At 73.3% G+C, this 56854-nt stretch carries 51 protein-coding genes (1 of these 51 cut by a window edge); 32 read left to right on the top strand and 19 right to left on the bottom strand.

Features of this window, described 5'->3' with window-relative positions; genetic code table 11:
- Positions 1-154: 154 nt before the first annotated feature.
- Positions 155-559, bottom strand: coding sequence for a DUF5319 domain-containing protein (locus tag LPA42_RS11185; RefSeq protein ID WP_043965658.1), 405 nt, complete (start codon positions 557-559; stop codon positions 155-157).
- 233 nt (positions 560-792) lie between these two features.
- Between LPA42_RS11185 and guaB the strand changes: the two genes are divergently transcribed.
- From guaB to LPA42_RS11205, 4 genes are all read left to right on the top strand, one after another.
- Positions 793-2355 (top strand): IMP dehydrogenase, encoded by a 1563-nt coding sequence (gene guaB / locus LPA42_RS11190; RefSeq protein WP_077940130.1) that lies wholly within the window; start codon positions 793-795, stop codon positions 2353-2355.
- 34 nt (positions 2356-2389) lie between these two features.
- Positions 2390-3508: a GuaB3 family IMP dehydrogenase-related protein gene (locus LPA42_RS11195; protein ID WP_077940129.1), complete on the top strand. Its 1119-nt coding sequence runs from the start codon at positions 2390-2392 to the stop codon at positions 3506-3508.
- A 165-nt stretch (positions 3509-3673) separates the two neighbouring features.
- On the top strand, positions 3674-5089 hold the full coding sequence (locus tag LPA42_RS11200; RefSeq protein ID WP_077940128.1) for a M1 family metallopeptidase: 1416 nt from the start codon (positions 3674-3676) through the stop codon (positions 5087-5089).
- A gap of 173 nt (positions 5090-5262) precedes the next feature.
- Positions 5263-6720: a M1 family metallopeptidase gene (locus LPA42_RS11205; RefSeq protein ID WP_077940127.1), complete on the top strand. Its 1458-nt coding sequence runs from the start codon at positions 5263-5265 to the stop codon at positions 6718-6720.
- A gap of 40 nt (positions 6721-6760) precedes the next feature.
- On the opposite strand, the gene LPA42_RS11210 is transcribed toward LPA42_RS11205, so the two are convergent.
- Positions 6761-7492, bottom strand: a complete 732-nt coding sequence (locus tag LPA42_RS11210) for an SDR family oxidoreductase (protein ID WP_077940126.1) — start codon at positions 7490-7492, stop codon at positions 6761-6763.
- Between the two features lie 93 nt (positions 7493-7585).
- Between LPA42_RS11210 and LPA42_RS11215 the strand changes: the two genes are divergently transcribed.
- A complete protein-coding gene (locus tag LPA42_RS11215) occupies positions 7586-8434 on the top strand; it encodes a LysR family transcriptional regulator (RefSeq protein ID WP_077940125.1) in 849 nt (282 codons plus the stop codon).
- Positions 8435-8440: 6 nt separating this feature from the next.
- Here the strand turns inward: LPA42_RS11215 and LPA42_RS11220 are convergent, their stop codons facing one another.
- Positions 8441-9562 (bottom strand): LCP family protein, encoded by a 1122-nt coding sequence (locus LPA42_RS11220; protein ID WP_091276343.1) that lies wholly within the window; start codon positions 9560-9562, stop codon positions 8441-8443.
- 139 nt (positions 9563-9701) lie between these two features.
- Here LPA42_RS11220 and LPA42_RS11225 point away from each other — a divergent pair, with 139 nt between their 5' ends.
- Together LPA42_RS11225 and guaA are read left to right on the top strand one after the other, a co-directional pair.
- Entirely contained in the window at positions 9702-11396 is a 1695-nt protein-coding gene (locus LPA42_RS11225; protein WP_077940123.1) for an FAD-dependent oxidoreductase, read from the top strand.
- Between the two features lie 55 nt (positions 11397-11451).
- Positions 11452-13008, top strand: coding sequence for a glutamine-hydrolyzing GMP synthase (gene guaA / locus LPA42_RS11230; RefSeq protein WP_043965670.1), 1557 nt, complete (start codon positions 11452-11454; stop codon positions 13006-13008).
- An 18-nt stretch (positions 13009-13026) separates the two neighbouring features.
- Here the strand turns inward: guaA and LPA42_RS11235 are convergent, their stop codons facing one another.
- Positions 13027-13293, bottom strand: a complete 267-nt coding sequence (locus tag LPA42_RS11235) for a PspC domain-containing protein (protein ID WP_043965673.1) — start codon at positions 13291-13293, stop codon at positions 13027-13029.
- A 144-nt stretch (positions 13294-13437) separates the two neighbouring features.
- Here LPA42_RS11235 and LPA42_RS11240 point away from each other — a divergent pair, with 144 nt between their 5' ends.
- From LPA42_RS11240 to LPA42_RS11250, 3 genes are all read left to right on the top strand, one after another.
- The gene (locus tag LPA42_RS11240) at positions 13438-14385 is read left to right on the top strand and encodes an NUDIX hydrolase (protein ID WP_043965675.1); all 948 of its coding nucleotides are present in this window, start codon (positions 13438-13440) and stop codon (positions 14383-14385) included.
- Between the two features lie 138 nt (positions 14386-14523).
- Positions 14524-15435 carry an NUDIX hydrolase gene (locus tag LPA42_RS11245; protein ID WP_228986536.1) on the top strand — a complete coding sequence of 304 codons (912 nt, stop codon included), beginning with the start codon at positions 14524-14526 and terminating at the stop codon, positions 15433-15435.
- 346 nt (positions 15436-15781) lie between these two features.
- Positions 15782-16702 (top strand): phosphatidylcholine/phosphatidylserine synthase, encoded by a 921-nt coding sequence (locus tag LPA42_RS11250; RefSeq protein WP_043965676.1) that lies wholly within the window; start codon positions 15782-15784, stop codon positions 16700-16702.
- 60 nt (positions 16703-16762) lie between these two features.
- Here the strand turns inward: LPA42_RS11250 and LPA42_RS11255 are convergent, their stop codons facing one another.
- The 3 genes from LPA42_RS11255 to LPA42_RS11265 all read right to left on the bottom strand — a co-directional run bounded on the left by LPA42_RS11255 (position 16763) and on the right by LPA42_RS11265 (position 20560).
- Positions 16763-18016, bottom strand: coding sequence for a phosphatidylserine decarboxylase (locus LPA42_RS11255; protein ID WP_077938353.1), 1254 nt, complete (start codon positions 18014-18016; stop codon positions 16763-16765).
- A 247-nt stretch (positions 18017-18263) separates the two neighbouring features.
- Entirely contained in the window at positions 18264-18668 is a 405-nt protein-coding gene (locus LPA42_RS11260; RefSeq protein ID WP_198956620.1) for a hypothetical protein, read from the bottom strand.
- Entirely contained in the window at positions 18665-20560 is a 1896-nt protein-coding gene (locus tag LPA42_RS11265; protein ID WP_228986537.1) for a PspC domain-containing protein, read from the bottom strand. The genes LPA42_RS11260 and LPA42_RS11265 overlap by 4 nt, the downstream gene beginning before the upstream one ends.
- Positions 20561-20780: 220 nt before the next feature.
- On the opposite strand from LPA42_RS11265, the gene LPA42_RS11270 reads away from it, so the two are divergent.
- From LPA42_RS11270 to LPA42_RS11300, 7 genes are all read left to right on the top strand, one after another.
- The gene (locus LPA42_RS11270) at positions 20781-22019 is read left to right on the top strand and encodes an ATP-binding protein (protein ID WP_176734109.1); all 1239 of its coding nucleotides are present in this window, start codon (positions 20781-20783) and stop codon (positions 22017-22019) included.
- Between the two features lie 2 nt (positions 22020-22021).
- On the top strand, positions 22022-22708 hold the full coding sequence (locus tag LPA42_RS11275; protein WP_043965680.1) for a response regulator transcription factor: 687 nt from the start codon (positions 22022-22024) through the stop codon (positions 22706-22708).
- Positions 22709-23350: 642 nt separating this feature from the next.
- A complete protein-coding gene (locus tag LPA42_RS11280; protein WP_077938357.1) occupies positions 23351-24991 on the top strand; it encodes an ABC transporter substrate-binding protein in 1641 nt (546 codons plus the stop codon).
- 147 nt (positions 24992-25138) lie between these two features.
- Complete coding sequence (locus tag LPA42_RS11285; protein ID WP_077938358.1) at positions 25139-26065, top strand: ABC transporter permease; 927 nt, start codon at positions 25139-25141, stop codon at positions 26063-26065.
- A 75-nt stretch (positions 26066-26140) separates the two neighbouring features.
- Positions 26141-27124 (top strand): ABC transporter permease, encoded by a 984-nt coding sequence (locus LPA42_RS11290; RefSeq protein WP_077938359.1) that lies wholly within the window; start codon positions 26141-26143, stop codon positions 27122-27124.
- Positions 27125-27150: 26 nt separating this feature from the next.
- Positions 27151-28179, top strand: coding sequence for an ABC transporter ATP-binding protein (locus LPA42_RS11295; RefSeq protein ID WP_077938360.1), 1029 nt, complete (start codon positions 27151-27153; stop codon positions 28177-28179).
- Positions 28172-29185 (top strand): ABC transporter ATP-binding protein, encoded by a 1014-nt coding sequence (locus LPA42_RS11300; RefSeq protein ID WP_077938361.1) that lies wholly within the window; start codon positions 28172-28174, stop codon positions 29183-29185. The genes LPA42_RS11295 and LPA42_RS11300 overlap by 8 nt, the downstream gene beginning before the upstream one ends.
- Before the next feature lie 108 nt (positions 29186-29293).
- On the opposite strand, the gene LPA42_RS11305 is transcribed toward LPA42_RS11300, so the two are convergent.
- Positions 29294-29638 carry a chorismate mutase gene (locus tag LPA42_RS11305; RefSeq protein ID WP_077938362.1) on the bottom strand — a complete coding sequence of 115 codons (345 nt, stop codon included), beginning with the start codon at positions 29636-29638 and terminating at the stop codon, positions 29294-29296.
- 338 nt (positions 29639-29976) lie between these two features.
- On the opposite strand from LPA42_RS11305, the gene LPA42_RS11310 reads away from it, so the two are divergent.
- Positions 29977-30357 carry a hypothetical protein gene (locus LPA42_RS11310; RefSeq protein ID WP_144082693.1) on the top strand — a complete coding sequence of 127 codons (381 nt, stop codon included), beginning with the start codon at positions 29977-29979 and terminating at the stop codon, positions 30355-30357.
- Positions 30358-30491: 134 nt separating this feature from the next.
- Here the strand turns inward: LPA42_RS11310 and LPA42_RS11315 are convergent, their stop codons facing one another.
- Positions 30492-32342, bottom strand: coding sequence for a bifunctional UDP-sugar hydrolase/5'-nucleotidase (locus LPA42_RS11315; RefSeq protein WP_077938364.1), 1851 nt, complete (start codon positions 32340-32342; stop codon positions 30492-30494).
- Between the two features lie 213 nt (positions 32343-32555).
- Here LPA42_RS11315 and pcrA point away from each other — a divergent pair, with 213 nt between their 5' ends.
- The gene (pcrA, locus tag LPA42_RS11320; protein ID WP_077938365.1) at positions 32556-34955 is read left to right on the top strand and encodes a DNA helicase PcrA; all 2400 of its coding nucleotides are present in this window, start codon (positions 32556-32558) and stop codon (positions 34953-34955) included.
- Between the two features lie 14 nt (positions 34956-34969).
- Positions 34970-35419 carry a tetratricopeptide repeat protein gene (locus LPA42_RS11325; protein ID WP_077938366.1) on the top strand — a complete coding sequence of 150 codons (450 nt, stop codon included), beginning with the start codon at positions 34970-34972 and terminating at the stop codon, positions 35417-35419.
- 54 nt (positions 35420-35473) lie between these two features.
- Here LPA42_RS11325 and LPA42_RS11330 read toward each other — a convergent pair whose 3' ends face one another.
- Both LPA42_RS11330 and LPA42_RS11335 read right to left on the bottom strand, forming a co-directional pair.
- The gene (locus LPA42_RS11330; protein WP_228986538.1) at positions 35474-36262 is read right to left on the bottom strand and encodes a M23 family metallopeptidase; all 789 of its coding nucleotides are present in this window, start codon (positions 36260-36262) and stop codon (positions 35474-35476) included.
- A gap of 273 nt (positions 36263-36535) precedes the next feature.
- A complete protein-coding gene (locus LPA42_RS11335) occupies positions 36536-37249 on the bottom strand; it encodes a M23 family metallopeptidase (RefSeq protein WP_077938368.1) in 714 nt (237 codons plus the stop codon).
- Between the two features lie 392 nt (positions 37250-37641).
- Here LPA42_RS11335 and LPA42_RS11340 point away from each other — a divergent pair, with 392 nt between their 5' ends.
- The 3 genes from LPA42_RS11340 to sucD all read left to right on the top strand — a co-directional run bounded on the left by LPA42_RS11340 (position 37642) and on the right by sucD (position 40538).
- Positions 37642-38046 (top strand): cobalamin B12-binding domain-containing protein, encoded by a 405-nt coding sequence (locus LPA42_RS11340; RefSeq protein ID WP_043965699.1) that lies wholly within the window; start codon positions 37642-37644, stop codon positions 38044-38046.
- Between the two features lie 423 nt (positions 38047-38469).
- A complete protein-coding gene (gene sucC, locus LPA42_RS11345; RefSeq protein WP_043965701.1) occupies positions 38470-39648 on the top strand; it encodes an ADP-forming succinate--CoA ligase subunit beta in 1179 nt (392 codons plus the stop codon).
- A gap of 2 nt (positions 39649-39650) precedes the next feature.
- Positions 39651-40538, top strand: coding sequence for a succinate--CoA ligase subunit alpha (sucD, locus tag LPA42_RS11350; RefSeq protein ID WP_077938369.1), 888 nt, complete (start codon positions 39651-39653; stop codon positions 40536-40538).
- 82 nt (positions 40539-40620) lie between these two features.
- Here the strand turns inward: sucD and LPA42_RS11355 are convergent, their stop codons facing one another.
- A complete protein-coding gene (locus LPA42_RS11355; RefSeq protein WP_043965704.1) occupies positions 40621-40884 on the bottom strand; it encodes a hypothetical protein in 264 nt (87 codons plus the stop codon).
- A 159-nt stretch (positions 40885-41043) separates the two neighbouring features.
- On the opposite strand from LPA42_RS11355, the gene LPA42_RS11360 reads away from it, so the two are divergent.
- On the top strand, positions 41044-42324 hold the full coding sequence (locus tag LPA42_RS11360) for a DUF6350 family protein (protein WP_077938370.1): 1281 nt from the start codon (positions 41044-41046) through the stop codon (positions 42322-42324).
- Between the two features lie 126 nt (positions 42325-42450).
- On the opposite strand, the gene LPA42_RS11365 is transcribed toward LPA42_RS11360, so the two are convergent.
- Together LPA42_RS11365 and LPA42_RS11370 are read right to left on the bottom strand one after the other, a co-directional pair.
- Positions 42451-42984, bottom strand: coding sequence for a DUF4190 domain-containing protein (locus LPA42_RS11365; protein WP_077938371.1), 534 nt, complete (start codon positions 42982-42984; stop codon positions 42451-42453).
- A 29-nt stretch (positions 42985-43013) separates the two neighbouring features.
- Positions 43014-43268, bottom strand: a complete 255-nt coding sequence (locus tag LPA42_RS11370; protein WP_228986539.1) for a CD225/dispanin family protein — start codon at positions 43266-43268, stop codon at positions 43014-43016.
- Between the two features lie 295 nt (positions 43269-43563).
- Between LPA42_RS11370 and purN the strand changes: the two genes are divergently transcribed.
- The 4 genes from purN to mdh all read left to right on the top strand — a co-directional run bounded on the left by purN (position 43564) and on the right by mdh (position 47896).
- Positions 43564-44184 carry a phosphoribosylglycinamide formyltransferase gene (purN, locus tag LPA42_RS11375; protein ID WP_077938372.1) on the top strand — a complete coding sequence of 207 codons (621 nt, stop codon included), beginning with the start codon at positions 43564-43566 and terminating at the stop codon, positions 44182-44184.
- Positions 44181-45752: a bifunctional phosphoribosylaminoimidazolecarboxamide formyltransferase/IMP cyclohydrolase gene (gene purH / locus LPA42_RS11380; protein WP_077938373.1), complete on the top strand. Its 1572-nt coding sequence runs from the start codon at positions 44181-44183 to the stop codon at positions 45750-45752. Before purN ends, purH begins: the two co-directional genes overlap by 4 nt.
- A 132-nt stretch (positions 45753-45884) precedes the next feature.
- The gene (locus tag LPA42_RS11385) at positions 45885-46745 is read left to right on the top strand and encodes a bifunctional methylenetetrahydrofolate dehydrogenase/methenyltetrahydrofolate cyclohydrolase (RefSeq protein ID WP_043965711.1); all 861 of its coding nucleotides are present in this window, start codon (positions 45885-45887) and stop codon (positions 46743-46745) included.
- A 200-nt stretch (positions 46746-46945) separates the two neighbouring features.
- The gene (gene mdh / locus LPA42_RS11390; RefSeq protein WP_043965712.1) at positions 46946-47896 is read left to right on the top strand and encodes a malate dehydrogenase; all 951 of its coding nucleotides are present in this window, start codon (positions 46946-46948) and stop codon (positions 47894-47896) included.
- Positions 47897-47991: 95 nt separating this feature from the next.
- Here mdh and LPA42_RS11395 read toward each other — a convergent pair whose 3' ends face one another.
- Positions 47992-48789, bottom strand: coding sequence for an MBL fold metallo-hydrolase (locus LPA42_RS11395; RefSeq protein ID WP_077938377.1), 798 nt, complete (start codon positions 48787-48789; stop codon positions 47992-47994).
- 136 nt (positions 48790-48925) lie between these two features.
- Here LPA42_RS11395 and LPA42_RS11400 point away from each other — a divergent pair, with 136 nt between their 5' ends.
- The gene (locus tag LPA42_RS11400) at positions 48926-50143 is read left to right on the top strand and encodes an NADP-dependent isocitrate dehydrogenase (protein WP_077938374.1); all 1218 of its coding nucleotides are present in this window, start codon (positions 48926-48928) and stop codon (positions 50141-50143) included.
- A gap of 306 nt (positions 50144-50449) precedes the next feature.
- Here LPA42_RS11400 and galT read toward each other — a convergent pair whose 3' ends face one another.
- The 4 genes from galT to LPA42_RS11420 all read right to left on the bottom strand — a co-directional run bounded on the left by galT (position 50450) and on the right by LPA42_RS11420 (position 54829).
- Positions 50450-51535, bottom strand: a complete 1086-nt coding sequence (gene galT, locus LPA42_RS11405; RefSeq protein ID WP_077938375.1) for a galactose-1-phosphate uridylyltransferase — start codon at positions 51533-51535, stop codon at positions 50450-50452.
- On the bottom strand, positions 51532-52401 hold the full coding sequence (locus LPA42_RS11410) for a DeoR/GlpR family DNA-binding transcription regulator (protein ID WP_043965718.1): 870 nt from the start codon (positions 52399-52401) through the stop codon (positions 51532-51534). The genes galT and LPA42_RS11410 overlap by 4 nt, the downstream gene beginning before the upstream one ends.
- A 204-nt stretch (positions 52402-52605) precedes the next feature.
- Positions 52606-54135, bottom strand: a complete 1530-nt coding sequence (gene cysC, locus LPA42_RS11415; protein WP_043965720.1) for an adenylyl-sulfate kinase — start codon at positions 54133-54135, stop codon at positions 52606-52608.
- A gap of 97 nt (positions 54136-54232) precedes the next feature.
- Positions 54233-54829 (bottom strand): DM13 domain-containing protein, encoded by a 597-nt coding sequence (locus tag LPA42_RS11420; RefSeq protein WP_077938376.1) that lies wholly within the window; start codon positions 54827-54829, stop codon positions 54233-54235.
- Positions 54830-55079: 250 nt separating this feature from the next.
- On the opposite strand from LPA42_RS11420, the gene LPA42_RS11425 reads away from it, so the two are divergent.
- The 3 genes in view from LPA42_RS11425 to LPA42_RS11435 are tightly spaced (at most 13 nt apart) and all read left to right on the top strand, a layout consistent with a single transcriptional unit that may run on beyond the window.
- Positions 55080-56036, top strand: a complete 957-nt coding sequence (locus LPA42_RS11425; protein WP_228986540.1) for a polyphosphate polymerase domain-containing protein — start codon at positions 55080-55082, stop codon at positions 56034-56036.
- A gap of 13 nt (positions 56037-56049) precedes the next feature.
- Positions 56050-56727 (top strand): DUF4956 domain-containing protein, encoded by a 678-nt coding sequence (locus LPA42_RS11430; RefSeq protein ID WP_077938378.1) that lies wholly within the window; start codon positions 56050-56052, stop codon positions 56725-56727.
- Positions 56727-56854, top strand: the 5' portion of a protein-coding gene (locus LPA42_RS11435) for a CotH kinase family protein (RefSeq protein ID WP_077938379.1). The gene runs 1615 nt beyond the window's last position; 128 of the gene's 1743 nt are visible here — the first part of the coding sequence; the start codon lies at positions 56727-56729; the stop codon falls past the right edge of the window. Before LPA42_RS11430 ends, LPA42_RS11435 begins: the two co-directional genes overlap by 1 nt.

Genomic DNA, 56854 nt, shown 5'->3' on the forward strand with positions numbered 1-56854 from the left:
GGTGGGTGCAGAGCAAAGGGAGGGGGCGATGTGTGGGGGAGTCCGGCGACCCTTACCCAGGGTCAGGTGGCGGGCTGCGGTGGCCCGCCCCGGCGATCGTGACGGAACGTGGTCGACGGGGGTTCGGGCGTGGGCTCGGGTGGTGACGGGGACCCTAGGGGGTCGGGTCGTCGTCGGTGCCCTCGGTGAGGGTGTCGTGCACACCGTCGGCGTATCCCCGGGCGTAGTCCCACGTGACGTAGTGGTCCGGATCCGGGTCGTAGGCCGGCTCGTGCACGCGGGGGCGGCCGGAGCTGAGCAGGTGGCGCAGGTTGCCCCGCAGCAGGTCCCAGTCGAAGTAGTGCGGCTCGCGGCAGTCCTCGCACTCGATGACCAGCCCGCGCACGCCGACGGGGGCCAGCAGGGCCTGGTAGATCTCCAGGTCGGCCAGGTCCTCCAGCACGTCCTGCCGCTCGACCTCGGTCAGCGGGTCGAGCGTGTCGTCGTCCGCCGGGTCGTGCAGCTCCGCCGCCGGATCGGCCGGGTCGCCGTTGAACGGGTCGATGGGCTCGTCGTGCACCCCCTCACCGTAGACCCCGCGCCGGCCGGACGCCCGCCCCCGTCCGGCCGGTCACCCCGCGTCGGCCTCGGCGGGGGTGAACGTCACGCAGCGTCGTCCACCGGCCCGGCACCGGCGGGGCCGGCCTGGGCCGATGGGTACGATGACACTGACGCGTCCTCACCCGGCGCGCGCCGGACGTCCGCGCGCGCCTCCTCGCCGAAGCCCGCCCGACCCAGCTCAGGAGAGCAATCGTGGACAATTCGCCCAGCATCGATCTTCCGGCCGGCGCCGACACCGGCGAGCTGGGCGGCCACCTGCCGGAGCTGCCCGCCGGCTCGGCCCGGGTGGTCCCGCTCGGCCTCACCTTCGACGACGTGCTCCTCCAGCCCGGCGAGTCGGACGTGGTGCCCAGCCGGGTCAACACCCGCACCCGGCTGACCCGCAACGTCGAGCTGACCGTCCCGCTGCTGTCCAGCGCGATGGACACGGTCACCGAGGCGCGGATGGCGATCGCCATGGCCCGCCAGGGCGGCATCGGCGTGCTGCACCGCAACCTCTCCCTGGAGGACCAGGCGCTCCAGGTCGACCTGGTCAAGCGCTCCGAGTCCGGCATGATCACCAACCCGGTGACCGCCAGCCCCGACGACACCCTGCGCGACGTCGACGCGCTCTGCGGGCGCTACCGGATCTCCGGCGTCCCCGTGGTCGACGGCGAGGGGCAGCTCGTCGGCATCGTCACCAACCGGGACATGCGCTTCGTCTCCGAGCCGGCCACCCCGGTCCGCGAGATCATGACCCGCACGCCGCTGGTCACCGCCCCGGTCGGGGTCAGCAAGGACGAGGCGCTGGCCCTGCTGCGTCAGCACAAGGTCGAGAAGCTGCCGATCGTCGACGGCTCGGGCCGGCTGCGCGGGCTGATCACCGTGAAGGACTTCACCAAGAGCGAGCAGTACCCGAACGCCACCAAGGACGACGCCGGCCGGCTCCGGGTGGCCGCCGCCGTCGGCGTGGGCGAGGACGCGTACAAGCGGGCGCGGGCGCTGGTCGACGCGGGCGTCGACGTGATCATCGTGGACACCGCCCACGGCCACCAGCGGGCGGTGCTGGACATGGTCCGCCAGCTCAAGAAGGACGTGACGATCGACATCGTCGGCGGCAACGTGGCCACGTACGCCGGGGCGAAGGCCCTGGTCGAGGCCGGCGCGGACGGGGTGAAGGTCGGGGTGGGTCCGGGCGCGATCTGCACCACCCGGATCGTCGCCGGGGTCGGCGTGCCGCAGATCACCGCGATCATGGAGGCGGCGCGGGCCGCCCGCCCGGCCGGCGTGCCGGTCATCGGCGACGGCGGCATCCAATACTCGGGCGACATCGCCAAGGCCCTCGTGGCCGGCGCCGACACCGTGATGCTCGGCAGCCTGCTGGCCGGCTGCGAGGAGAGCCCCGGCGAGCTGATCTTCATCAACGGCAAGCAGTACAAGGCGTACCGGGGGATGGGCTCGCTCGGCGCGATGCAGTCGCGGGGGCAGGCCAAGTCGTACTCGAAGGACCGCTACTTCCAGCAGGACGTGCTCGCCGAGGACAAGCTGGTCCCGGAGGGCGTGGAGGGCCAGGTTCCCTACCGGGGGCCGCTGGCCGCCGTCGCCCACCAGCTCACCGGCGGGCTGCGCGCCGCGATGGGGTACGTCGGCGCGGAGAGCATCCCCGAGCTGCACCGGCGCGGCCAGCTCATCCGGATCACCGCGGCCGGGCTCAAGGAGAGCCACCCGCACGACATCCAGATGACCGTCGAGGCGCCGAACTACCACTCCCGCTGACCCCACCACCACCCCGACACCACCTGGAGCCACCATGCGTGACGTGGTCGAGATCGGCCTGGGCAAGACCGCGCAGCGCGGTTACCACCTGGACGACATCGCCATCGTGCCGAGCCGCCGCACCCGGGACGTCGACGACGTCTCCACCACGTGGCAGCTCGACGCGTACCAGTTCGGCATCCCCTGCGTGGGGCACCCCTCGGACGCGACGATGAGCCCGGGGTCCGCCGTGCGGCTCGGCCAGCTCGGCGGGCTGGGCGTGCTCAACGTCGAGGGCCTGTGGACCCGGTACGAGAACCCGACCAAGATCCTGGAGGAGCTGTCGGGCCTCGGCGAGGACGCCCGCGCCACCAAGCGGCTCCAGGAGGTGTACGCCGAGCCGATCCGCCCGGACCTCATCGCCGAGCGGGTCCGCGAGCTGCGGGCCGGCGGCGGCACGGTGGCCGTGCGGGTCTCCCCGCAGCACACCCTGGCGCTGGCGCCGGTGATCCTCGACGCGGGCGTGGACATCCTGGTCATCCAGGGCACCATCGTCTCGGCGGAGCACGTCTCCACCACCGACGAGCCGCTCAACCTCAAGGAGTTCATCGCCGACCTCGACCTGCCGGTCATCGTCGGCGGCTGCACCGACTACAAGACGGCGCTGCACCTGATGCGCACCGGCGCGGCCGGCGTGATCGTCGGCATCGGTGGCGACGGCTGGTCGACCACCGAGTCGGTGCTGGGCATCCGGGTGCCGATGGCCACCGCGATCGCCGACGCCGCCGCGGCCCGCCGCGACTACCTCGACGAGACCGGCGGCCGGTACGTGCACCTGATCGCCGACGGCGACATCCAGACCTCCGGCGACATCGCCAAGGCGCTGGGCTGCGGCGCGGACGCGGTGATGCTCGGCGAGCCGCTGTCGCTGTGCGCGGAGGCCCCGGCCGGCGGCGCGTGGTGGCACTCGGCGGCCAGCCACCCGTCGCTGCCGCGCGGCGCGTTCGAGGTGGCCGGCGAGCCGCTCGGGGAGATGGAGCGGCTGCTGTTCGGCCCGGCCGACGAGCCGGACGGCCAGCTCAACCTGTTCGGTGGGCTGCGCCGGGCGATGGCCAAGTGCGGTTACCGCGACCTCAAGGAGTTCCAGAAGGTCGGCCTGGTCCTCGACCGCTGACCCTGGCTCCGGGGCGACCCGGAAGAGCACGGGGAACGGCCCCGCCGCGGGAGAGCGGCGGGGCCGTTCGCGTCGGGCGGGGTCGATTGTGGGCCTATTGCCGGTTATAGACGCTTCTGTCGGCCGGCGTGGGCTAGGCTCGCCCCCGACAGGCGAGGGAGAGCGATGGTCCGCACAGGAAGACGACCGGTCGGCCGCGCCGTCCTGGCCGCCTGCCTCGTCGTGGGCGCCCTCGCGGCCTGCACCGGAACGCCGCCCGACGCCGACCGCGCCCGCCATGGGGCGGCCGACGCGGGCGACCCGTACGTCCCCGGGCGCGGCAACGGCGGCTACGACGTGGCCGCGTACCGGCTGCGGGTCCGCTACGACCCCGCCGACGACCGGCTCACCGGGCACGCCACGATCACGGCCACCGCGACGGCCGGGCTGTCCCGGTTCAACCTGGACCTGTCCGGCCTGACCGTCGGCGCGGTCCGCGTCGACGGCGCGAAGGCCGGGCACGCCCGCGAGGGCGAGGAACTGGTGGTCACCCCGGCGCGCGGCCTGGCCCGGGGCGCCCGGTTCACCGTCGACGTGGAGTACGCGGGGGTGCCGCAGCCGGTCGAGAGCAGCACGCTGGGCCTCGGCGGCTTCCTCGCCAACGCCGACGGCGCGGTCGCGCTCGGCCAGCCCGACTCGGCGAGCACCTGGTACCCGGTCAACGACCACCCGTCCGACAAGGCCACCTACGACGTCGAGGTGACCGTCCCCGACGGGCTGGCCGCGCTCGGCAACGGCGTGCCGGTGGGGCGCACCAGCGCCGGCGGCTGGACCACCTGGCGCTGGGCCGAGCGGTCCCCGATGGCCAGCTACCTGAGCACGCTGGTGATCGGCGACTACCGGGTCACGACCGGCACCCACCAGGGCAAGCCGATGGTCACGGCCGTCGCGGCGAGCCTGCCCGCCGACGGGCCGGCCGCCGCCTCGCTGGCCCGCACCGGCGAGGTCGTCGACTTCCTCGCCGACCGCTTCGGGCCGTACCCGTTCGAGTCGTACGGCGGGATCGCGCTCGCCGAGGGCCGCATCTCGTACGCCCTGGAGACCCAGTCCCGCCCGGTCTACGGGCCGGGCTTCTTCCGCTCCGGCCGCCCCGACACCGGGGTCGTCGCCCACGAGCTGGCCCACCAGTGGTTCGGCGACAGCGTCTCGCTGGCCCGGTGGAGCGACATCTGGCTCAACGAGGGCTTCGCCACGTACGCCGAATGGCTCTGGCTGGAGCACGACGGCGGCCGGACCGTCGAGCAGACCGTCGCGGCCCGCTACGCCGCGACGGACTGGTCGCAGCCGTCGGTCGACCCGGGCCGGGCGAACATGTTCGGCGACGCCGTCTACCAGCGGGGCGCCCTCGCGGTGCACGCGCTGCGGCGGACCCTCGGCGACGACGTCTTCTTCCGGGTCCTGCGCGCCTGGACCACCGAGCGGCGCGGCGGCAACGCCACCACGGCGGACTTCGTCGCCCTCGCCGAGCGGGTCGCCGGCCGGCGGCTGGGCGCGCTGCTCGACGCCTGGCTCGTCGGCGGCACCGCGCCCGCGCTGCCCTGAGCGGCGCCGGCACCCGGGGCCGCCGGCCCGGTGGCCCGCCGCGCCCGCGCCACCCCGAGTCGCGCCCGCGCTCGGTAGGCTGCCGCGGGTGGAGCGGCCCGGACGAGCCGGGCCGGCCGGGCGGGCCGAGGGCCGCCGCCGGGCCGGGGGCCTCCGCCGGGAGGGACGACGCGATGACGCTGCGCCTGTGGGGCCTGCGCCTGCGCACCGGGCTGCTGTTGGCCGGCGCGCTCGGGCTGGCCGCCTGCTCCTCGACGCCCGAGCCGGCCGCCCGGGAGGCCACCCCGTCGCCGACGGGGTCGCGGCAGTTCACGCCCGGCGCGGCCGGGCTGGGCGACGAGTACTTCCCCCGGTACGGCAACGGCGGGTACGACGTGACCCGGTACGTGGTGAAGGTCCGCTACGACCCGGCGACGGACCGCCTCACCGGCACCACCACCGTGCAGGCCACGGCCACCGCGAGCCTGTCCGCGTTCAACCTGGACCTGGCCGGGCTCACCGTGCGCGGGGTGACGGTCGACGGCGTCCCGGCCCGGCACGCCCGCGACGGCGACGAGCTGGTCGTCACCCCCGCCGCCGGCCTGACCTCCGGCAACGGCTTCACCGCCGAGATCCGGTACGAGGGCTCGCCGAAGCCGCTGACCAACGAGGCGCTCGGCGAGGGCGGCTTCCGGCACACCTCCGACGGCGCGGTGGCCCTCGGCCAGCCCGAGTCGGCGAGCACCTGGTTCCCGGTCAACGACCACCCCGCCGACAAGGCCGCCTACGATTTCGAGATCACCGTCCCGGAGGGGCTGACCGCCGTCAGCAACGGGGTGCCGGTGGGCAAGACCACCCGCGCCGGCTGGACCACCTGGAAGTGGGCCGAGCGGTCCCCGATGGCCAGCTACCTGAGCATGGTGGCCATCGGCAACTTCCGGGTGACCCGCGCCGAACACAAGGGACGGCCGGTGTTCAGCGCGGTCACCACCGGGCTGCCCGAGGGCGCGGCGGACGCCTCGATCGCCCGCACCGTCGAGGTGGCCGACTACCTGGAGGGCGTGTTCGGGCCGTACCCGTTCGGGTCGTACGGCGGGGTGGTCGTCGACGATCCGGGCATCAGGTTCGCCCTGGAGACGCAGAGCCGCCCGGTCTACTCGGCCAACTTCTTCCGCCGCGGCGCGAACAGCGGGGTGGTCGCCCACGAGCTGGCCCACCAGTGGTTCGGCGACAGCGTCTCGCTGGCCCGGTGGAGCGACATCTGGCTCAACGAGGGCTTCGCCACGTACGCCGAATGGCTCTGGCTGGAGCACGACGGCGGCCGGACGGTGCAGCAGTCGTTCGACGGGGAGTACGTCGGCGCGTCGGCGTCGGTGTGGCGGACGCCGCCCGGCCGGCCGGGGGCGGCGAACCTGTTCGGCGACTCCGTCTACCAGCGGGGCGCGATGACCGTGCACGCGCTGCGCACCACCGTCGGCGACGAGGCGTTCTTCCGGATCGTCCGGGGCTGGGCGGCCGACCGGCGCGACGGCAACGTCACCACCGCCGACTTCGTCGCCCACGCCGAGCAGGTCTCCGGCAGGCAGCTCGACGCGCTCTTCGACGCCTGGCTCTACGGCACCGAGCAGCCGGAACGCCCCACGGCCCGCTGACCCACGGGGTGCGCGCCGCACCCTGTCACCTCGTCACCCGTCACCAGGGCACCACCCCGGCGTCCTCGAAGAAGCCGCCGGTCGGGCCGTCGTCGGGCAGGGTCGCGAGCCGGATCGCGATCGCCGCACCCTGCTCCGGGGTACGGACCCCCTGGAAGTTGTTGAGGTCGGTGGCGACGTAGCCGGGGCAGGCGGCGTTGATCAGGATGTTCGTGCCGCGCAGCTCCCTGACGTACTGCACGGTGACGGCGTTGAGGAACGTCTTCGACGGCGAGTACGCGACGGCGACCGGACCCGTGGTGAGGTCACCCTCGGCGGCGGACTGCCGGGCGAGGGAGCCGACGCCGCTGGACATGTTCACGATCCGGGGCGACGCCGACCGGCGCAGCAGCGGCAGCATGGCGTTGGTGACCCGGATGACGCCGAGCACGTTCGTCTCCACGACGGCCCGCACCACCGCGAGGTCGACGGTGGTGGGCAGCTGCGCCCGGTCACCGGTCACCCCGGCGTTGTTGACCAGCGCGTCGAGGCGGCCGGCACGCTGTTCGACCAGCGCGGCGGCGGCGGTGACGCTCGCGTCGTCGGTCACGTCCAGCGGCACCCCGAACGCGTCGACGCCGGCCGCGCGCAGCTTCGCCACGGCGGTCTCCCGGCGCTGCCCGTCCCGTGCGCCGACGCCGACGCTGAAGCCGAGGGCGCCCAGGCCGGCGGCGATCTCGTACCCGATTCCCTTGTTGGCGCCGGTGACCAGCGCGATCTTCGCCTCGCTCATGCGGTCGATCCTGGCCGGGCCCGGCCAGGCCACCAACACCGACTGAGTGCGCAGCGATACCCGGCGGGTATCGGCCCCGGGTACCGTGGGGGCATGGAGACGCGGGAGTTGCGGTACTTCGTCGCCGTCGCCGAGGAGCTCCACTTCGGGCGGGCGGCGCAGCGGCTCGGCATCGCGCAGCCGCCGCTGTCGCGGGCGATCGCGCAACTCGAACGGCGCCTCGGGGTGACGCTGCTGGAACGCAGCAGTCGCAGCGTCACCCTGACCGAGGCCGGCTCGGTGCTGCTGGTCGAGGGCCGGGCGGCCCTCGACGCCGTCGCCGCCGCCGACCGGCGCACCCGCCGCGCCGCCCGCGCCGCGACCGGAGACCCCGGCCTGGTCCTGGTCACCAAGGCCGGAGCGTCCAGCGAACTGCTGGCGAAGCTGCTCGACGCCTACGCCGCCGAACCCGGCGCGGTCGCCGTCGACGTGCACCTGTGCGGGATCGGCGAGCAGGAGCGGCTGCTGCGCGACGGACGGGCGGACGTGGCGCTGCTGCACCGGCCGTTCGACTCGGCCGTCGGGTTCGACACCGAGGAGTTGTACACGGAGGGGCAGGTGGTGCTGCTGCCGGCCGGGCATCCCCTCGCCGGCCGGGCCGAGCTGCGGGAGGCCGACGTCGCCGACCTTCCCGGCCTGCCGCTGCCGCGCTGGCCGCGCCGCGACGGCACCTACCCGGACGGTCCCGGTCCGCAGGTCCGCGACCAGGTGCAGCTGTACGAGCTGATCGCGCTCGGCCGGGCGTCGGCGGTGCTGCCCGAGTCGTGTCGGGTCCACCTGCGCCGCGACATCGCCGCCGTGCCGGTGCCGGACGCGCCGAGCGTGACGACGGTGATCGCCTGGCCGCCGCACAGCCGGTCCAAGGCGCTGGCCGTGCTGATCCGGACGGCGCTCGGCCTCTAGCCGGGCCTAGTTCTTCACCACCAGCTCCGGGTGGTCGGCCAGGTACTGCTCGGCCCGGCCCTCCTTGAGCGCGGTGAGGAACTGCCGGCCGACCGGCTTGAGCTGTTCGCCGCGGTAGCCGCTGCCCTTGCCCACCCCCTCGCCGGGCAGGCCGACGAGGACGAGCCGGTCGGCGGGCAGCCCGCCGAGGGCGTACGCGAGGTCGACGATCCGTGGCCCGCCGGCGTAGCGGAGGGTGTCGCCGAGCGCCCCGACGACCTGCTCGACCCGGTCGGGCTGCCGGGGCAGGCTCTCGGACTGCATCTTCGCCACGATGGCCCGGATGAGCTGCTGCTGGTGGCGCTGCCGGTCGTAGTCCCCGTTCTTCAGGCCGTAGCGCTGCCGGGCGTAGTCCAGCGCCTGCCAGCCGTTGAGGTGCCGCTCGCCCTTCTCGTAGACCATCTGCGGGCCGACGTAGCCGCCGCCGCCCGGCGCGGCCTCGCGGTGCCGGCCGTCCGGCCGCCGGTGCAGCGAGACGGTCCGCTGGTCGACGTAGAGGTCGACCCCGCCGACGGCGTCCACCAGCTTCTCGAAGCCGGTGAAGGTGACCACGGCGCCGGCGTCGAAGCGCAGCCCGGTGTAGCCGCTGACGGTGCTGCGCAGCAGCTCGTACCCCTGGGCGGTGCTCGGCTTCTTGGGCTTGCTAGGCACCCGGCTGCCGTAGCTCATCGCGTGGGTGAGCTTGGTCTTCCCGCCGGAGTAGCCGGCCTTCGGGTAGGCCGGGATGTCGACCAGCAGGTCCCGGGGCAGTGAGAAGAGGTACGCCCGGTCCAGCCCCGCCGGCACGTGCGCCACCAGCACGGCGTCGCCGTGCGGCTCCCAGCCGGGCACGCTGACCCGGGTGTCCACGCCGACGAGCAGCAGGTTCAGCGGCCCGGTGACGTCGGCCCCCGGCGGCGGGGTCGGGCTCGGTGTCGGCGACGGCGTGGGGGTGGGCGCGGCGGTGACCCGCCCCGCCCCGCGTTCGGTCTGCCGGTCGGCGACCAGCCGGGCCGCCACCGTGCCGCCGACCGCCAGCACGACGGCCGCCGCGACGACGGCCAGCCCCACCCGCCACCGCCGCCGTCCGGTACCCGTCTGTCCGGCCATGTCCGCACCCCCGCCCCTACAACGCTCCGAGGGCCACGCCGGGTTGCGGCCGCTGAGCCGCGGATCACCGGCGGCGGGGTGCATGGTCCCGCGAAAACCGGCTATGGCGCGAGAGCTACCCGTCGGTAATGATGCGTTCATGCGGTACGACGTGCTCGTCATCGGGTCCGGCTTCGGCGGCAGCGTCACCGCGCTCCGGCTGGCCGAGAAGGGCTACTCGGTCGGCGTCCTGGAGGCCGGGCGGCGCTTCGCCGACGACGAGTTCCCCGAGACCTCGTGGCGGCTGCGGCGGTTCCTGTGGGCACCGAAGCTCGGCTGCTACGGCCTGCAACGGATCACCCTGCTCCGCTCCGCCGACCGGAAGGCCGGCGGCGGGGTGCTGGTGCTCTCCGGCGCGGGGGTCGGCGGCGGCTCCCTGGTCTACGCGAACACCCTCTACGAGCCCCTCGACGCGTTCTACGCCGACCCGCAGTGGCGGGACGTCACCGACTGGCGGGCCGAGCTGGCCCCGCACTACGACCAGGCGAAGCGGATGCTCGGCGTCACCACGTACCCGCTGCACACCCGGGCGGACGTCGCGATGCGGGCGGTCGCCGACCGGATGGGGGTCGGGCACACCTTCCACCCCACCCCCGTGGGCGTGCACATCGGCCGGCCGGGGGAGCGGGCCGCCGACCCGTACTTCGGCGGCGCCGGCCCGGAACGCACCGGCTGCACGCACTGCGGGGCGTGCATGACGGGCTGCCGGCAGGGGGCGAAGAACACCCTGGTCAAGAACTACCTGTGGCTGGCCGAGCGGCTCGGCGTGCAGGTGCACCCGCTGACCACCGTCACCGCCGTGCGCCCCGCCGACGGGGGCGGCTACCGGGTCGAGACCGTGCGCACCGGGGCCTGGCTGCGCAGGCGCCGCCGGGTGTGGCACGCCGACCAGGTGGTCCTCGCCGCCGGGGCGCTCGGCACCCAGCGGCTGCTGCACGAGATGAAGGCCACCGGGGCGCTGCCCCACCTGTCCGACCGCCTCGGCGAGCTGACCCGGACGAACTCCGAGGCGATCCTCGGCGCGTCCGTGCCACCGGGGCCGGCCCGCGCGCAGGGGCTGGACTTCACCGAGGGGGTGGCGATCACCAGCTCGTTCCACCCCGACCCGCAGACCCACATCGAGCCGGTCCGCTACGGGCGGGGCTCCAACGCGATGGGGCTGCTCCAGTCGCTGCTGGTCGACGGCGGGCCGCACCGGGTCCGCCGCTGGCTGGTCGGGCTGCTCACCCAGCCCCGCCTCGCGGCGCGGATGCTCACCGTCCGCGACTGGTCGCGGCGCACCGTCATCGCGCTGGTCATGCAGTCGGCCGACAACTCGCTGACCACCCGCTGGCGGCGCGGCCCGCTCGGGCGGCGGCTGGTCGCCGGCCCCGGTCACGGCGAGCCCAACCCGACGTGGATCCCCGCCGGCAACGCCGCCGCGCGGCTGCTCGCCGAGGAGATCGGCGGCACGCCGGGCGGGTCGCTCACCGAGCCGTTCGACATCCCGATCACCGCGCACATCCTCGGCGGGGCGGTGATCGGGGCCACCCCGGCCGACGGGGTGATCGACCCGTACCACCGGGTGCACGGGCACCCGGGGCTGCACGTGGTGGACGGGGCGGCCGTGTCGGCGAACCTGGGGGTGAACCCGTCGCTGACCATCACCGCCCAGGCGGAACGGGCGATGTCGTTCTGGCCCAACCGGGGCGAGGCGGATCCCCGGCCGCCGCTGGGGGAGGCGTACCGGCGGGTGGCGGCGGTGCCGCCGGTGCGTCCGGCGGTGCCGGCGCACGCCCCGGGCGCGCTGCGCTGAGCGCGCGGCGGGGTCCGCGCGGGGCTGGGGGTGACTGTCGGTAGGCTTCCTGCCCATGAGCACGCCTCGCCCCGTCCTCGTGGTGGACTTCGGAGCCCAGTACGCCCAGCTCATCGCGCGCCGGGTGCGTGAGGCGCGGGTCTACTCGGAGATCGTGCCGCACTCGATGCCGGTGGCGGAGATGCTGGCGAAGGACCCGGCCGCGATCATCCTGTCCGGTGGCCCGGCCAGCGTCTACGCGCCCGACGCCCCCCAGGTCGACGCGGGGATGTTCGACGCGGGCGTGCCGGTCTTCGGCATCTGCTACGGCTTCCAGGCGATGGCCCAGGCCCTCGGCGGCACGGTCGCGCGCACCGGCAACCGCGAGTACGGCGGCACCCCGCTGCGCCCCCGCCTCACCGAGCCCGGGGTGCTGTTGCGCGACCTGCCGGCCGACCTGCCGGTCTGGATGAGCCACGGCGACTGCGTGACCGAGGCCCCGGCGGGCTTCGCGGTGACGGCCGAGTCGGCCGGTGCCCCGGTCGCCGCGTTCGAGGACCTGGCCGGGCGGCGCGCGGGCGTGCAGTTCCACCCGGAGGTGGGGCACACCGCGCACGGCCAGGAGATGCTCACCCGGTTCCTCTACGACATCGCCGGCATCGAGCCGACCTGGACACCCGAGAACATCATCGACGAGCAGGTGGCCCGCATCCGCGCCCAGGTGGGTGACAAGGAGGTCATCTGCGGCCTGTCCGGCGGGGTCGACTCGGCCGTCGCCGCCGCGCTGGTGCACAAGGCCGTCGGCGACCAGCTCACCTGCGTCTTCGTCGACCACGGCCTGCTGCGGGCGGGCGAGGCCGAGCAGGTGGAGAAGGACTACGTCGCCGCCACCGGGATCAAGCTGAAGGTGGTCGACGCGGCCGACCGGTTCCTCGGCGCGCTGGCCGGGGTGACCGACCCGGAGCAGAAGCGCAAGATCATCGGCCGGGAGTTCATCCGGGTCTTCGAGGCCGCCGCCCGGGAGATCGCCGCGCACGGCGACGTCGAGTTCCTGGTGCAGGGCACCCTCTACCCCGACGTGGTGGAGTCCGGGGGCGGCACCGGCACCGCCAACATCAAGAGCCACCACAACGTCGGCGGCCTGCCGGAGGACCTGAAGTTCGCCCTGGTCGAGCCGCTGCGCACGCTGTTCAAGGACGAGGTGCGCACGCTGGGCCTCCAGCTGGGCCTGCCCGAGGCGATGGTCTGGCGGCACCCGTTCCCGGGGCCGGGCCTGGCCATCCGGATCATCGGGGCGGTCGACCGGGAGCGGCTGGACCTGCTGCGCCAGGCCGACCTGATCGCCCGCGAGGAGCTGACCGCCGCGGGCCTGGACCGGGGCGTGTGGCAGTTCCCGGTGGTGCTCCTGGCCGACGTGCGCAGCGTCGGGGTGCAGGGCGACGGGCGCAGCTACGGCCATCCCGTGGTGCTGCGCCCTGTCTCCAGCGAGGATGCGATGACCGCCGACTGGTCCCGCCTGCCCTACGAGGTGGTGGCCAGGATCTCCACCCGGATCACCAACGAGGTGGCCGAGGTGAACCGGGTGGTCCTGGACGTCACGAGCAAGCCGCCGGGCACCATCGAGTGGGAGTGACCCCACCCGCCCGCCGGCTCAGCCGCCGGTGGGTGACGCGGGGTCCGTCGGGTGCGGCCACGCCGGGGCGTCGGCCGGCTCCTCCGGCATGAGGAACCACATGATCGGGTATGCGAGCGCGGCCACCCCGGCGGTGGCGAGCGTCGCGACGGCGAAGAGCACCCGGACGAGGGTGGGGTCGACGGCGAAGTAGCGGCCGAGGCCGCTGGCCACCCCGGCGACCATCCGGTCGGTGGTGGGTCGGCGGAGTTGCTTGTACGGGGCCTGGTGCGGTGTCGAGGTCATGCCTCCACGTTCCGCGCCGGGCGGCGGGGCGACCTCGGTGACGGCCCGGATCATTACCCTGACCGATCCCTGATGATCCAGTATTCAGTCAGGAATCTGACACTTTTCGATGCCGGTAACGAGGTGCGGGGAGAATTTGGCCCCGTGACCACCATGCTGGAGCCGCTCCGCAGGATCGCGGCATACGCAGTCTGTGCTGACTCAGTCGGCCGAGTGTTGCTGGTCCGCGCATCGGAGCGCTCCGGCACCCCCGGCACGTGGTCCCTCCCCGGCGGGGCGGTCGACCACGGCGAGGACCCCAACCACACCGTCGTCCGGGAGACCGCCGCCGAGACCGGGCTCTCGGTCGCCGTCTCCGGCCTCGACGACGTGCTGGCCGACATGCGGGCCCTGCCCGAGCGCGGCATCACCATCCACACCGACCGGCTCATCTACCGGGTGTCGGTGCGCGGCGGCACGCTCACCGACCGGGTCGACCGCCCCACCGACCTGGCCCGCTGGGTCACCCCCACCGAGGCGCGCGAGCTGCCGCTGCGCGCGTTCACCGCGCGGGCCCTCGGGCTGCCCGCCTCCTCGGCCGACGTGGTGCCCGACGAGCCCCCGGAGTTCCCCTCCTTCTACGCGGTGCCCGGCCCCGACGGGCTGCACCGCGCCCAGCGCTTCGCCGCGTACGCGGTGGCCACCGACCCCGACGGCCGGGTGCTGCTCACCCGGGTCTCCGACGGCTACCCGGGGGCCGGCTGCTGGCACCTGCCCGGGGGCGGCACCGACTACGGCGAGCAGCCGGGCGCGGCGCTGATCCGGGAGCTGGTCGAGGAGACCGGTCAGCGGGGCCGCCTCGTCGAGCTGCTCGGGGTGGCCAGCCACCGCGACGCCGCCTCCCTCGGCCCGGAGGGCTACCCGATCGACTGGCACGGCGTGCGCGCCTTCTACCGGGTGATGGTCGACCAGCCCGCCCCGCCCACGGTGACCGACGTCGGCGGCTCCACCTGCGAGGCCCGCTGGTTCGCCCGGGAGGAGCTGGGCGCGCTGCCCGCCGACCGGCTCACCGAGGTCACGGCCGAGGCCGTCCAGGCCGCCCGCCTCGCCTGACCGCCGCCCGAGCCGGGCCCGACCGGTCGCCCGACCCGGGGTGCGGCCCTACGGCCCCACGTCGTCGCCCGCGCGGCCGTCGTCCGCGATAGCTTCTTGATCGACCGGGCGTCCCGCCCGGGGACCGGGAGGCGCGGGGTGCGGGAACAGCGACGGCGGGTGGGGGTCTACGGGGTGTGCCGGGGCCGCGACGGGCGGGTGCTGCTCGTGCGCGGCTCCGCGTCGGCCGACCACCCCGGCGTGTGGCAGCTGCCCGGGGGCGGGCTGGAGCACGGGGAGCACCCCGAGGCCGGCGTGGTCCGGGAGTTCGCCGAGGAGACCGGCCTCGACGTCCGGGTGACGGGCCTGCTCGCCGCCGTCTCGGACGTCACCGGGCTGCCGGGCGTGGCGCTGCACACCGACCGGATCGTCTTCGCCGTCGAGGCGACCGGCGGCACGCTGCGCGACGAGCCCGACGGCACCACCGACCTGGCGCGCTGGTCGACCCTCGACGAGGCCGCCGGGCTGCCGCTGCTGCCGTTCACCGCCGAGGCGCTCGGCCTGCCGGTCACCCCGCTCCGGCGGCCCGATCCCGGGGCGTCCCCCGACACGCCGTACCCGCCGGTCCCGGCCGACCGGCGGCAGCGTTTCGCGGCGTACGGGCTGGTCACCGACCCGGGCGGGCGGGTGCTGCTCACCCTGATCGCCGACGGCTACCCGGGGGCCGGGCTGTGGCACCTGCCCGGCGGCGGCACCGACCACGGCGAGCAGCCGGCCGCCGGCCTGCTCCGCGAGCTGGTCGAGGAGGCCGGGCAGCTCGGCCGGGTCGTCGAGCTGCTCACCGTCCACCACCGCTACGATCCCGGCGCGCTGGGGCCGGAGGGCCGGCCGATGGACTGGCACGGGGTGCGGGTGGTCTACCGGGTGGTGGTCGACGACCCCACCGAGGCCCGGGTCACGGAGCTGGCCGGGGGGTCGACGGCCGCCGCCGCCTGGTTCCCGCCGGACGCGCTCGGCGACCTGCCGCTGACCGAGGTGGCGGCCCTGGTAACCGGACATGGGGTCGCATAGCGCCCGCCCGCCGAGCCGGTATCGACGACCTCCGGTAGGCTGAAGGCGGGGTTGATGGAGGATCGGGCGATCAGGCCCGAGATGGGAATAGAAGAGGCGATTCGCGCGGTTTAACGGAGATATAAGGTCCGCCGGCAGCTATCGCCAAGCCCCCTACCCCTGTGCAATGGTGTACTCCGCTTTGACGGCTGCCGGGCCCGAAGCGGTCCGGCACGAGACAGCCGGACACCCGCCCTCGTGGCGGCCAGCCCGATCCGGTGATGGAGGAAACGTGCCGAGAGCCCCATGGCGCCGGCGTCGTACGACTGACAGTCCGCGCCCCGCAGGGCGTCGCTGGGCGGGCCCGTTGCGCCGCAGCAGCACGTTCGCCCGCCAGGTGCTGCTCGTCCGGGTGGGACGCCGTGACGGCGTCGCCGCCGCGGGCACCGACCTGACCTCGCCCGAGCACCGCTACCTCGACCGGCAGCGCCGCCGCTACGGCCTCGACCGCTACCAGCGCACCGAGGTCGAGGCGGTCGTGCCGGTGAGCCCGGCCGTGGGCCCCGCCGCCCCGGTCGACGACGCGGCGTCGATGTCGATCCCGCTGCTGCCCGGCGCGCGGACGACGGCCCGCCGGGTCAAGTTCGCCCTGGTCAACGCCTGCACCCTGGCCAGCCTCGTGCTGGGCATCAACGCCATCTTCGTGGCCATGCAGGGCCAGGTGCGCCTCGCCGCGCTCCTGCTGATCGCCTGCGTGGCGTTCGACGGGCTCGACGGCGCGCTGGCCCGCCGGTTCGGGGTGGCCAGCCCGTTCGGCGCCCAGATGGACTCGCTGGCCGACATGTGCTCGTTCGGCCTGGCCGCCCCCGTGGTGGTCTACGCCTCGCTCGCCGGCGAGGCGCCGCGCGCCGCCGCCGCGGTCGCCGCCGCGCTCGTCGCCGCCTGCGCGGCGATCCGGCTCGCCCGGTTCAACGTCTCGCCGAAGGACGGCCGCTTCTTCTGCGGCGTGCCGACCACGATGGCCGCGGCCGTGCTGGCCCTGACCGTCGCCCTGGGCCTGCCGCTGCCCGGCCTCGTGCAGATCGCCGGGGTGGCGCTGCTGGCGTTCGCGATGGTCTCCAGCTTCCCGTACGCGAAGCTGGCCCGGCTGGTGAAGCTGCCGCCGTGGCTCTGGCTGGCCCCGGTGGTCGGCGCGCTGGTCGACATCCGGCTCACCTTCGCCCTGATCGTGGTGGGCTACCTGGTCAGCGGCCCCGTGCTCTGGCTGCACCAGCGCCGCACCGCCTGATCCGACGCTCGACGACGAAGGGGGCGCCGCAGTCGCGGCGCCCCCTTCGTCGTGCCCGGCTCAGCGCCAGCGGGCGATGACCGTGGACCCGCCGACCACCCGGTCGCCCGGCCCGACCAGCGGGTCGGCGGCGTCGGCCGGCAGGTAGACGTCGGTGCGCGAGCCGAACCGGATCAGGCCGAACCGCTCGCCCCGGGCCAGCAGCGACCCGATCGGGGCCCGCTGCACGATGCGCCGGGCGATCAGCCCGGTGCGCTGCGCCACGACGACCGTCCCGTGGTCGGTGTCGAGCACCGTGTACGCCGCCACGTTGTGCTCGGCGTCCGGCTTCATGGCGTTGACGAACCCGCCGTCGGCGACGAAGTAGTCGACCACCTTGCCGGCCACCGGGGAGCGGTTGACGTGCACGTCCAGCACCGACAGGAACACCGCGACCCGCAGCCACTCGCCGTCGCCGAACCGCTCGTCGTGCAGCCGCTGCACCGACAGCACCTGACCGTCGGCGGCGGCCACGACGGCCGACGGGTCCTCGGGAACGTCCCGCTGCGGGTCCCGGAAGAACGCGGCCACCGGGACGGCGGCGAGGGCCGGCACCAGCCACAGCTTGGACTTGGGCCGGGCGACCCGGGTCAGCGCGGCCAAACCGAGGGTGATGCCGGCCGCCGCGACCCCGTTGGAGTCGATGTGCATGCCCCGCGTCAGCGGGACGCTCGACGGCCGGTGGGCCGGGGCGAGGCGGGCGGCGACCGCCGCGTCGGCCGGGGTGAACCGGAGCCGGTGCACCCGCACCGGCGGGGAGTTGCGCAGCACCAGGTCGCTCCCGGCGCCGTGCAGGGCGGCCTGCCGCTCCAGCTCGGCCGCCGCGCCGGCCGTCCGGGCCGGGGTCGCCGGCACCGCCACGGCGAGCACCGCACCGTCGGCCAGGTATTTCGCCAGGCCGTCGACGGTTGTGCGGGTCTCGTCGGCGGTGCCGGTGAGCGGCTCGGCGGCGATCACCACCTCGACGGCGTCGGCCTCGGCGAGGGAGTCCACCACGCGTACCCGGTCGGCGACCCAAGGGCCCTGGGCCGTCACGTGCTCGCGCAGCGCGGCCGGCGTCGCCGACCCGGCCGGCACGACGGTGAGAGCGTCGCCGGGCAGCAGGGCGTCGATCGCCGCGGCGAGGACCGCGGAGTCCGGGGTCGCGCCGACCAGCAGGGCGGCCTTCGGGTCGTTGCGCCGGGCGAGCTCGGTGACGAGGGTACGGGCGGCACGCTCGCCGATGCGGACCGGACCGGGCCGGCCGGAGGTGCGCACGGCGGGGGACTGGGTCATGTCGGACGGGCTCCTGACGGGGTAGAGACGGCAATCGCGGCGGGATCGCCACGGCGAACCGGTCGGGGTCGACCGCGGACGGGCCCGACGACCGGGCGGCGGGCCGGGGCGAGGCCCCGCGACGCGGCCCGGTCGTCGACGGCCCGGCGGCTCGTCGCGGGCGAGGCCCGCGGCGTGGGCCGGCCGGCGGAGGCGAGATCTCCACGGCCAGCATATGCGCCCTCCGCCGGGGCCCGCACCGCAGCGGTCAACCGCCCGCCCGCTCGTCCCCGCGGGGCGCCCCGCCGTCGCTGACCGGCCGGTCCTCGACCGCCTCGGGCAGGTCGTCGGAGACGGCGGCGGCCGGCCACTCGTCGGTCCGCGCGGCACCCGTCTCCTCGGCCTCCGTCGCGACACCGGCTCCGGCACCGGGCTCGGCGGCCGGTGCCGTCCCGGGGGTGGCCCCCTGCGGGCCGGCCGCCCGGTTGCCCCGGCCGGAGCGCAACGCGCCGACCAGCCCCAGCACGCCGATCAGGAGCAGCCCGCCGGCCAGGAACCAGCCGACCGGGGGGAGGGCCAGGCCGAGCAGTTGGGCGAGCAGCCACCAGGCAGCCAGCGCGACGAAGAACAGGCCGAAGCCGAGCGATACGACGTCGGTGCGGTGCGCCTTCACCGGGTCACCTCCAGGTCTCCGGCGTTGACGTGGACGTAGAGGCGCAGCTTCCCGCCGCCGGGACCGTCCGCGCCGAGGTCGGTGATCTCCCGGAGCCGACCGTCCAGGGCGCCCGAGCGGTTGCCGAAGATGGTCGAGTCCCCGGCGTTGACGTCGGCGATCGTGGTGACGTCGACGTTCGGCGGCACCACCACGGTCGCCTTGCCGAAGTTGATCGCGACGGTGATCTGGGTCTCCTGCTTGTCGAAGTCGATGGCGCGCAGGTCCAGCACGGCGTCGCCGAAGTTGTTCTCGTACCGGTCGGCCAGGTCGCGGCGGTCCGTGGGGGCCCAGGTGACGTCCCCGTCCACGCCCCGGACCCGGTCGTAGGACTCGGCGACCGTGGCGACGCCGAGCGCCGCCGCGGTGACCAGCCCGAGCGCGATCAGCCACCGCGCCCGGCCGAACCAGGCGCCGACGAGCAGGCCGAGCCCGATGGTCGCCAGGGCCGCCGCGAAGTACGCCGCCGCCCCCACCTCGACCACGTCCAGCAGGTCGAGCACGGCCACCACGCCGAGCGCCAGGAAGATCAGCGAGAAGGTCACGGCACCCAGCGGGGACCGCTCCCGGGGCCGCTTCGGCGGCCGGGCCGGCGGGTGCGGCGCCGCCGGGGCCGGTTGCGGCCCCTGGGCGTACGGGCCGTGCGGGGCGAACGGCGGCCGGTAGCCGGGCGGCGCGGGCGGGATGACCGGCGGGTAGGCGACCGGGGCGGGTGGACCGGTCGACGGGGCCGGCGCGGGCGGCCAGGCCGGCAGCCCGGCGGTCGTCCCGCCCGGGGGCCGGGCGGGTGCGGCCCACCCGGTGGCGGGCTGCCCGGGGACGGGCGCCCCGAACGACTGCCTCGGCAGGGCCCCGGCGGGCTGCCCCGCGAGCGGTGCTCCGGACGGCTGACCGGGGACGCCGGGGCCGGCCGGCGGCGTCGGAGACACGGCCCCGTGGCCGGCGGGCGGGGTGAACAGCCCCGGCGCGGGCGGGACGACGGTGCCCCGCGTGGGCCACGCGGCCGGCGGCACCGGCCCCGGCGGGGCGGCGGCGGGCGTGCCGGGGGCCGCGCCCCGGCCTGCCGCGGCGTGGTCCCGGTTGAGCAGCAGCGCGCCGCCGACCAGGATGGCCGCGCCGAGCAGCACCGCCCGGAACGCGTCGGTGACGATGTAACCGAAGCTCACCGCGACCAGGATGCTCAGCACGATCACGGTGACCGGGGACATGCTGGACCGGCCCCGGCCGAGCATCGACTCGACGGGGGAGGCGGTGTCGCCCTCGCCGGGGATGATCAGCCAGGCCGTGACGTACACCAGGATGCCGATGCCGCCGAAGAAGCCCAGCACCGCCAGCAGCACCCGCCAGAGCACCGGGTCGGTGTTGGTGGCCCGGCCGATCGCCGCGCAGACGCCGGCCAGGTAGCGACCCTCGCGCGGCCGGACCAGCCCGTACCGGGAGGTGAAGCTGGCTCCCTCGGGCGGCGGGGGCGGCGGGGCCGCGTACCCCCCGGGTGGTGGGCCGCCCGCCCCCGGACCGTCACCCCCGGGCGGCGGGGGCGGCGGGGCCGCGACCCCCCCGGGCGGTGGGCCGCCCCCCCCCGGACCGCCACCCCCGCGCGGCGGCGGGGGCGCGCCCGCCCCCGGCGTCCGCGGCGGCGGCCAGCCCCCGTGGGCCTGGCCGGTCTGCCCGGGCGGGCCCGGCCGGGCGGTCGCCTCCGGGTCACCGGGCGCGGCCGCCGCCGGGCCGAAGTCGGTCGGCGCGGTCCAGGCGGGGGGGGTGGTGGGGGCCGCCGGGGCCGGCGGCGGGGGCGGTGGTGGCCCGCCCGGCGGTGCCGTCCCGGGGCGGGGCGGCGGGGCAGCTTCCTCGGTCATGCCTCGATCCTGCTGCGCGGGCCGGCGAGAGACCTCCGGAACCGACCCTGACCCCACCCTGAGATCGGGCGGGCCCGGATGTCCGGGCGTTCCCCGTGGTCGGCGGCCCTCGCGGCGTGTGACGATCGGATCGGCGTCGCCGGCCCCGGCGCGCCCGCGCCCGCGCCGCACGGCGGCCCGGCGTGCGCCCCGCCCGAGCAGGGAGCCTCCGATCAGCGCCGTGACCCAGCCGCCCCGCCTCTACCGGGCGCCCGAGCACCGGATGGCCGCCGGCGTCGCCGCCGGCATCGCCGAGCACCTCGGCATCTCGGTGGTCCGGGTGCGGATCGCGTTCATGGTGCTGCTGGGCCTCAGCGGGCTCGGGCTGTTGCTCTACGCCGCCTTCTGGGCGGTGGTCCCGCTGCGGCCCGGTGACGCCGCCGTCCCGGCCCGCCGGGATCTCGGCCAGCTCCTGCCGTTCGTGGCGATCGGGCTGGTGGTGCTGGTGCTCCAGACGGTGCTCTTCGACTCCGTCGGCGCGGCGGGGACCGCCGGCTGGTTGGTCGCGATCATCGCGGTCGGGGCCGGGGTGATCTGGCACCAGTCCGCGCCGGAGCGCCGCCGGCAGTGGGACGAGCGGATGCCGGTGCCCTGGCTCGGCGCGGTGATCGAGGAGAACGACCGGCGCGCGTTCGTGCTGCGGTTCATCGGCGGCGGGGTGCTGGTCGCGGTCGGCATCATCGGCGTGGCGGCGGTCTACTCGCCCGCGCAGAACTTCGACGCGGTGGTCAACGGCGTCATCTTCGCGCTGGTGGGGCTGGCCGGGGTGGGGGTGGTGGCGGCCCCGGTGCTCTGGCGGACCTACAACCAGCTCCGCTCGGAGCGCGAGGGGCGCATCCGCGAGCAGGAGCGGGCGGAGCTGGCCGCCATGGTGCACGACCAGGTGCTGCACACCCTCGCGCTGATCCAGCGCAACGCCGCCGACACCACGACCGTGCAGCGGCTCGCGCGCGGGCAGGAGCGGTCGCTGCGCAACTGGCTCTACAAGCCGACCGCCTCGCCGACGGAGCGGTTCGCCGCGGCCCTGGAGCAGGCGGCGGCCGAGGTCGAGGACACCTACGCCATCACCGTGGAGACGGTGGTGGTGGGCGACCGGGGCACCGACGAGCGGGTCGGCGCGCTGGTCGCGGCGGCCCGCGAGGCGCTGGTGAACGCGGCCCGGCACGCCGGGGTGCGGACGGTCTCGCTGTACGCCGAGGTCGAACCGGAGCAGGTGAGCGTCTTCGTCCGGGACCGGGGCAAGGGCTTCGATCCCGATACGGTGGAGGACCACCGGCACGGGGTCCGGGGGTCGATCGTCGGGCGGATGAGGCGGCACGGCGGCCGGGCGGAGATCCGCTCCGAGCCGGGTGAGGGGACGGAGGTCCGGTTGATCCTGCCGATCTCCCGCGACCAGTCCACGGCGGAAAGGGACAGATGACCATGGCCGAGCAGCCGACCGGACCGGTCGAGGGCGGGGCGGGCGCGCCTGCGCGCCTGCGCGTCTTCCTCGTCGACGACCACGCCATGTTCCGCGCGGGGGTCCGCGCCGAGCTGGGCGTGCACGTCGACGTGGTGGGCGAGGCCGGCACGGTGGCCGAGGCGGTCGCCCGGATCGCCGCCAGTGTCCCCGACGTGGTGCTGCTGGACGTGCACATGCCCGACGGCGGCGGCCGGGCGGTGCTGGAGGCGATGCGGCGCAGCCACCCGCAGGTGCGCTTCCTGGCGCTGAGCGTGTCCGACGCCGCCGAGGACGTGATCGGCCTGATCCGGGCCGGCGCCCGGGGCTACGTCACCAAGACGATCTCCCCGGACGAGCTGGCCGCGGCGATCCGCCGGGTGGCCGACGGGGACGCCGTGTTCAGTCCCCGGCTGGCCGGGTTCGTGCTGGACGCGTTCGCCGCCCGGCCGGACGCCCCGGTGGCCGATCCGGAGCTGGACCAGCTCACCAACCGGGAGCGCGAGGTGCTCCGCCTGCTCGCCCGGGGGTACGCGTACAAGGAGATCGCCAAGGAGCTCTACATCTCGATCAAGACGGTCGAGACGCACGTGTCGAACGTCCTACGCAAGCTCCAGATGTCCAACAGGTATGAATTGTCGCGCTGGGCTGCGGACCGCCGCCTGGTGTGATCGACTCCTGGTTCCGGCCGGGCCCCGGCGATGATCCTGGGTGTCGGCCGGTGTGACGCAGCGTAACTGTGAGCCTGGTCATTCGGCTCGCATCCCCCGCTCGGTCGGTGCTGCTCCCCGGGCGGCCGAAGGCCGCCTCGCCCGGACGGGCAGACCGTGTCGGTGTCCGTCCCGCTCCACCCTGCCCGCAGCACGGGGGCGGGGAAGCTCACAGGCTGGTCGCGGGCGTTGGGCGGAACGCGAAAGTCGGTTGTATCTTGGCTGTTCAGCGGGGCGCGGCCGGCTTGTTTCAAGATCATTTCCCAAGTATCGGCCGCACTGCGGGCAACTAACGGCTTGATAACGGCACCTTCACGTAACGGGCCGGCAGGTGTCACAGTTGCAGCACCTCACCCCCGGTGTGAGGCGCCCATGCACGGTCGCGCGACCACGGATGTGTCGAGAAGTCACGGTTCGTGGTCGTCGATTCCTGCGCGGGGGCCGAATCCGGTACGGTGCGGCAGCCCGGCGGATCGGTACATCAGGGGTGTCCCGATTTCCTGCGGTAACCGGCGGTCGGTGGTTGCGACCGCCGGCGGTGTCACCCCCCATGCGTGCGTGAAACCCACGACGGAACAGGTTAGAAAGAGGAGGCCCCTCGGAATGAGAGTCTCGAAGCGGGCGAGTGGCGCGATCGCGCTGGGCGCGGCTTTCGCGCTCGTCGCGTCCGGCTGCTCCAGCAGCGACGGAGAGGGTGGCGAAGCCACCAGCGCAGACGGCGCGATCACGGTCGACGGCACCGAGCCGGAGAACCCGCTGGTTCCGTCGAACACCACCGAGACCGGTGGCGGCAAGATCATCGACTGGATGTGGACCGGTCTGGTCGAGTACCCCAACAACGGTGGTGCCCCGCAGAACGCCCTGGCCGAGTCGATCGAGACGGCCGACTCCAAGGTCTACAAGATCAAGATCAAGCAGGACACGAAGTTCCACGACGGCACCGTCGTCAAGGCCAAGAACTTCGTGGACGCTTGGAACTGGGGCGCCTACTCGCCGAACGGCGCGCAGAACTCCAGCTTCTTCGCCGACATCGAGGGCTTCGCCGACGTCAACACGGCGGACCCGGACGGCCCCGAGGGCCCGCAGAAGGCCCCGGAGCCGAAGGCCAAGGAGATGTCCGGCCTCAAGGTCGTCGACGACTGGAACTTCGAGGTCACGCTCGCCGCGCCGACCGCCGTGTTCCCGACCAAGCTCGGCTACAGCACCTTCATGCCGCTGCCGGACGCCTTCTTCTCGGGCAGCGCCGAGGAGTTCGGCAAGAAGCCGATCGGCAACGGGCCGGTCAAGTTCGTGTCCTGGGAGAACAACGTCCAGATCAAGCTGACGCGGTTCGACGACTACCAGCTGCGCGACAAGATGAAGGTCAAGGACGTCACCGTCAAGATGTACCAGGAGGACACGGCCGCGTACAGCGACCTGGTCTCCGGGAACCTCGACTTCATGCAGCAGGTGCCGGTCGCAGCCCTCGCCGGCGACAAGTGGAAGTCGGACCTCGCCGACCGCGCCATCGCGTCGACCACCCCGTCGACCGGCATCATCGCCTTCCCGATCTACGACAAGCGCTTCCAGAACCCGAAGCTGCGTCGCGCCATCTCCCTGTCGATCAACCGGCAGGAGATCACCGACAAGATCTTCTTCGGTAACCGGAAGCCGGCCGACAGCTGGGCCAACCCGCTGACCCCGGGCGCGGCGCCGGGTAACTGCACCGCGTGCCAGTTCAACGTGGACGAGGCCAAGAAGCTGCTCGCCGAGGCCGGCGGCTTCTCGGGTGAGCTGGTCATGTACTACAACGCCGACGCCAGCCACAAGGAGTGGATGGAGGCCGTCGCGCAGCAGGTCAAGACCAACCTCGGCATCAACGCCCGCGCCGAGGGCGTGCCGACCTTCGCGGTGTTCCGCCAGAACATCAACGCCCACAAGATGAAGGGCGCCTACCGCGCCGGCTGGCAGCAGGACTACCCGGACGTGGAGAACTGGATCAACCCGCTCTACGTGACCGGTGGCTCCTCGAACGACGGTCTGTACAGCAACAAGCAGGTCGACGCCCTGGCCAAGGAGGCCAGCTCCGCGCCGAGCCTCGACGCCTCGCACGCCAAGTTCGCTGAGGCCGTCAAGCTCATCGACCAGGACGTTCCGTCGATGCCTATCTACTTCGGTGGCCAGCAGTCCGGCCACTCGGAGAAGATCAAGAAGATGGAGCTGAGCAACGTCGGCGAACTCGACATCACCTCGGTCGAGCTCTGATCCGTTCGGTCTGACCCCGGGTCGGGCTCACCTACCGGTGGGTCCGGCCCGGGGCCGTTCCGCGAGGAGTGCACAACACTCCCCGCCACGTTGACGTCACCCCGTGTCGGCGGTCGTCCGACGCGCCCCCTGTCAGGAGGACCCCCCATGGGCCGTTATCTGTTGAGACGGCTACTGCAACTCGTCCCGGTCTTCATCGGTACGACGTTCCTGATCTACTGGCTCGTCTGGTCCGTGCCGGGCGACCCGTTCGCCGGCAAGTGCGGCGACCGCCGGTGCCCGGACTCGTACATCAACTTCATGACCGAGAAGTACCAGCTCGACCAGTCGATCTGGGTGCAGTACGCCACCTACATGAAGAACCTGTTCCAGGGGGACTTCGGCGTCACGTACAACAACCGCGCGGTCGGCGACATCATCGCCACCGCGTACCCGAACACCCTGAAGCTCGCCGTGGTGGCCCTGGCGATCGAGGCGGTCATCGGCCTGACCGCCGGCGTCCTGACCGGCCTGCGGCGCAACGGCTTCCTCGACAACCTGGTGCTCGTCTCGACGCTCTTCCTGATCGCGCTGCCGGTCTTCGTCGTCGGCTTCGTCCTCCAGTGGCTGCTCGGCGTCAAGTGGGGCATCGTCCACCCGACCGTCTCCAGCGAGATGCGGCTGTCCGAGCTGCTCCTGCCGGGCTTCGTCCTCGGCAGCGCCTCCATGGCGTACGTCGCCCGGGTGGCGCGCACCAGCATCGCCGAGAACCGCCGCGCCGACTACGTCCGCACCGCCATCGCCAAGGGGCTGCCGATGCGGCGCGTCGTCGGCGTGCACCTGCTGCGCAACTCGCTGATCCCGGTCGTCACCCTCCTCGGCACCGACCTCGGCGCGCTCATGGGCGGCGCCATCGTCACCGAGGGCATCTTCGGCATCAACGGCATCGGCCGGGCCGTGCTCCGGGCGATCGTCACGAAGGAGAGCGCTACCGTTGTCTCCATCGTGGTGGTCCTGGTGCTCGTCTACCTCCTGATGAACCTCCTGGTGGACCTGCTCTACGCCGCTCTCGACCCGAGGATCCGCTATGAGTGAGCAGCGTCGCGAACGAGTCAAGAACGCAGCGTGCCGGGGCCACCGCCCCGGCACCGAGCGCAGCGAGGTGGCGGCATGAGTGACCCCAGCACCGCATCGATCGTCTCGACCCCGCCGGCGACCATGCCCACCGAGGCGGGCTCCGGCGCGCCCGTCGACGCCGGCCTGCCCGCGAACGCCCGCAAGGAGAAGCCGCGCGGCCTGCTCGGCGACGCCTGGCGCGACCTGCGCCGCAAGCCGCTGTTCTGGGTCTCCGCGGTCCTCATCCTGATCTTCGTGCTGATGGCGGCCTTCCCGTCGCTGTTCACCTCCGGGGACCCGGTCAACGGCGCCTTGGCCAACAGTCAGGTCAAGCCGTCCGCCGACGCCTGGTTCGGCTACGACGTGCAGGGCCGCGACGTGTACGCCCGGACGATCTACGGCGCCCGCGCCTCGATCGTGGTGGCCCTGATCTCCACCATCGGCACGCTGCTGATCGGCGGCGCGATCGGCATGATCGCCGGCTACGCCGGCGGCTGGGTCGACGCCCTGCTGTCCCGCTTCGCCGACATCTTCTTCGGCCTGCCGTTCGTGCTCGGCGCGATCGTCATCCTGACCACCTTCAACGGCGCCGGGGCGAGCAACTCCGAGTGGCAGATCATGGGCCTGGTCATCATGTCCCTGGTCGTGCTGAGCTGGCCGGTGGTGATGCGGCTGATGCGCTCCTCGGTGCTGGCCACCAAGGAAGCCGACTACATCGTCGCGGCCCGGGCGCTGGGCGCCGGCCACGGCCGGATCATTCTCAAGCACCTGCTGCCGAACTGCCTCGCCCCGCTGCTGGTCTACGGCACGATCATGGTCGGGTCGTTCATCGGCGCGGAGGCCACGCTGTCGTTCCTGGGCATCGGCCTGAAGACCCCGGTGGTCTCCTGGGGCATCATGATCAGTGAGGCGCAGAACTACATCCGGGTCTCGCCCTTCCTGCTCTTCTTCCCCTCCGCGTTCCTCGTCACCGCCGTGCTCAGCTTCGTGATGCTCGGTGAGGCGGTCCGCGAGGCCCTCGATCCGAAACTGCGCTAGGGGAGATTGAGTTGTCCGACATTCTCGTGTCCGAGCAGTCCAAGCCGGGTGCCGCCGGATCCGGCGGCCCCTCGGGTCGCCTCCTGGAGGTCGAGGACCTGCGGGTCGAGTTCCGCACCCGCGACGGCGTCGCCAAGGTCATCAACGGCGTCACCTACCACGTCGACGCGGGGGAGACCCTCGCCGTGCTCGGCGAATCCGGCTCCGGCAAGAGCGTCACGGCGCAGACCATCATGGGCATCCTCGACACGCCGCCCGGCTTCGTCACCGGCGGCCAGGTGCGCTTCCACGGCAAGGACATGCTCACCATGTCCGCCGAGGAGCGCCGCCGCATCCGCGGCGAGGGCATCGCGATGATCTTCCAGGACGCGCTCTCCGCCCTGAACCCCGTCTTCACCGTCGGGTTCCAGATCGCCGAGCAGTTCCGCATCCGGCGCGGCCTCAGCCGCGCCGACGCCAAGAAGCGCGCGATCGAGATGCTCGACCAGGTCAAGATCCCGAACGCCAAGGGCCGGTTCAGCAACTACCCGCACCAGTTCTCCGGTGGCATGCGGCAACGCGCGATGATCGCGATGTCGCTGGCGCTCGACCCGGAGGTGCTGATCGCCGACGAGCCCACCACCGCGCTCGACGTGACCGTGCAGGCCCAGATCATGGACCTGCTCGCCGAGCTCCAGCGCGAGCGGCAGATGGGCCTGATCCTGATCACCCACGACCTCGGCGTGGTCGCCGACGTCGCGGACCGGATCGCGGTCATGTACGCGGGCCGGATCGTCGAGGAAGCCAACGTCTACGACCTGTACGCCAAGCCGGCGCACCCGTACACGATGGGCCTGATCGACTCGATCCCGCGGATGGACGAGCGGGGCCAGCAGCTCCGCACCATCAAGGGCCTGCCGCCGAACCTGATGAACATCCCGCCGGGCTGCCCGTTCAACCCGCGCTGCCCCATGGCGCAGCCGGTCTGCCGGGAGAAGCTGCCACCGCTGCTGCAGATCGGCACCGACCGGGCGAGCGCCTGCCACTTCGCTGAGGATCTGGTGAACCGTGACTGAGAACATCCTCGAAGTCCGTGACCTGGTCAAGCACTACCCCGTCACCCGCGGCGTGGTGTTCAAGAAGACCATCGGGCACGTCAAGGCCGTCGACGGGGTGTCGCTGGAGCTCAAGGCCGGCGAGACGCTCGGCGTGGTCGGCGAGTCCGGCTGCGGCAAGTCCACGCTGGCCCGGGTGCTGATGAACCTGGAGCGGCCGACCGCCGGCAGCGTCAACTACAAGGGCCAGGACATCTCCAAGCTCTCCGGCGGCGCCCTGCGCCGGCTGCGCCGTCAGATCCAGCTGGTCATGCAGGACCCGTACACCTCGCTGAACCCGCGGATGACGGTCGGCGACCTGATCGGCGAGCCGTTCGAGATCCACCCCGAGGTGGCCCCGAAGGGCAGCCGGCGGGACAAGGTCAAGGAACTGCTCGACCTCGTCGGCCTGAACCCGGAGCACATCAACCGGTACCCGCACCAGTTCTCCGGCGGCCAGCGGCAGCGCATCGGCATCGCCCGGGCCCTCGCACTGCGGCCGGAGATCATCATCTGCGACGAGCCGGTGTCGGCCCTGGACGTGTCCATCCAGGCCCAGGTGATGAACCTGCTGGAGAAGCTCCAGACCGAGCTCGGTCTGTCGTACGTCTTCATCGCCCACGACCTGTCGGTGGTCCGGCACCTGTCGGACCGCGTCGCGGTCATGTACCTCGGCAAGATCGTCGAGATCGGCACCGAGGACGAGATCTACGAGCGCCCCACCCACCCGTACACGCAGGCGCTGCTGTCGGCGGTGCCGGTGCCGGACCCGACGCTGCGCGACCAGAAGGCGATCATCCGGCTGACCGGCGACGTGCCGTCGCCGGTCAGCCCGCCCTCAGGCTGCCGGTTCCGCACCCGGTGCTGGAAGGCGCAGGACGTCTGCGCCGAGCAGGTCCCGCTGCTGGAGATCCGCTCCGGCTCGGACCACCCGAGCGCCTGCCACTTCGCAGAGAAGCGCGAGATCGTCGCCAGCCACGAGGCGTGAGCCTGCCCGGCTGACCGACCGATCCCGGCTGACCTGACGAACCTTCGGCTGGCCTGCGACATCCGACCGCCTGCCGGCGTCCCCGCGACGCCGGCAGGCGGTTTCTTTCTACAGCGGGCCGCGGCCGGCGCGGAGCAACAGCAGGGCCAACTGGGTGCCGTCAGCCCCCAGTGCCTGCCGGAACCGCTCCAGGATCTCCCGCTCCCGCGACAGCACCAGCCGGGTGCCCCCGGAGGCCATCCGGGTCGCGCCGACCTCCTGCGACAGGGCGGCCCGTTCCTGCCACAGCGCGATCAACGTGCTGTCGATCTCGTCGATCCGCTCCCGGATGGCGACGATTCGCGCCGCAGCGGCCGAGTCCTCGGTCCCGGTGCCCTGAGGCGGGTTGGTGTGACCGTGGCCCGAACGGGATGGCTCCGGGCTGCTGTTCTGCTGCATCACATCTGTCATCATCGCCGTATCCCTCGGATGTCGGGCCCGGTGCCCGGATCCCGGAACGGAGAAGCCCCGGGCTCCAGAGGCCCGGGGCTTTCGTAGGTCTGATCTGGTCAGACGCGACCCACGGCTACCGGGCTTCCGGTGCCGTAGAAAAAGTAGTGGCGCTGACCGAACACGCCGTTGAGTATGCCCAGCCTGGCTGTTGGTTCGCAAGGAATCCCGCCATGCGGTCCCCGCCGACGCGCGGCGGCAGGGTGGGACGGCTCTGCGCCGCATGTAGGGGCGACATGCGGCGCGGGCGAAGTCGATGGACGGCGATCAGGAAGATCGATATAATTCCTATCAATGTAAAGGTGGCCGGTGGAGTGTGGCTGGCGGCCGACATCATGCCGGAAGGCTCGGCATCCAAGAAACGGGGTTGCATGAAGAACTGGACGAATGTGACGCGAATGGTGGCTGTCACCGCGCTGGTGGCTGGCGGTCTCGTCGGTACGGGCACCGCCGCGCAGGCTGCACCCACGAACTGCAACTCGTCTACCCTCGCCAACGGCTACTGGGTGTTCTGCGGCAGCGGCAGCGGGGAGTACCGAGCGGCCATCACCTGTTGGTACAACAACGGTGCGTCGAGCCGCAACAGGTTCGGCCCGTGGCGCCTTGCCGGTGCGCTGCCGTCTGAGGTCAGCTGCACGAGCAGCGAGGAGCTGGGCGGCTACTGGATCGAGAAGCGGGGCTGACCCGTCCAGAAGGCACCTGAGAGTCCCCGCCCCCGTTCACGGGGGCGGGGACTCTCAATTATCCCCACGTGACGGAATGAGAAGGGGCCCCTTCTCGACCGTATGCGTTAACAAGGGGCCCCTCCTTACACAGCTCAGCCGAGGCGGGTGATGCGGTTCGCCGGGCCCGGGGCGACCGGGTCGCCCGCGCCCACGTACGCCACCAGCGCGTCGACGTCGAAGCCGGGGGCGGTGGTGCGGCCGGTGCCGCCCTTCAGCTCGGTGAAGCCGTCGCCGCCGTTGGCCAGGAAGTCGTTCGTGGTGACCTTGTAGCTGGCCGCCGGGTCGATCGGGGTCCCGTTCAGCGCCAGGGCGCTCACCCGGGAGCCCGCCGGGGCGGTGCTGTCGTACGAGTAGGTCAGCCCGGCCGAGACCTGGAGGATCCGCTGGGCGGTCTGCCCGTTGAAGCCCACGAACTGCTGCTCCAGCACGTTCTTGAGCTGCGCCCCGGTGAAGGTCTGGGTGACCACGAGGTTGTTGAACGGCTGCACGGCGAACGCCTCGCCGTACGTCACCTCGCCCGGCGCCTCGCCGCCGGCCGACGCCCCGTACGACATGGAGGCCCGCACGCCGCCCGGGTTCATGAGCGCGATCTGCGCCCCGTTGCTCTTCGTGTACGCGAGCTGCGCGTCGGCGATCACGTCGCCGAGCGGGCTCTCGCCGTTGGGCAGGGCGTCGCGGACGATGTCGGCGCTGATCTTGCCGACCACCTTGTTGGCGATCGGGGCGACCGCCGTGCGGTACTTGTCGGCCAGCGCCTTCGCGCCCGCGTCCACCAGGTCGGGGTTGCGGGCGTACACGCCGGGGCTGGTCTGCTGCCAGGTGCCGTCGGCGTTGCGGACGCCGTTCTCGACGATGACGTTGCGGGCCGAGATCCCGGTGAACCGGCCGGTGCGCCGGTTGAGGGAGTAGTCGACGTCAGTGATCAGCTGGCCGTTGTTGCCGGCGCTGGTGACCACGCTGGGCTGGCCGGACGAGTTCGGCAGCGAGCACGAGTAGAACCGGTGGGTGTGGCCGGAGACGACGAGGCCGAACTCGGGCCGCAGGCCCTTGACGATGTCGACGATCGGGCCCGAGAAGTTGGCGCAGTCGGAGACGCCGGGGGTGCTCGGCGGCGGGGACTGCGCGCCGCCCTCGTGCACCAGCAGCACCATCGCCTTGACGCCGAACAGCTTGAGCAGGCCGCCCCACTTGTTGGCGGTCTCCACCTCGTCCTTGAAGGTGACGCTGGTGATGCCGGCCGGGTTGACGATGCCGGGGGTGCCCTCCAGGGTGACCCCGACGAAGCCGACGGGCACGCCGCCGACGAACTTGACGTCGACCGGGGGCAGGATCGGCAGCTTGGTCTTCTTGCTGATGGTGTTGGCTGCGAGGTAGGTGAACTTCGCGCCCTTGAAGCCGTCGCCGTCCTGGCAGCCGTCGACCGGGTGGCAGCCGCCCTTGTTGAGCCGGATCAGCTCGTCGACGCCCTCGTCGAACTCGTGGTTGCCGACGGAGCTGATCTCCAGGCCGATCTGGTCCATCAGCTCGATGGTCGGCTCGTCGTGGAACGCGGCGCTGACCAGCGGCGTCGCGCCGATCAGGTCGCCCGCGCCGACGGTGGTGGTGACCCGCCCCTCGGCCTTGGCCTCGGCGCGCAGCTTCTTGAGCCAGGTGGCGAGGTATTCCACGCCGCCGGCCGGGGTGCCGTTGACCACGGCACCGCTGCCCGCCGGCGGGTCGATCGCGCCGTGGAAGTCGTTGTAGCTGAGGAAGTTGCCCTTGACCTCGCCGCCGGTGGGCTTGGCGTAGGAGACCGAGACCGGGGCGAGGGCCGCCCAGGGGTCGGCGGCCGGGGCCGGCGCGGGCCGCGTGGCGGCCGGCAGCGTGGCGACGACAGCCAGTGCGAGGGCCGGCGCGGCGAGGTGACGCAGCACCGCCCGACCGCGCGAGCGCGGTTGACTCATGGTTTTTCTCCCAAAATCGTGTACGGGGGAGGAAGTGGGGGTTCACCAGCCATCGTTGTGGATCGGGGACGGCCGCGCCAGAGCCGGACGGGTGACGGGTTGGTCTCTTCCTGGTGTCTCCCGGTCTCCCGGTCTCCCCGCTCGCCCCGACCGGTCGCGTCGGGGGCCGCGCTGTCGGGAAGTGTCCGGCCGGCGGCATAGACTCGCCGTGCGATGCAGCCTCTCTTCGACATCCCCGCGTCCCCGTCCGAGCCCGAGCCCGCGCAGGCCCCGCCGCGCCGGTCCGGCCCGGCCGTCCGCCTCGACCCGCAGGCCCTGGTGGAGGGCCTGAACGGCCCGCAGCGCGACGCCGTCGTGCACGCCGGCTCGCCGCTGCTCATCGTGGCCGGCGCCGGCTCCGGCAAGACCCGGGTGCTCACCCATCGGATCGCCTACCTGCTGGCGGCCCGGGACGTCCACCCCGGCGAGATCATCGCGATCACCTTCACCAACAAGGCCGCCGGCGAGATGAAGGAGCGGGTGACCCACCTCGTCGGCCCGCGCGCCCGGCTGATGTGGGTGTCGACGTTCCACTCGGCGTGCGTGCGCATCCTGCGGGCCGAGCACGAGCACGCCGGCCTGAAGTCGAGCTTCTCGATCTACGACGCCGACGACTCCCGCCGCCTGATGCAGCTCGTCGCCCGCGAGCTTGACCTGGACCCGAAGCGCTACCCGGCGCGCGGGCTGGCCGCCCAGGTGTCCAACCTTAAGAACGAGCTGGTCGACCCGGAGGAGTTCGCCGGCCGGGCCAAGGGGCCCAACGAACGGGCCCTCGCCGAGGCGTACACGCTCTACCAGCGGCGGCTGCGCGAGGCGCACGCGCTGGACTTCGACGACCTGATCATGACGACGGTGCACCTGTTCCAGTCGCACCCGCACGTCGCGGAGGGCTACCGCCGCCGGTTCCGGCACGTGCTGGTCGACGAATACCAGGACACCAACCACGCGCAGTACACGTTGATCAAGGAGCTGGTCTCCGGCACCGAGGGCGTCGAGCCGGCGGAGCTGTGCGTGGTCGGCGACGCCGACCAGTCGATCTACGCGTTCCGGGGCGCGACGATCCGCAACATCCTGGAGTTCGAGCGGGACTTCACCGACGCCCGGACGATCCTGCTGGAGCAGAACTACCGCTCCACCCAGACCATCCTCAACGCCGCCAACGCGGTGATCGACCGCAACACCTCCCGCAAGCCCAAGCGCCTGTGGAGCGACGCCGGTGCCGGCGAGCAGATCGTCGGATACGTCGCCGACACCGAGCACGCCGAGGCCGACTGGGTGGGCCGGGAGGTCGACCGGCTGGTCGACGACGACGAGGCCCGCCCCGGCGACGTGGCGGTGTTCTACCGCACCAACGCCCAGTCCCGGGTGTTCGAGGAGGTGTTCATCCGGATCGGCCTGCCCTACAAGGTGGTCGGCGGGGTGCGCTTCTACGAGCGCAAGGAGGTCCGCGACGCTCTGGCTTACCTGCGGGCGGTGGTCAACGACGACGACACGGTCAGCCTGCGCCGCATCCTCAACACCCCCCGCCGGGGCATCGGCGAGCGCGCGGAGGCGTGCGTGGAGGCCCTGTCCAGCCGGGACCGCATCTCCTTCGGGGCGGCCCTGCGCCGGGCGGGCGACGCGCCGGGCATCTCCACCCGGGCGGCCAACGGCATCGGCGACTTCGTGGCGCTGCTCGACGGGGCCCGGGAACTGGCCGAGACCGGCACCCCGGAAGAGGTGCTGGAGGCGCTGCTGACCCGTTCGGGCTACCTGACCGAGCTGGAGGAGAGCCTCGACCCGCAGGACGCCGGCCGCGTCGACAACCTCCAGGAGCTGGTGAGCGTCGCCCGGGAGTACACGGAGCGGGTCGAGGCGCTGGGGGAGGAGGGGGAGCGGGCCACCCTCGCCGGCTTCCTGGAGCAGGTGGCGCTGGTCGCCGACGCCGACCAGATCCCCTCCGACGACCCCGACCACCAGGGCGTGGTCACCCTGATGACCCTGCACACCGCCAAGGGGCTGGAGTTCCCGGTGGTGTTCCTGACCGGGCTGGAGGACGGCGTCTTCCCCCACCTGCGCGCGCTGGGCGACACCCGGGAGCTGGAGGAGGAGCGGCGGCTGGCGTACGTGGGGATCACCCGCGCGCGGCAGCGCCTCTACCTGTCCCGGGCGGTGACCCGCTCGGCGTGGGGGCAGCCGGCCTACAACCCGCCGTCGCGGTTCCTGGAGGAGCTGCCGCCGGAGCTGGTCCGCTGGGAGCGCACCGAGGGGACGTACACCTCGTGGGGTGGCGGTGGCGGCGGCGTCGGCGGGCGCGCGGACCGCACGCCGCGCGGCGGCGGCTTCACCGGGGGCACCCCGAAGGCCGCGCAGCTCGCCAAGCGGCTCGGCGTCGACGGCAGCCGGCTGGCCACGGCCAGCGAGCTGCCCCAGGGCCCGAAGGTCGCGGCCGGGGACCGGGTCAACCACCAGCGGTACGGCCTGGGCCGGGTGCTCGCCGTGGAGGGCCACGGCCCGGGGGCGCGGGCGCAGATCGACTTCGGTGACCAGACGATGTGGCTGGTGCTGCGGCACGCCCCGATCGACAAGCTCTGAGCCGGCCGACGACCATGGACGAGACGCTCACCCGGATCAACGAGGGTGTGCAGTTGCACCACCAGCAGGGCCGGCGCGAGGCGGCCCGCGACCTGTTCGCCCAGGTCTGGGAGGAGATCGGCGGGGAGCGGGGCGATCCGCTGCACGTGTGCGTCCTCGCGCACTCGATGGCCGACGTGCAGGACGACGTCCACGAGGAGCTGCTCTGGGACCAGCGTGCCCTGGCGGCGGCCGACCTGCTCACCGACGACCGGGTGGCGCAGGCCGGGGTGCCGATGTCGGTGGCCGCTCTCTATCCGTCGCTGCACCTCAACCTCGGTGAGTGCTACCGCCGGCTCGGCGACCTCGACCGGGCCCGCGAGTGCCTCCGGCAGGCGCGGGCGGGCATCGGCGCGCTCGGCGACGACGCCTACGGGGAGCTGATCCGGGGCGGCCTGGACACGCTGGCGCGGCAACTGGGCTGACCGGTGCGCCGGCCGCCGGTGGTTCCCTTCGGCGGCCGACGCGTCGCCGGGCGGTCAGCAGGCCACGTCGATGCCCCGGGCGCGCAGGAACGGCGCGGGGTCGATCTGGTTCCACATCTGGCCCTGGTGCACCTCGAAGTGCAGGTGCGGGCCGGTCGAGTCGCCGGTGGAGCCCTCGTAGCCGATGACCTGGCCCGCCTTGACCTTGTCGCCGACGCCGACGGCGGTGCGGCTCTGGTGGGCGTAGTGGGTCAGGTAGCCGTTGCCGTGGTCAACGAAGACGGAGATGCCGTAGCCGTCGCCGACGTCGCCGGCCTTCACGACCGTGCCTGCGGCGGCGGCGTGGATCGGGGTGCCGGCGGGCATGGCGAAGTCGATGCCGGCGTGCAGGGCACCCCCGCGCGGGCCGTAGCAGGAGGTGATCGTCGCCCCCGCCATCGGGATGACCCAGGCGGGTGCGGGCTTGCTGGTCTTCTTCGGCGCGGGCTTCGGGGTCGGCTTGGGCTTGGGCTTCGGCTTGGCGGTGGCCTTCGTCGCCGTCGGGCTGGGGCTGGCGCTCGACGGGCTCGGCGAGACGGTGCTGGGGCTGGCGGCGGGGCTGGCCGACTCGCGGGCGGCGCGGTCGGCGCGGGCGGCGGCCTCGGCGCGGGCCGGGGCGTCGACCGCCACCGTGGCGGGGGCCGGGGCGTCGCCGGCGGTGGTGGCGACGGCGGCACCGGCGAGACCGAGCCCGAGCAGGGCGACCGCGCCGACGACCAGGGCCCGGGTGCCGGGCCGGGGGCGCATCCGGTGGCGGGCGGGCGCGTCGGGGGTGCTGCTGTTGCGGATGTTCTCTTCGTGCACGGCGGACCTACACCTTCGAGGGGACGTGGACCTCGAAATACTGGTGTTCGTGCTGGTGAGGAGGCGGGTGGGGGGACTGGGGAACCGGCGTGGGCGCGGGAGGACGGTGTCCGTAGCGTCCCGTGGTCGACCCGCCCGTCCGGATAATTGATCACCAGCGATGTGTGGCTGGTCACATCAGGGCCTGTGACGCAGCAGACATTCCGGCGCGGGCGCAACACGAAGAACCGCCCGGATCGGCTGATCCGGGCGGTCAACGGTCGATGCGTAGCGTCAGGAAGCGGCTACGTCGCTGTAGTACAGCTCGATTTGCATCTTGATGTCCACTCCGCGCTCCAGCAGCCACGGCACCGGGTCCAGCGGGTCCCCGTTGACATGGATCTCCAGGTGCAGGTGGGAGCCGTAGGAGTGGCCCGTGTTGCCGACCAGGCCGAGCTGGTCGCCGGCCTTGACCTGCTGCCCCTCCTTGACGCTCACCGCGGAGGAGTGGCCGTAGATGGCCTCGGTGCCGTCGGCGTGCTTGACGATCACCGCGTAGCCGTAGCCGCCGAACCAGCCGGCCTTGGTGACGGTGCCCTCGTGGATGGCCACGTACGGGGTGCCCTCGGGGGCCACCAGGTCGATCCCGGTGTGCAGCTTGCCCCAGCGCATGCCGTAGGGGGAGTTGAAGTCGTAGCCCTGCAGCGGCAGGAGCCAGGTCTCCTGCTCGCCGGCCGCCTTCGTCTCGACCCGGCTGTCGCGGGAGGCCCGGTCGGCGGAGTCCGCGCGGGCCGCCGCGTCCTGGCTGGTGATGGAGGCCTGCTTCAGCTCGTCGAGGACCGACGGGCTGACGCTCTTGGCGTCCGGCAGGGCTCCCGCGCCGATCGCGACGATGCCGGCACCGACGAACGCGGTGGTGACGACGGCGGCGTAGCGGCTCCGCGGCGGGGTGGGTACGCGGCGGCGGCCGCGATATCGATCGGGCTCAGACGACAGGCGCTGGCGCACGCACACCCTCCGTTGTCGGGGTTCCGATGCGGTCGGCCGGCGCTCGTGAAGCGGTGGTGAACGTCGGCTGGCCGCGTCGTCACCCGTCCGTGGACCTGATGACAACCGTGGACACGGTAGCCAACCACCACGCCCGTCACAAGCCAGACGGGGTAATTGGCGTGTCGATCTGTCCGTTTACGTCCTTTATTGTCACGCCTCGTCACTTGGTCATACGTGCCCTCACCTGCCCGTTCGTCGCGCACCGTGACCGCTGTCGCCCGAATGTCCGACCCCCCGCCCCGGACCCCTAGGCTCCTCCTTCGAAGGGCCGGTCGGATTCCCTGCCGACGACCCGCCGGGTTACCGTTCGTTCAGGTGACAGTCGTAGCGCCCTCGAAAGGTGTCCGCTGATGAGCTCTCGTATCCGGGTCGTCGTCGCGAAGCCGGGCCTCGACGGCCACGACCGGGGGGCCAAGGTCGTCGCCCGCGCCCTCCGCGACGCCGGCATGGAGGTCATCTACACCGGCCTGCACCAGACCCCGGAGCAGATCGTCGAGACGGCCATCCAGGAGGACGCCGACGCGGTCGGGCTCTCGGTGCTCTCCGGCGCGCACATGACCCTGTTCCGGCGGGTCGTCGAGCTGCTGGGCGAGCGGGACGCGCAGGACATCGTCGTCTTCGGCGGCGGCATCGTCCCGGACGCCGACATCCCCGAGCTGGAGCAGCTCGGCGTCAAGAAGATCTTCACCCCGGGCGCGACCACGCAGTCGATCGTCGAGTGGGTGCGGGCCAACGTGGCCCAGCCGGTCGCCTGACCCGCGCCCCGGCACCTTTCCCCGGGCAGGGGGAGGGGCCGGACGCACCCCTCACACGTCCGGCCCCTCTATGCACGATGCCCCGCCGCCACCCCTCGACCGACAGGGCATCGGCCGTCTCCCGTCTTCGCGCTCAGCAGCGCTCCGACACCTGACTCAACGACGCCCTGACCGTGGGGTTACGCCGACCTGGGAACATCGTCTGCGGAATTCCCACGCGCGCTGTTGCGCACCCCGCCGACGGCCGCGATCCCGCTGGTTGTGGAGTAGGGCACACCGCGCACCCGCTCGGTTGCCGCCGGTGCCGACCTCGCTAGGCTGCGCCCAATGGCCTGTTTCAACTGATGACAGGCGTCAAACTGATTCCACAACGCTGGTGGCGGCGCGACGGCGCGCCGCGGAGACGGGACGGGACGCGCAATCGTGGACCTGTACGAGTACCAGGGGCGGGACCTGTTCGAGCGGCACGGCTTGCCCGTGCTGGCCGGCGGCGTCGCCAACACCCCGGAGGAGGCCCGCGCGATCGCCGAACGCCTCGGCGGCCGGGTGGTCGTCAAGGCACAGGTGAAGGTCGGTGGCCGTGGCAAGGCCGGCGGCGTCAAGCTGGCCGAGGGCACGGATGAGACGGTGGCCCGCGCCACCGACATCCTCGGCATGGACATCAAGGGTCACACGGTCCACAAGGTCATGATCACCGTGACGGCGGACGTGGCCGAGGAGTACTACTTCTCCTACCTGCTCGACCGGGCGAACCGCACCTTCCTCTGCATCGCCAGCGTCGCCGGCGGCATGGACATCGAGCAGGTCGCCGCCGACACCCCGGACAAGGTCGTCAAGGCCCCGATCGACGCCGTCAAGGGCGTCGACGAGGCGAAGGCCCGCGAGATCGTCACCGCCGCCGGCTTCCCGGCCGACGTCGCCGACCAGGTCGTCGAGGTCGCCGTGGGCCTGTGGCAGGCGTTCGTCGCCGAGGACGCCACGCTGGTCGAGGTGAACCCGCTGGCCAAGACCGGCGACGGCAAGCTGCTGCTGCTCGACGCGAAGGTCACCCTGGACGAGAACGCCGCGTTCCGGCACCCGGACCACGAGGCGCTCGTCGACCAGGCCGCCGTGGACCCGCTGGAGCAGGCCGCGAAGGAGAAGGACCTCAACTACGTCAAGCTCGACGGCGAGGTCGGCATCATCGGCAACGGCGCGGGCCTGGTCATGTCCACCCTCGACGTCGTGGCCTACGCGGGCGAGCGGCACGGCAACGTCAAGCCGGCCAACTTCCTCGACATCGGCGGCGGTGCGAGCGCCGCGGTGATGGCCAACGGGCTGGAGATCGTCCTGTCCGACCCGTCGGTGCGCAGCGTCTTCGTCAACGTCTTCGGCGGCATCACCGCCTGCGACGAGGTCGCCAACGGCATCGTGCAGGCGCTGGCCCTGCTGGAGCAGCGCGGCGAGAAGGTCACCAAGCCGCTCGTCGTCCGGCTGGACGGCAACAACGCCGAGGCCGGCCGGGCGATCCTCGACGGCGCGAACAACCCGCTGGTGCAGCGGGTCGACACCATGGACGGCGCGGCCGAGCGGGCCGCCGAGCTGGCGGCTGCGGGGGTCTGACAATGGCTATCTGGCTGACCAAGGACTCGAAGGTCATCGTGCAGGGGATGACCGGCTCCGAGGGTTCCAAGCACACCCGGCGGATGCTCGCCGCCGGCACGAACGTCGTCGGCGGCACGAACCCGCGCAAGGCGGGCCAGAGCGTCGACTTCGACGGCACCGCGCTGCCGGTCTTCGCGACCGTCGCCGACGCGATGGCCGAGACCGGCGCCGACGTGACGGTCATCTTCGTCCCGCCGCAGTTCACCAAGGCCGCCGTGATCGAGGCGATCGACGCCGGGATCCCGCTGGCCGTGGTCATCACCGAGGGCGTGCCGGTGCACGACACCGCCGCCTTCTGGGCGTACAACGTGGCCAAGGGCGAGCGCACCCGGATCATCGGGCCGAACTGCCCCGGCATCGCCTCGCCGGGCGCGTCCAACGCCGGCATCATCCCGGCCGACATCACCGGCTCCGGCCGCATCGGCCTGGTCAGCAAGAGCGGCACCCTGACCTACCAGATGATGTACGAGCTGCGCGACATCGGCTTCTCGACCTGCGTCGGCATCGGCGGTGACCCGATCATCGGGACCACCCACATCGACGCCCTGGCCGCGTTCGAGGCCGACCCGGACACCGACGCCATCGTGATGATCGGCGAGATCGGCGGCGACGCCGAGGAGCGGGCCGCCGAGTTCATCAAGTCCCACGTCACCAAGCCGGTGGTCGGCTACATCGCCGGCTTCACCGCGCCCCCCGGCAAGACCATGGGCCACGCCGGCGCGATCATCTCCGGCTCGGCGGGCACCGCCGAGGCGAAGAAGGAGGCGCTGGAGGCCGTCGGCGTGAAGGTCGGCAAGACCCCGACCGAGACCGCCAAGCTCATGCGGGAGATCATGTCCGCCGGCTGACCGCCGCGAGACGCGCCGAGGGGGTCGACCGAGCCGGTCGGCCCCCTCGCGTCGTCACGGTGCCCGATCGGTGCAGTGACGGTCAGTTGTTGTTCCAGAACGGGTAGTTGCCGCTCGCCCGCAGGATCGCGCTGCCGATGATGTTGATCACGCCGAACGCGATGGCGAGGTAACCCAGCACCGGGGACTGGCCGTACCGCTTGGCGTCCCGGATCGACAGGTACCCGAAGATGATCCCCAGGATGCCGCAGCAGAGCAGGCCCAGGATGATGCCGAGCACGCCCCACAGCGTGGTGCGGTCCCGGCCCCCGGCCTGCGCAGGGGGCGGTGGATACGGAGCATTCACGGCTTCCTCCGAGCGGTCCGCGGCCGCGACAGGAATTCGCGTCCTGGGGCCGAGGCTAGACCGGATCGGGGGTGCCAGGTCGGTGGATCACCGAACTTCCGGCCGGTCGGGGGCGGTATCGGACTGCCCGCGACGGCGCGACGTGCCAGAGTAGAGCCGATGTCCTCCGTCACCCCTGACCAGCCCCGCCGCCCGGCCGCCAGGGTCGGCGCCGACGCCCGGCCCGCCGGCCGCGTCCCGGGCCCCCGGGGGCCCGCGCCCCGGCCCGGGGAGTCCCCCCGCGGTCGGGCCCCGCTCGCGGTGGCCGCCGGGGTCGCCGCAGCCTGGGCCGCGCTCACCTCCTACCTGCCGGTCGCCCTCGTGCTCGGGCTCGCCCAGCTCACCGAGGACGCCGGCTCCGTCACCGGCGCGCTGCGCGCCGGGCTCGCCGGCTGGCTGCTCGGCCACGGCGTCCCGCTCACCACCGACGCCGGGCCGTTCGGCTTGACCCCGCTCGCGCTGACCGCGCTGGCCGTCTGGCGGCTCACCCGCGCCGGGGTGCACGCCAGCCGGGCCATCGGGGCGCGGGGCGGGGGCTCCCCGCGCCAGGCGCTCACCGCCGCCAGCGCGGTCGGCATCGGGTACGCGCTGCTCGGCGCGCTCGCCGCCGTGCCCGCCGGTGCCGCCCCGGCCCGCGCCGGGGCGACGTTCGCCCTCGTCGGCACGCTCGCGGCCCTGGCCGGGGCGCTGCGGACCACCGCCGTGGCCCGCCTGCTCGCCGCCCGGGCCCCCACGCAGCTCCGGGACGGGGTGCGCACCGGCCTCGTCGCCGGGCTGCTGCTGCTCGGCGCGGGGGCCGGAGCAGCGGGGCTCGCGGTGGCCACCGGGGGCGGCGACGCCGCCGACATGATCGGCGCCTACCGCACCGGGGTGGCCGGGCAGGCCGGGATCACCCTGGTCAGCCTCGCCTACGCGCCGAACGCGACGATCTGGTCGGCCAGCTACCTGCTCGGCCCCGGGTTCGCCGTCGGCGTCGACACCGCCGTACGCACCAGCGAGGTCTCCGTCGGCGCGCTGCCGGCCGTGCCGCTGCTGGCGGGGCTGCCCAGCGGGCCCGTCGACGGCTACGGTGCGGGCCTGCTCGCCGTGCCCGTCCTGGCCGGTATGGCCGCCGGGTGGCTGCTCGCCCGCCGGCTGCTGCGGATCGCCGCCGAGGACCGCGCCGAGGTGGCCTGGCCGGCCCTGCTCGCCCCGGCGGCGCTGGCCGGCCCGGTCGCCGGGCTGCTGCTCGGCGCGCTCGCGGCGGTCTCCGGCGGCCCGCTCGGCGGCGGCCGGCTGGCCGAGATCGGCCCGGTCGGCTGGCAGGTGGCCGGGGTGGCCACCGCCGTGATCGCGGCCGGTGCCCTGCTCGGCGCCGCCGCCACCCGCGCGCTGCGCGGGAAAGGAAGGGCCCCCTCTTAACGCATACGGTAGAGAGGGGCACCCCGCTCACACCTGCGCGAGGCGGGCGGGATGCGTCGAGGGGCGCCCCGGAGAACTCCGGAACGCCCCTCGCATGCCGTGCGACCAGGTGGCCTGGTGCCCGCCTCAGGTGGTGGGCAGGCTCACGTTGCCCACGATGCCGAGGATGAACAGCAGGACGCCGAGCCCGGCGCCGATCGCACCACAGATCAGGCCGGTCTTGGCCTGGCTGCCGTTGCTGGCCAGCCCCTGCGCCGCCTTCTGCTGGCCCAGGTAGCCGGTGACCACGGCGGCGATGCCGACCGGGACGCCCAGGTAGAGGCAGCAGACCAGCGGGATCGACGCGATGCCGAGGATCATCGACACCAGGCCGAGGGTGTTGTTCTGCCCCTGCGGCTGCGGGTAGCCGGCGTTCGGGTAGCCCGGCGCGGCCCCGTAGGGCGGCTGCTGAGCATACGGGTCCTGCCCGTACGGCTGGCCCGAGGTGGGCTGCCCGTACGGCGGCGGGGGCGGCGAGGCGTACGGGTCCTGCCCGTACGGCTGACCCGATGTCGGCTGCTGCCCGTACGGCGCCGGGGGCGGCGGGGCGTACGGGTCGTGGTACTGCGGCTGGTTCGGGTCGTGGGGCTGCTGGCCGTACGGGTCCTGACCGGGCTGCATGCGTCGGTGCTCCTTGCTTCGGGCTGCTGTCAGTAGCTGCTGGTGCTGCTGGCTCCACCCATGATCCCGGCAAGACCACCCAGCGCGCAGCACACGAGGACGATCACGAGCCAGACGATGCCGACGATCAGGGCCCACTTGGACCACTTCTTCGACTCGGCCGCCGCCGCCTGCGCCCCCGCGTAGTCACCCTGCTGGATCAGCGGGTTGACCTTCGACGCGTTGATGATGGCGGGGATGGCCAGCGGCCAGAAGAGGAAGATGGCCACGATGGACATCGTCATGTTGTTATTGATCTGTTGCGGTTGGGGGGACTGGTAACCGGGCTGCATCCTGGGTGCTCCTCATTCCGTCGACACACCGCGCGTGTCGCGTCACTGACAGGTGCGGGACCCGGCCTGCGCCGGGCACCGAGCGACCGGCAGCGTACAGGGTCCGGGCGACAGGAAGTGTCACCGATTTCGGCCCGGACCTGGCCGCCCCGCGGGTTGCTGTGCGGCCCCGGGCCGTCTGCCCCGCGCGGCCCCGACCTGGACGCCCGCCCGGGGGTGGGCCCGACCTGCCCGATAGGGTGGCCGCGTGACCGAGCCCGCGTCCGTCGCCCGCATCGTCGTCCTCGTCTCCGGCTCCGGGAGCAACCTCCAGGCGCTGCTCGACGCCGCCGCCGACCCCGCGTACGGTGCCCGGGTCGTCGCCGTGGGCGCGGACCGTGACGGGATCGCGGGCCTGGACCGGGCCGCCGCCGCCGGGGTGCCGACCTTCGTGGAGCGGGTGAAGGACCACCCCACCCGGGCGGACTGGGACGCCGCGCTGACCAGGCAGGTCGCCGCGCACCGCCCCGACCTGGTGGTCTCCGCCGGCTTCCTCAAGCTGGTCGGCCCGGAGTTCCTCGTCGCCTTCGGCGACCGCTACCTCAACACCCACAACACGCTGCTGCCGGCGTTCCCCGGCATCCACGGCCCCCGCGACGCCCTCGCCTACGGCGTGAAGATCACCGGGGCCACCCTCTTCTTCGTCGACGCCGGCATGGACACCGGGCCGATCGTGGCCCAGGTCGCCGTCCCCGTGTGCGACGACGACGACGAGGAGACGCTCACCGAGCGCATCAAGTCCGCCGAGCGGCGCCAGCTCGTCGAGCAGGTCGGTCGGCTGGTCCGCGAAGGTTGGACGATCACCGGAAGAAAGGTCACGGTCCCGTGAGTTCCAGTCAGGACGAGCGCCGCCCGATCCGGCGGGCGCTGGTCAGCGTCTACGACAAGAGCGGCCTGGTCGAGTTGGCCCAGGCCCTGCACGCGGCCGGCGTGGAGATCGTCTCGACCGGCAGCACCGCGTCGACCGTCGCCGCCGCCGGGGTGCCGGTGACCCCGGTGGAGTCGGTGACCGGCTTCCCCGAGATCCTCGACGGCCGGGTCAAGACCCTGCACCCGCTGATCCACGGCGGGCTCCTGGCCGACCTGCGCAAGCCCGCGCACGCCGCCCAGCTCGACGAGCACGGCATCGCCGGCATCGACCTGCTGGTGTCGAACCTCTACCCGTTCCAGGACACGGTCGCCTCCGGCGCCGACGTCGAGGAGTGCGTGGAGCAGATCGACATCGGCGGGCCGGCGATGGTGCGCGCCGCCGCCAAGAACCACGCGTCCGTCGCGGTGGTCACCGACCCGGCCGCGTACCCGGAGCTGGTGGCCGCCCTCGGCGCGGGCGGGTTCACCCTGGCCCAGCGCCGGGTGCTGGCGGCCCGCGCGTTCGCCGCCATCGCCGAGTACGACGTGGCCGTGGCGCAGTGGTGCGCGGCCACGCTCGCCCCCGACGCCGCCGGGTGGCCGGAGTTCGCCGGGCTGTCGCTGCGCCGCTCGGCGGTGCTGCGCTACGGCGAGAACCCGCACCAGGCCGCCGCCCTCTACGCCGACCCGGCCAGCCCCGCCGGCCTGGCGCAGGCGGAGCAGCTGCACGGCAAGGAGATGTCCTACAACAACTACGTCGACGCGGACGCCGCGTGGCGGGCGGCGAACGACTTCGCCGACCGGCCGGCCGTGGCGATCATCAAGCACGCCAACCCGTGCGGGATCGCCGTCGGGGCCGACGTCGCCGACGCCCACCGCAAGGCGCACGCGTGCGACCCGGTGTCGGCGTACGGCGGGGTGATCGCCGTGAACCGGCCGGTGACCGCCGAGCTGGCCCGGCAGGTCGCCGAGGTGTTCACCGAGGTGCTGGTGGCGCCGGGCTTCGACGAGGACGCGCTGGAGCTGCTGCGGGCGAAGAAGAACCTGCGGCTGCTGCGCGCCCCGGCGTACGCCCCGCTGCCGGCGGAGTGGCGGCAGGTCACCGGCGGGATGCTGGCGCAGACGCGCGACGCCGTCGACGCCGACGGGGACGACCCGGCCAACTGGCGGCTCGCCACCGGCGAGGCGGCCGACGAGGCCACCCTGCGCGACCTGGCGTTCGCCTGGCGGGCGGTGCGCGCGGTGAAGAGCAACGCGATCCTGCTGGCGAAGGACGGGGCGACCGTCGGCGTCGGCATGGGCCAGGTCAACCGGGTCGACTCGGCGCAGCTCGCCGTCACCCGGGCCGGTGCCGACCGGGCGGCCGGCTCGGTCGGCGCCTCCGACGCGTTCTTCCCGTTCGCCGATGGCGCGCAGGTCCTCATCGCGGCCGGGGTGAAGGCGATCGTCCAGCCGGGCGGCTCGATCCGCGACGAAGAGGTCGCCGCCGCCTGCAAGGAGGCCGGCGTCACGCTCTACCTCACCGGCACCCGCCACTTCTTCCACTGACCCCGCCAGCTCGACCCGCCGATCCTGGCGGGTCGAGCCGCTGATGCCGCCGCCGCGCCCCGCCCCGCTGCCTCGACCGGCCCGCCCCGGGTCCGCAGGCAGCGGGGCGGGCGGGCGTGAGACGATCTGGGCGTGACGGCGACGATCCTGGACGGCAAGGCGACCGCGGCGGAGATCAAGGACGAGCTGCGGGCGCGGGTGAAGGCACTGGCGGAGCGGGGCGTCGTCCCCGGGCTGGGCACGGTCCTGGTCGGGGCCGATCCAGGCTCCCAGGCGTACGTCAACGGCAAGCACCGCGACTGCGCCGAGGTGGGGATCGCCTCGATCCGCCGCGAGCTGCCCGCCGACGCCACCCAGCAGCAGGTCGACGACGTCCTCGCCGAGCTGAACGCCGACCCGGCCTGCCACGGCTACATCGTGCAGCTTCCGCTGCCCGGTCACCTGGACACCCAGCGGGCGCTGGAGATGATCGACCCCGACAAGGACGCCGACGGCCTGCACCCGGTCAACCTCGGCCGGCTGGTCCTCGGCTACGACGGCCCGCTGCCCTGCACCCCGCGCGGCATCGTCGAGCTGCTCCGCCGGCACGACGTGCCGCTGCGCGGCGCGAACGTCGCCGTCGTGGGCCGGGGCAACACCGTCGGCCGTCCGCTGGGCCTGCTGCTGACCCGGCGCAGCGAGAACGCCACGGTCACCCTCTGCCACACCGGCACGCTCGACCTCGCCGGCCACACCCGCGCGGCCGAGATCGTGATCGTCGCGGCCGGGGTGCCGGGCCTGCTCACCGCCGACATGGTCACCCCCGGCGCGACGGTGGTCGACGTCGGCATCACCCGGGTGATCGGGGCGGACGGCAAGGGCCGCTACACCGGCGACGTCGACCCCGAGGTCGCCGAGGTGGCCGGCAAGGTGGTCCCGATGCCCGGCGGCGTCGGCCCGATGACGCGCGCCATGCTGCTGACCAACGTCGTCGAGCGGGCCGAGCGCGGCTGAGCCCCCGCCGGTCCGGCGCGGCCGGGTCGTCCCGCCCTGCCGGGCCGGGCGCGGCTGAGCCCGACCCGGCAGCCGCCGGGGCGAACCCGGCGACGGTGACGTTCGCCCCATCCCGCCGATGGCCGCCGCCCCTGGCCGGTGGGCTGCCAGGATGACTGATACGGTCCGGAAAACGACTGGTAACAGGGAGTGGGACGACCATGGGTAAGAAGGTCACTGTCGTCGGGGCCGGCTTCTACGGCTCCACCACCGCGCAGCGCCTGGCCGAGTACGACGTCTTCGACACCGTCGTGATCACCGACATCGTGGAGGGCAAGCCCGCCGGCCTGGCCCTGGACCTCAACCAGTCGCGGGCCGTCGAGGGCTTCGAGACCAAGGTCGTCGGCGTCACCACCGGCCCGAACGGCGAGGGCTACGAGGCCATCGAGGGCTCGGACGTCGTGGTGATCACCGCCGGCCTCCCGCGCAAGCCGGGCATGAGCCGGATGGACCTGCTGGAGACGAACGCCAAGATCGTCCGCCAGGTCTCCGAGAACGTCGCCAAGTACGCCCCGAACGCCGTCGTCATCGTCGTGTCGAACCCGCTCGACGAGATGACCGCGCTGGCCCAGCTCGCCACCCAGTTCCCCAAGAACCGGGTGCTCGGCCAGGCCGGCATGCTCGACACCGCCCGGTTCACCAACTTCGTCGCCGAGGCGCTCGGCGTGCCGGTGCGGTCGGTGAAGACGCTGACCCTGGGCTCGCACGGCGACACCATGGTCCCGGTGCCGTCGCAGAGCACCGTTGACGGCAAGCCGCTGCGCGAGGCCATGCCGGCCGAGCAGATCGAGGAGCTGGTCGTCAAGACCCGCAACGGCGGCGCCGAGGTGGTCGCGCTGCTGAAGACCGGCTCGGCCTACTACGCCCCGTCGGCCGCCGCCGCCCGGATGGCCAAGGCCGTCGCGGAGGACTCCGGCGAGGTCATGCCGGTCTGCGCCTGGGTCGACGGCGAGTACGGCATCTCCGGCGTCTACCTGGGCGTCGAGGCCCAGATCGGCGCCGAGGGCGTCAAGCGGGTCGTCGAGACCGACCTCGACGCCGATGAGCTGGCCAGCCTCAAGGAGGCCGCCGAGGCCGTCCGCGCGAAGCAGGCCGACGTCGCCAGCATGTGAGTTCCGCGGAAGGGGCGGGCCGGCGACGCCGGGCCCGCCCCTTCGCCGTTTCCGCCGCCGTCCGAGCGGCCGGGATGTGGCAGGGCCGTCGGCGCTCAGAGCGCCACGAACGGCTCGCCCAGGTGCGGTGTGGCCAGGGCCGCCGGGCCCCGCGCGGCCAGGTCGCGCAGCAGCGCCGCCCGCGAGGCGCGCGCCGTCTCCGGCTGCTCCTCGTGGGCGTACGCCAGGTCGGGGTCGACGAGCTGGACCGCGTGCACCAGCAGGTCGCCCGTGACCAGCAGCCGCTCGTCGCCGGAGTCCACCAGCACCGACTGGTGGCCGGGGGTGTGCCCGGGCGTGCTCAGCACGCGTACCCCCGGGGTGAGCGGGGTGTCGCCGTCGAGGACCCGGAGCTGGCCGGCGGCGCGCAACGGCGCGACCAGGCCCGCCTCCAGCCCGGGGTTGAGCGAGGCGAGGGCGGCCAGCTCGGCGCGCTGGACGAGGTAGTCGGCGTTGCGGAACCAGGGGGTGCCGACGACGGCCCAGCCGACGTGGTCGGTGTGCAGGTGGGTCAGCACCACCGTGCGGACGTCGGCCGGGTCGATGCCGGCGGCGGCCAGCTCGGCGGGCAGCCGGCCGGGCACCGGGGCCCAGCTCGCGGCGGGCGCGTCGGCCGGGCCGATGCCGGCGTCGACCAGGGTGACCGGGCCGTCCCCGGCGCGCAGGGCGAAGCAGCGGAACGGCAGCCACCAGCGGCCGTCGTCGGTGACCGTGGCCGGGTCGCGCCGGTCGGCGGCGGCCCACTGCTCGGCCGTGGCGGCCGGGAACGCCTCCCCGCGCGGCTGGAAGAACGGCCCCTCCCCGTCGGTCAGGGCGGTGACCGTGATAGACCCGAGGGTGCGGCGCGGCGGCATCCGGCGATCGTGCCAGCCGTCGGTCGTGCCGTGCATCCCGTTTTCCCCGGCCAGCGCGGGCCGGCTGGGGACTGCGAGCCGGTTTCCAGTACGCTCGTACTGTTGAGCACGTGTCCCCCGAGAGGAGCGCCGGTCGATGGCGAAGATCAAGGTAAACAACCCGGTCGTTGAGCTCGACGGCGACGAGATGACCCGGATCATCTGGAAGCAGATCCGGGAGCAGCTGATCCTGCCCTACCTCGACGTCGACCTGCACTACTACGACCTCTCGATCCAGTACCGCGACTCCACCGACGACCAGGTCACCATCGACGCCGCCAACGCCATCAAGGAGCACGGCGTCGGCGTCAAGTGCGCCACCATCACCCCGGACGAGGCGCGGGTGGAGGAGTTCGGCCTCAAGAAGATGTGGCGGTCGCCGAACGGCACCATCCGCAACATCCTCGGCGGCGTCGTCTTCCGCGAGCCGATCATCATGTCGAACGTGCCGCGGCTCGTCCCGGGCTGGACCAAGCCGATCATCATCGGCCGGCACGCCCACGGCGACCAGTACAAGGCCACCGACTTCGTCGTCCCCGGCCCGGGCACGGTGACCATCACCTACACCCCGGCCGACGGCTCCGCCCCGGTCGAGATGGAGGTCGCCAACTTCCCCGGCGGCGGCGTCACCATGGGCATGTACAACTTCGACGACTCGATCCGCGACTTCGCCCGCGCCTCCATGCGCTACGGCCTGGACCGCGGCTACCCGGTCTACCTGTCGACGAAGAACACCATCCTCAAGGCTTACGACGGCCGGTTCAAGGACATCTTCGCCGAGGTGTTCGAGAACGAGTTCAAGGCCGAGTTCGAGGCCGCCGGCATCACCTACGAGCACCGGCTCATCGACGACATGGTGGCCGCCGCGCTCAAGTGGGAGGGCGGCTTCGTCTGGGCCTGCAAGAACTACGACGGTGACGTGCAGTCCGACACCGTGGCGCAGGGCTTCGGCTCGCTGGGCCTGATGACCTCGGTCCTGATGACCCCGGACGGCCGCACCGTCGAGGCGGAGGCCGCGCACGGCACGGTGACCCGGCACTACCGGCAGTACCAGAAGGGCGAGAAGACCTCGACCAACCCGATCGCCTCGATCTACGCCTGGACCCGGGGCCTGGCCCACCGGGGCAAGCTGGACGGCACCCCGGCGGTCAGCGAGTTCGCCAACACGCTGGAGCAGGTCATCATCGACACCGTCGAGGGTGGCCAGATGACCAAGGACCTCGCGCTGCTGATCTCGCGCGACGCCCCGTGGCTGACCACCGACGAGTTCATGAACGCGCTGGACGAGAACCTGGCGCGTCGGCTCGCCGCCTGATCGCACCGCCGTACCGCCGAAGCCCGCCGGCCGCCCGCCGGCGGGCTTCGGCGCGTCCCCGGCCGTCGCGCCGTCACCCTGGGTGAGGTGGCTCGTTGTGCAGGATGGACGTGGTGCCAGTCGCGTCCAGGGAGGTTGACCGCGGTCGCCGCGCGGCACGAGTGCCGATGAGCCAGCCTCCCCGGCTGTCGCACACAGCCAGCCGTCCCTTCCCTGCGGGGGGCCCGTCCCGGGCCCCCCGCGCCCTGTTGCGCTGCGCCCGCCTGCCCCGCCTGTTAGCAGGGGGCCCCTGCTATACAGAAAGCGTTAACAGGGGGCCCCTCCTTTCAGCAGGGCGGCGGCGCGCTCCGGGGCGATGTCGTTGATGAACACCCCCATGCCCGACTCCGAGCCGGCCAGATACTTCAGCTTGTCCGTCGCCCGCCGGATGCTGAACAGCTGCAGGTGCAGGTGCCCCAGCTCGCGGTCGATCCGCACCGGCGCCTGGTGCCAGGCCGCGATGTACGGCATCGGCATGTCGAACAGGGCGTCGAAGCGGCGCAGCAGGTCCAGGTAGAGCGGGCCGAACGCGTCCCGCTCGGCGTCGGTCAGGGCGGGGATGTCCGGCACCGGCCGGTGCGGCGCGACGTGCACCTCGAACGGCCAGCGGGCCGCCGCCGGCACGTACGCCGTCCAGTGCTCGTTGGCCGCCACCACCCGCGTGCCGGCGGCGCGCTCGGCGGCGAGCACGTCGGCGTAGAGGTTGCCGCCGCCGGTGCGCTCGGCGTGGCGGCGGGCCGCGCCGAGCATCGCCCGGGTGCGCGGCGTGACGAACGGGTACGCGTAGATCTGGCCGTGCGGGTGGTGCAGGGTCACCCCGATCTCCACGCCCCGGTTCTCGAAGCAGAAGATCTGCTCCACCCCGGGCAGCTCGGCCAGCGCCGCTGTGCGGTCGGCGAGGGCGTCGAGGACCGTGCGCACCCGGGCCGGCGGCAGGCCGGCGAACGAGGTGTGGTGGTCGTCGGTGAAGCAGACCACCTCGCACCGCCCCTGGCCCGGCCGGACCGGGGTGAACGGGGTGATCTCCGCCGGTTCGGAGGCGATGCGCTGGCTCAGCGACGGGAACCGGTTCTCGAAGACGGCCACGTCGTAGTCCGGGGCCGGGATCTCGCTGAGCCGGTCGCCCCGGGACGGGCAGAGCGGGCACTGGTCGGCCGGGGGGAGGAAGATCCGGCTCTGCCGGTGCACGGCGACCGCCACCCACTCGTCGGTGAGCGGGTCGTACCGCAGCTGGGACGCGGGCGGCGGCGGCGGAAGCTCGCGCCGGTCCGGCTGGTCGCGGACCGCGTCGTCCCGCTCGTCGAAGTAGATCAGCTCCCGGCCGTCGGCCAGCTCGATCGTCGTACGCTTCACTCCGCCGTTCCCTCCCTCGTCGGCGCGGCCACGCGGCCGGGGCCACGATCCGGGGCCGGCGTCCGACCCGGTGCCGATCTGCTCGTCGTCCCCGCCCCCGCGACCAGGACCAGCTCGCCGACCCGCTCGTCGAGCACCTGTCGGGCCTGCGGGTCGAGCCGGTCGTCGGTGACCAGCACGTCGGCGGCGGACAGCTCGACGATCGAGGAGATGCCGACGGTGCCCCACTTGGTGTGGTCCGCGAGCACGACCAGCCGGTCGGCGGCGGCCACCAGGGCCCGGTCGGTCTCGGCCTCCATCAGGTTGGGGGTGGTGAAGCCGGCCCGCTCGCTGATCCCGTGCACGCCGAGGAAGAGCAGGTCCAGGTGCAGCGACCGGATCGCCGCGACCGCGAGGGGCCCGACCAGCGCGTCGGACGGCGTCCGCACCCCGCCGGTGAGCACCACGGTCTGGTCGGTGCGGTCCCCGGCGTGCAGGATCTCGGCGACCGGCAGAGAATTGGTCACCACGGTCAGCCCCGGCACGTCGACCAGCCGGCGGGCCAGCTCGGCCGTGGTGGTGCCGGCGGAGAGGGCGACCGCCGCGCCGGGACGCACCAGCTCGGCGGCGCGGGCGGCGATGGCCGCCTTCTCCGGCAGCTGGCGCACCGACTTCGCGTGGAAGCCCGGCTCGTGGGTGGAGCCGGGGCCGGTCGTGGTGGCGCCGCCGTGCACCTTGGCCAGCACGCCCTGCTCGTGCAGCGTGTCCAGGTCGCGCCGGATCGTCATGTCGGAGACGCCGAACTCGGCGGCCAGCTCGGTCACCCGGACGCCGCCGGTGGCCCGGACGCGCTCCAGGATGGCCGCCTGCCGTTGCCGCGCCAGCATTCCGCACCTCCGGTTCCCGCGCCCACTTCTCACGTGGTCGCACGCGTTCCAACAAAGGTGAACACTAGCGCGGCGGGTGGCCGTTGCGGAAGCGGAGCCGTAGGGGGCGGTGGGCACCGACACGTGCCCGGCGCACGCACCGCCGCCCGGCCCCCTCGACGGAGAGGAGGACCGGGCGGCGGCGACGGGTCGGGAGGCGGCGGGTCAGGTGGACTGGAGGCGCGGCTCCACCCAGCCGGTCTCGGTCAGGTGGTGCATCACCGCCTGCACCGCCTCGTCGATCGACATCCCGGTGGTGTCGACCACGACGTCGGCGTCCGTGGGCACCTCGTACGGGTCGTCGATGCCCGTCATGCCCGTGAGCAGGCCGGCGCGGGCGCGGGCGTACAGGCCCTTGCGGTCACGCTGCTCGCACACCTCGATCGGGGTCGCCACGTGCACCAGCACGAAACCGGCCCCGGCCGCGTGCGCCATCTCCCGGGCCGTGGTCCGCGCCGCCGCGTACGGGGCGATCGGGCAGCAGATGCCGACCCCCCGGTGCCGGGCGATCTCGGCCGCCACCCAGCCGATCCGCCGGACGTTCAGGTCCCGGTCGGCCTTGCTGAAGGTCAGCCCGGCGGACAGCTCCCGGCGCACCACGTCGCCGTCGAGCAGGGTCACCGTGCGGTCGCCGCCCTCGCGCAGCACGTCCGCCAGGCCCCGGGCGATGGTCGACTTGCCGGAGCCGGAGAAGCCGGTGAGGAACACCACGAGCCCCCGGTGCCGCCGGGGCGGCCGGGCCCGCACCAGTTCCTTCGCCACGGCCGGCGGGGTGTGCCACTCGGGCAGCGGGAAGCCCCGGTCGAGCAGGTCGTCGATCTCCGCCTGGCTGAGCGCCAGCCGGCGGTTGCGCGGCGGGATGTCCTCCCGCCAGCGCCACTGCCCGTCCCGGTTGTCGTAGGCCAGCTCGCGGGGCACCAGCACCCGCAGCCCCGCGCCGGAGAGCATCTCGCCGGTGGAGAGCAGGTGGGTCACCCCGTACGCGGCGGCGACCCGGGCCTGGAGCAGGGCGTCGCTGATCTCGTCCCGGCGGCGGGCCAGCGGCACCGCGACCAGGGTCGCCGGGGGCATCCGGTCCCGGGCGGCGAAGACCGCCCGCACCAGCGACTCGGAGGGCAGCCCGTTGATCGGCCCCTCGCCGACCGGGATCATCACCAGCAGGTGCGCGCCCAGCGTGCGGGCCGCGTGGGCGATCTGCGCGAGCTGCGGGCGGTGCAGCGGGCGGTCGGCGAGCACCCCCAGCACCCGGCCCGGGGGCAGCAGCGCCCGGATCTCCTCCGGGCTGCGGCGCAGCCGCTGGAACGGGCCGTGGCCGCCGTCGCCGAGCCGGCGCACCGTGCCGCCCACCCCGGCGACGCCCTCGCGGGCCGACCACACGTCGGTCACCTCCAGCGAGGCCACCGGGGCGCCCTCGCCGTCGGACAGCACCAGCACCCGGCGGGCCGGATCGGCCGGATCCAGACCGTCGGCGACCGCCGCCGGCACCTGGAGGGCCACCGGCACCTGCCACGGCGCCCCGTCCGCGAGCCGGCCCCGCCGGCTCACCGAGGCCAGATCCGCCCGGGTCATGAAGCCGGTCAGGGGCGCGTACGCCCCCGAGACCAGCAACTCGAGATCGGCCAGTTCCCCGGGCCGCGGCGTGTACGCCGGCGCGTCCCGAAGCACCTCGTCGGGCAGCACCCACCCGTTGCTCATCGCACCCCCAACTTTCGGCCGGCTCACAGTTTCTCAGCCCGTTGCCGATCGGTCGAGAGTGCCATTCCCATCACTAGGGGTTGATCCCCGCCACGGATCAGGCGGCGGCCCGCAGCGGAGCCGCGCCGAACGAGACCGAGAACCGCTTGCACCAGATCGAGACGCTGGTCAGGGCGGTCAGGTCGGTGCCCGCCGGGATGTCGTACGCCTGGTCGCCCCGGTTTCCCTTCAGCCGGCCCAACTCCACCCGACGACCGTCGTCGAAGACCCGCCAGCCGGCGACCCCCTCGCGCACCGGCTGATCGGTGAGCCAGACGCGGAGGTCCGGCCCGTTGCTGGTGTCCAGCCCGACGAGTTCCAGGCGGTGCCGCCCGTCGGCGGTCCGGACGATCCGGGCGCTGCCCGACGTGTCGTGCTCGTGGGTGACGAAGTCGCCCCGGCTCACCAGCGTGGGCCCGGCGGGGGTGGGCGCGGCGGCCGGGCTGCCGACGGAACCGGGGCCGGTCGTGGGCGTGCCGGCGGGACCCGGCGGGGCCGGGACGGTGGTGGCCGCCACGGCCGACAGCGTCTCGTCGACCTCGGTGTCGGTGACCAGCTTCCAGGGTTGGAACCAGGCCAGGCCGGCGGCGGCCCCGGCGGCGACCACGGCGACCGCGATCCAGGTCAGCGGCTTGTGCAGCAGGCGGGCGATCATGCGTCCAGTCTCGCCCGGCCCGCGCCCGGCGGCACCGGTCGCGCCGGTTACGGAAGCCTTACCGGCGCGTCGGCCGCCCGTCACCTGCCGTCCATAGCCCGTCCACAGGTCGTTCATACGCCGTTCGCATGCCCGACCGGTTGGCTGCCCTTCGACCGATCCGCGCCACCAGGCCGCGAACCACGCCGCCCAGAGGGCGATCCGCGCAGACAGAGGCGATCCGCGCCGCCAGACCGGAGGAAGTGCGTCCATGCGTCTACGGTTCCCCCGCCGAGCCCGCCCCCCGGAGCCGGCCGCCGACCGCCGGTACGAACCGGCCCCCGCCCGGCCCGACGGCGATCCGGCCCCCGACGCGGGCCCACCGACCGCGGACCCGTCGCCCGCCGGCCGGGACCGGGCGGGGCACGCGCTGCGCGCGCCGAGCAAGCTGCACGCCTTCAACCGGTACGAGATCAAGTATCTCGTGGACGCCGCGAAGGTGCCGGGGCTGCGGCGGGAACTGGCCGCGCGGATGGCCCCGGACAGCTTCGCCGGCACCGCCGGGTACGGCGTGTGGAGCGTCTACTACGACACCGCCGACCTGCGGTTCTACTGGGAGAAGATCGAGGGGCTCAGGTTCCGCCGCAAGCTGCGCGTGCGCCACTACGGCGACCGGTCCACCATCGACGACGACACCACCGTGTACGTCGAGATCAAGCAGCGGGTCAACCGGGTCACCCAGAAGCGTCGCATCGCCCTGCCGTACCGGGTGGCGAGGCGGCTGCTCGACGAGCGGGCGCTGATCGAGCACGACCCGTCCCAGCGGGGGTTCGTCGAGGAGGTCCTCGAACTCGTCTCCGGGCTCGACCTGCGGCCGGTGGCGATGACCGGGTACCACCGCGAGGCGTACGTCGGCCAGGACGCCGACCTCGGCCTGCGGGTCACCCTCGACCACCGGGTCCGGGGCCGGGACCGCGACTTCCACCTCGGCGCGGACGCCGAGAACCGGCTCATCGTGCCGGCCCGCCTCGCGGTCGTCGAGATCAAGGCCAACGAGCGGGTGCCGTACTGGCTCACCGACCTCGCCGCCCGCGCCGAACTGTCGGTGGTGCGGGTCTCCAAGTACTGCCAGAGCGTCGAGGCGTTCGGCCGCGCCCCGCGCTCGCTCTTCCATGTCCAGGACGACGACCCCGCCGCCGCGCTGGCGGCGGCCACCTTCGAGAAGTGAGGCCCGAACCCCGATGGACATCACGTTCCAGGACCTGTCCGGCACGTTCAGCGTGGGCGACATCGCCATCGCGCTGTCGCTGTCGTTCCTGCTCAGCGCCATGATCGGCTGGGTCTACCGGGCCACCCACCGCAACGTGTCCTACAGCCAGTCGTACGTGCAGACGCTGATCATCCTCGGCATGCTGATCTCGCTGATCATGCTGGTGGTGGGCTCCAACATCGCGCGGGCGTTCGCCCTGGTCGGGGCGCTGTCGGTCGTACGGTTCCGCAACGCCATCAAGGAGACCCGCGACGTCGGGTTCATCTTCCTGGTGATGGGCGTCGGGATGGCCTGCGGCACCCGCTTCTACACCCTGGCGGTCGTCGCCGCCGTCGCGATCAGCCTGATCATCGTGGTGATGTACCGGTTCAACTGGTTCGCGCTGAACGTGCAGCGGCAGGTGGTCAAGGTCCAGGTGCCGGCCGGCGGCAACCACACCGCCGACATCCAGGACGTGCTGGTCCGCTACACCACCGAGTTCGAGCTGGTCAGCCTGGAGTCGATCCGGGCCGGCGCGCTCACCGAGCTGATGTTCACCGTCCGGCTCAAGAAGGGCACCGAGCCGGGCGACCTGATCTCGGCGCTCAGCGAGCGGACCTCCGGCCAGCGGGTGACGGTGCTCACCGGCTACGACCAGACGGACCTGTGATGGCCGAGCCGCCCCGGGCCCGGTCCCCGCTGCCCCGGGCGCTGCGCCGCCGGCTGCCCGCCCGGGTCCGCCAGAACTGGAAGCTGCTCACCACCTGCGCGGCGTTCCTCGCCGTCCTCACCCTGGT

This window comes from Micromonospora sp. DH13, from assembly GCF_020873825.1.
GTDB classification, from domain to species: domain Bacteria; phylum Actinomycetota; class Actinomycetes; order Mycobacteriales; family Micromonosporaceae; genus Micromonospora; species Micromonospora haikouensis.

What these genes read in the sequence shown, in the direction of transcription:
- mdh (WP_043965712.1), top strand. Translation starts at nt 46,946, where the DNA reads ATGGGTAAGAAGGTCACTGTCGTCGGGGCCGGCTTCTACGGCTCCACC.
- LPA42_RS11425 (WP_228986540.1), top strand. Translation starts at nt 55,080, where the DNA reads ATGCGTCTACGGTTCCCCCGCCGAGCCCGCCCCCCGGAGCCGGCCGCC.
- sucD (WP_077938369.1), top strand. Translation starts at nt 39,651, where the DNA reads ATGGCTATCTGGCTGACCAAGGACTCGAAGGTCATCGTGCAGGGGATG.
- LPA42_RS11280 (WP_077938357.1), top strand. Translation starts at nt 23,351, where the DNA reads ATGAGAGTCTCGAAGCGGGCGAGTGGCGCGATCGCGCTGGGCGCGGCT.
- LPA42_RS11210 (WP_077940126.1), bottom strand. Translation starts at nt 7,492, where the DNA reads ATGAGCGAGGCGAAGATCGCGCTGGTCACCGGCGCCAACAAGGGAATC.
- LPA42_RS11195 (WP_077940129.1), top strand. Translation starts at nt 2,390, where the DNA reads ATGCGTGACGTGGTCGAGATCGGCCTGGGCAAGACCGCGCAGCGCGGT.
- LPA42_RS11395 (WP_077938377.1), bottom strand. Translation starts at nt 48,789, where the DNA reads ATGCCGCCGCGCCGCACCCTCGGGTCTATCACGGTCACCGCCCTGACC.
- LPA42_RS11305 (WP_077938362.1), bottom strand. Translation starts at nt 29,638, where the DNA reads ATGATGACAGATGTGATGCAGCAGAACAGCAGCCCGGAGCCATCCCGT.
- LPA42_RS11220 (WP_091276343.1), bottom strand. Translation starts at nt 9,562, where the DNA reads ATGGCCGGACAGACGGGTACCGGACGGCGGCGGTGGCGGGTGGGGCTG.
- LPA42_RS11215 (WP_077940125.1), top strand. Translation starts at nt 7,586, where the DNA reads ATGGAGACGCGGGAGTTGCGGTACTTCGTCGCCGTCGCCGAGGAGCTC.
- pcrA (WP_077938365.1), top strand. Translation starts at nt 32,556, where the DNA reads ATGCAGCCTCTCTTCGACATCCCCGCGTCCCCGTCCGAGCCCGAGCCC.
- LPA42_RS11275 (WP_043965680.1), top strand. Translation starts at nt 22,022, where the DNA reads ATGGCCGAGCAGCCGACCGGACCGGTCGAGGGCGGGGCGGGCGCGCCT.
- LPA42_RS11420 (WP_077938376.1), bottom strand. Translation starts at nt 54,829, where the DNA reads ATGATCGCCCGCCTGCTGCACAAGCCGCTGACCTGGATCGCGGTCGCC.
- LPA42_RS11255 (WP_077938353.1), bottom strand. Translation starts at nt 18,016, where the DNA reads ATGACCCAGTCCCCCGCCGTGCGCACCTCCGGCCGGCCCGGTCCGGTC.
- cysC (WP_043965720.1), bottom strand. Translation starts at nt 54,135, where the DNA reads ATGAGCAACGGGTGGGTGCTGCCCGACGAGGTGCTTCGGGACGCGCCG.
- LPA42_RS11430 (WP_077938378.1), top strand. Translation starts at nt 56,050, where the DNA reads ATGGACATCACGTTCCAGGACCTGTCCGGCACGTTCAGCGTGGGCGAC.
- LPA42_RS11225 (WP_077940123.1), top strand. Translation starts at nt 9,702, where the DNA reads ATGCGGTACGACGTGCTCGTCATCGGGTCCGGCTTCGGCGGCAGCGTC.
- guaA (WP_043965670.1), top strand. Translation starts at nt 11,452, where the DNA reads ATGAGCACGCCTCGCCCCGTCCTCGTGGTGGACTTCGGAGCCCAGTAC.
- LPA42_RS11325 (WP_077938366.1), top strand. Translation starts at nt 34,970, where the DNA reads ATGGACGAGACGCTCACCCGGATCAACGAGGGTGTGCAGTTGCACCAC.
- LPA42_RS11370 (WP_228986539.1), bottom strand. Translation starts at nt 43,268, where the DNA reads ATGACGATGTCCATCGTGGCCATCTTCCTCTTCTGGCCGCTGGCCATC.
- LPA42_RS11365 (WP_077938371.1), bottom strand. Translation starts at nt 42,984, where the DNA reads ATGCAGCCCGGTCAGGACCCGTACGGCCAGCAGCCCCACGACCCGAAC.
- LPA42_RS11205 (WP_077940127.1), top strand. Translation starts at nt 5,263, where the DNA reads ATGACGCTGCGCCTGTGGGGCCTGCGCCTGCGCACCGGGCTGCTGTTG.
- LPA42_RS11200 (WP_077940128.1), top strand. Translation starts at nt 3,674, where the DNA reads ATGGTCCGCACAGGAAGACGACCGGTCGGCCGCGCCGTCCTGGCCGCC.
- LPA42_RS11340 (WP_043965699.1), top strand. Translation starts at nt 37,642, where the DNA reads ATGAGCTCTCGTATCCGGGTCGTCGTCGCGAAGCCGGGCCTCGACGGC.
- LPA42_RS11360 (WP_077938370.1), top strand. Translation starts at nt 41,044, where the DNA reads ATGTCCTCCGTCACCCCTGACCAGCCCCGCCGCCCGGCCGCCAGGGTC.
- LPA42_RS11290 (WP_077938359.1), top strand. Translation starts at nt 26,141, where the DNA reads ATGAGTGACCCCAGCACCGCATCGATCGTCTCGACCCCGCCGGCGACC.
- LPA42_RS11235 (WP_043965673.1), bottom strand. Translation starts at nt 13,293, where the DNA reads ATGACCTCGACACCGCACCAGGCCCCGTACAAGCAACTCCGCCGACCC.
- LPA42_RS11400 (WP_077938374.1), top strand. Translation starts at nt 48,926, where the DNA reads ATGGCGAAGATCAAGGTAAACAACCCGGTCGTTGAGCTCGACGGCGAC.
- LPA42_RS11410 (WP_043965718.1), bottom strand. Translation starts at nt 52,401, where the DNA reads ATGCTGGCGCGGCAACGGCAGGCGGCCATCCTGGAGCGCGTCCGGGCC.
- LPA42_RS11285 (WP_077938358.1), top strand. Translation starts at nt 25,139, where the DNA reads ATGGGCCGTTATCTGTTGAGACGGCTACTGCAACTCGTCCCGGTCTTC.
- LPA42_RS11315 (WP_077938364.1), bottom strand. Translation starts at nt 32,342, where the DNA reads ATGAGTCAACCGCGCTCGCGCGGTCGGGCGGTGCTGCGTCACCTCGCC.
- LPA42_RS11265 (WP_228986537.1), bottom strand. Translation starts at nt 20,560, where the DNA reads ATGACCGAGGAAGCTGCCCCGCCGCCCCGCCCCGGGACGGCACCGCCG.